Annotated in this window: 55 protein-coding genes, 5 tRNA genes, 3 pseudogenes and 1 other annotated feature (2 of these 64 running past the window's edge); of the genes and pseudogenes, 38 read left to right on the forward strand and 25 right to left on the reverse strand. The window is 55.2% G+C overall.

The window, feature by feature from the left end; translation table 11 throughout:
- The 10 genes from IAE50_RS13530 to wzzB all read left to right on the forward strand — a co-directional run.
- A protein-coding gene (locus tag IAE50_RS13530; RefSeq protein ID WP_200133846.1) for a glycosyltransferase family 2 protein crosses the window boundary here: on the forward strand, positions 1 to 630 show its 3' portion. Its footprint begins 225 nt before the window's first position; only the last 630 of its 855 coding nucleotides appear in the window; the start codon falls outside the window, past its left edge; the stop codon is at positions 628 to 630.
- Entirely contained in the window at positions 627 to 1,820 is a 1,194-nt protein-coding gene (locus IAE50_RS13535; protein WP_200133847.1) for a glycosyltransferase family 4 protein, read from the forward strand. Before IAE50_RS13530 ends, IAE50_RS13535 begins: the two co-directional genes overlap by 4 nt.
- A 1-nt stretch (position 1,821) precedes the next feature.
- Positions 1,822 to 2,856, forward strand: coding sequence for a UDP-N-acetylglucosamine 4,6-dehydratase/5-epimerase (fnlA, locus tag IAE50_RS13540; protein WP_200133848.1), 1,035 nt, complete (start codon positions 1,822 to 1,824; stop codon positions 2,854 to 2,856).
- Between the two features lies 1 nt (position 2,857).
- Positions 2,858 to 3,961 carry a capsular polysaccharide biosynthesis protein CapF gene (locus tag IAE50_RS13545; RefSeq protein ID WP_200580470.1) on the forward strand — a complete coding sequence of 368 codons (1,104 nt, stop codon included), beginning with the start codon at positions 2,858 to 2,860 and terminating at the stop codon, positions 3,959 to 3,961.
- Positions 3,961 to 5,091, forward strand: coding sequence for a non-hydrolyzing UDP-N-acetylglucosamine 2-epimerase (gene wecB, locus IAE50_RS13550; RefSeq protein ID WP_139568089.1), 1,131 nt, complete (start codon positions 3,961 to 3,963; stop codon positions 5,089 to 5,091). Before IAE50_RS13545 ends, wecB begins: the two co-directional genes overlap by 1 nt.
- Positions 5,091 to 6,302 carry a glycosyltransferase family 4 protein gene (locus IAE50_RS13555; RefSeq protein ID WP_200580471.1) on the forward strand — a complete coding sequence of 404 codons (1,212 nt, stop codon included), beginning with the start codon at positions 5,091 to 5,093 and terminating at the stop codon, positions 6,300 to 6,302. The genes wecB and IAE50_RS13555 overlap by 1 nt, the downstream gene beginning before the upstream one ends.
- The gene (locus IAE50_RS13560; protein ID WP_200133850.1) at positions 6,289 to 6,687 is read left to right on the forward strand and encodes a WbuC family cupin fold metalloprotein; all 399 of its coding nucleotides are present in this window, start codon (positions 6,289 to 6,291) and stop codon (positions 6,685 to 6,687) included. Before IAE50_RS13555 ends, IAE50_RS13560 begins: the two co-directional genes overlap by 14 nt.
- 103 nt (positions 6,688 to 6,790) lie before the next feature.
- Entirely contained in the window at positions 6,791 to 8,197 is a 1,407-nt protein-coding gene (gndA, locus tag IAE50_RS13565) for an NADP-dependent phosphogluconate dehydrogenase (RefSeq protein ID WP_076770117.1), read from the forward strand.
- A gap of 267 nt (positions 8,198 to 8,464) precedes the next feature.
- A complete protein-coding gene (ugd, locus tag IAE50_RS13570; RefSeq protein WP_139568086.1) occupies positions 8,465 to 9,631 on the forward strand; it encodes a UDP-glucose 6-dehydrogenase in 1,167 nt (388 codons plus the stop codon).
- A 217-nt stretch (positions 9,632 to 9,848) separates the two neighbouring features.
- Positions 9,849 to 10,832, forward strand: coding sequence for an LPS O-antigen chain length determinant protein WzzB (gene wzzB, locus IAE50_RS13575; RefSeq protein WP_200580472.1), 984 nt, complete (start codon positions 9,849 to 9,851; stop codon positions 10,830 to 10,832).
- Positions 10,833 to 10,875: 43 nt separating this feature from the next.
- Here the strand turns inward: wzzB and hisIE are convergent, their stop codons facing one another.
- The 9 genes from hisIE to hisL form a co-directional block, all read right to left on the reverse strand.
- Positions 10,876 to 11,487, reverse strand: coding sequence for a bifunctional phosphoribosyl-AMP cyclohydrolase/phosphoribosyl-ATP diphosphatase HisIE (hisIE, locus tag IAE50_RS13580; protein WP_200580473.1), 612 nt, complete (start codon positions 11,485 to 11,487; stop codon positions 10,876 to 10,878).
- A complete protein-coding gene (gene hisF, locus IAE50_RS13585; RefSeq protein ID WP_042711632.1) occupies positions 11,481 to 12,257 on the reverse strand; it encodes an imidazole glycerol phosphate synthase subunit HisF in 777 nt (258 codons plus the stop codon). Before hisF ends, hisIE begins: the two co-directional genes overlap by 7 nt.
- Positions 12,239 to 12,976 (reverse strand): 1-(5-phosphoribosyl)-5-[(5-phosphoribosylamino)methylideneamino]imidazole-4-carboxamide isomerase, encoded by a 738-nt coding sequence (hisA, locus tag IAE50_RS13590; RefSeq protein ID WP_200580474.1) that lies wholly within the window; start codon positions 12,974 to 12,976, stop codon positions 12,239 to 12,241. The genes hisF and hisA overlap by 19 nt, the downstream gene beginning before the upstream one ends.
- Positions 12,976 to 13,566: an imidazole glycerol phosphate synthase subunit HisH gene (gene hisH, locus IAE50_RS13595; protein ID WP_023479202.1), complete on the reverse strand. Its 591-nt coding sequence runs from the start codon at positions 13,564 to 13,566 to the stop codon at positions 12,976 to 12,978. The genes hisA and hisH overlap by 1 nt, the downstream gene beginning before the upstream one ends.
- Positions 13,566 to 14,633, reverse strand: a complete 1,068-nt coding sequence (gene hisB / locus IAE50_RS13600; protein ID WP_200580475.1) for a bifunctional histidinol-phosphatase/imidazoleglycerol-phosphate dehydratase HisB — start codon at positions 14,631 to 14,633, stop codon at positions 13,566 to 13,568. The genes hisH and hisB overlap by 1 nt, the downstream gene beginning before the upstream one ends.
- The gene (gene hisC / locus IAE50_RS13605) at positions 14,630 to 15,691 is read right to left on the reverse strand and encodes a histidinol-phosphate transaminase (RefSeq protein ID WP_200580476.1); all 1,062 of its coding nucleotides are present in this window, start codon (positions 15,689 to 15,691) and stop codon (positions 14,630 to 14,632) included. Before hisC ends, hisB begins: the two co-directional genes overlap by 4 nt.
- Positions 15,688 to 16,992, reverse strand: a complete 1,305-nt coding sequence (hisD, locus tag IAE50_RS13610; RefSeq protein WP_200580477.1) for a histidinol dehydrogenase — start codon at positions 16,990 to 16,992, stop codon at positions 15,688 to 15,690. Before hisD ends, hisC begins: the two co-directional genes overlap by 4 nt.
- 53 nt (positions 16,993 to 17,045) lie before the next feature.
- Positions 17,046 to 17,945 (reverse strand): ATP phosphoribosyltransferase, encoded by a 900-nt coding sequence (gene hisG / locus IAE50_RS13615; protein ID WP_200580478.1) that lies wholly within the window; start codon positions 17,943 to 17,945, stop codon positions 17,046 to 17,048.
- A gap of 35 nt (positions 17,946 to 17,980) precedes the next feature.
- Positions 17,981 to 18,103: a sequence feature (His leader region), on the reverse strand.
- On the reverse strand, positions 18,079 to 18,129 hold the full coding sequence (hisL, locus tag IAE50_RS13620; protein WP_128484015.1) for a his operon leader peptide: 51 nt from the start codon (positions 18,127 to 18,129) through the stop codon (positions 18,079 to 18,081). Its footprint overlaps the feature before it by 25 nt.
- A gap of 175 nt (positions 18,130 to 18,304) precedes the next feature.
- On the opposite strand from hisL, the gene IAE50_RS13625 reads away from it, so the two are divergent.
- The 4 genes from IAE50_RS13625 (at position 18,305) to tsuB (ending at position 22,305) form a co-directional block, all read left to right on the forward strand.
- Positions 18,305 to 19,129 carry an SDR family oxidoreductase gene (locus IAE50_RS13625; protein WP_076770114.1) on the forward strand — a complete coding sequence of 275 codons (825 nt, stop codon included), beginning with the start codon at positions 18,305 to 18,307 and terminating at the stop codon, positions 19,127 to 19,129.
- Positions 19,130 to 19,468: 339 nt separating this feature from the next.
- Positions 19,469 to 20,830, forward strand: a complete 1,362-nt coding sequence (locus tag IAE50_RS13630; protein ID WP_023479165.1) for an APC family permease — start codon at positions 19,469 to 19,471, stop codon at positions 20,828 to 20,830.
- Positions 20,831 to 21,005: 175 nt separating this feature from the next.
- Entirely contained in the window at positions 21,006 to 22,061 is a 1,056-nt protein-coding gene (gene tsuA / locus IAE50_RS13635) for a thiosulfate utilization transporter TsuA/YeeE (RefSeq protein WP_200580479.1), read from the forward strand.
- A 16-nt stretch (positions 22,062 to 22,077) separates the two neighbouring features.
- A complete protein-coding gene (tsuB, locus tag IAE50_RS13640; protein WP_023479141.1) occupies positions 22,078 to 22,305 on the forward strand; it encodes a thiosulfate utilization sulfurtransferase TsuB/YeeD in 228 nt (75 codons plus the stop codon).
- A gap of 34 nt (positions 22,306 to 22,339) precedes the next feature.
- On the opposite strand, the gene sbcB is transcribed toward tsuB, so the two are convergent.
- Positions 22,340 to 23,764, reverse strand: coding sequence for an exodeoxyribonuclease I (gene sbcB, locus IAE50_RS13645; protein ID WP_200580480.1), 1,425 nt, complete (start codon positions 23,762 to 23,764; stop codon positions 22,340 to 22,342).
- Positions 23,765 to 23,973: 209 nt separating this feature from the next.
- On the opposite strand from sbcB, the gene dacD reads away from it, so the two are divergent.
- The 8 genes and pseudogenes from dacD to IAE50_RS13685 form a co-directional block, all read left to right on the forward strand.
- Positions 23,974 to 25,134, forward strand: a complete 1,161-nt coding sequence (gene dacD / locus IAE50_RS13650; protein ID WP_042717274.1) for a serine-type D-Ala-D-Ala carboxypeptidase DacD — start codon at positions 23,974 to 23,976, stop codon at positions 25,132 to 25,134.
- Between the two features lie 121 nt (positions 25,135 to 25,255).
- Positions 25,256 to 25,729 (forward strand): DNA gyrase inhibitor SbmC, encoded by a 474-nt coding sequence (gene sbmC, locus IAE50_RS13655; RefSeq protein WP_200580481.1) that lies wholly within the window; start codon positions 25,256 to 25,258, stop codon positions 25,727 to 25,729.
- Positions 25,730 to 25,853: 124 nt separating this feature from the next.
- Positions 25,854 to 26,912: an FUSC family protein gene (locus tag IAE50_RS13660; RefSeq protein ID WP_023479166.1), complete on the forward strand. Its 1,059-nt coding sequence runs from the start codon at positions 25,854 to 25,856 to the stop codon at positions 26,910 to 26,912.
- A gap of 166 nt (positions 26,913 to 27,078) precedes the next feature.
- Positions 27,079 to 27,414, forward strand: coding sequence for a DUF496 family protein (locus tag IAE50_RS13665; RefSeq protein WP_157737672.1), 336 nt, complete (start codon positions 27,079 to 27,081; stop codon positions 27,412 to 27,414).
- A 179-nt stretch (positions 27,415 to 27,593) separates the two neighbouring features.
- Positions 27,594 to 28,138 (forward strand): annotated as a pseudogene (cobU, locus tag IAE50_RS13670) (bifunctional adenosylcobinamide kinase/adenosylcobinamide-phosphate guanylyltransferase).
- Positions 28,135 to 28,875: an adenosylcobinamide-GDP ribazoletransferase gene (gene cobS, locus IAE50_RS13675; RefSeq protein WP_200580482.1), complete on the forward strand. Its 741-nt coding sequence runs from the start codon at positions 28,135 to 28,137 to the stop codon at positions 28,873 to 28,875. The pseudogene cobU and the gene cobS overlap by 4 nt, the downstream one beginning before the upstream one ends.
- A 19-nt stretch (positions 28,876 to 28,894) precedes the next feature.
- A pseudogene (cobT, locus tag IAE50_RS26475) lies at positions 28,895 to 29,005 on the forward strand (nicotinate-nucleotide--dimethylbenzimidazole phosphoribosyltransferase); the annotation flags it as partial.
- A 9-nt stretch (positions 29,006 to 29,014) separates the two neighbouring features.
- Positions 29,015 to 29,263, forward strand: a pseudogene (locus IAE50_RS13685) (nicotinate-nucleotide--dimethylbenzimidazole phosphoribosyltransferase); the annotation flags it as partial.
- 151 nt (positions 29,264 to 29,414) lie between these two features.
- Here IAE50_RS13685 and IAE50_RS13690 read toward each other — a convergent pair.
- Positions 29,415 to 29,726, reverse strand: coding sequence for a helix-turn-helix transcriptional regulator (locus IAE50_RS13690; protein ID WP_200580483.1), 312 nt, complete (start codon positions 29,724 to 29,726; stop codon positions 29,415 to 29,417).
- A gap of 219 nt (positions 29,727 to 29,945) precedes the next feature.
- On the opposite strand from IAE50_RS13690, the gene fusA reads away from it, so the two are divergent.
- The 6 genes from fusA (at position 29,946) to IAE50_RS13720 (ending at position 37,104) form a co-directional block, all read left to right on the forward strand.
- A complete protein-coding gene (gene fusA, locus IAE50_RS13695; RefSeq protein WP_200580484.1) occupies positions 29,946 to 32,048 on the forward strand; it encodes an elongation factor G in 2,103 nt (700 codons plus the stop codon).
- A 282-nt stretch (positions 32,049 to 32,330) separates the two neighbouring features.
- Entirely contained in the window at positions 32,331 to 32,633 is a 303-nt protein-coding gene (locus IAE50_RS13700; RefSeq protein WP_128482655.1) for a helix-turn-helix domain-containing protein, read from the forward strand.
- Between the two features lie 63 nt (positions 32,634 to 32,696).
- Entirely contained in the window at positions 32,697 to 33,653 is a 957-nt protein-coding gene (ldtA, locus tag IAE50_RS13705) for a L,D-transpeptidase (protein ID WP_200580517.1), read from the forward strand.
- 121 nt (positions 33,654 to 33,774) lie between these two features.
- A complete protein-coding gene (locus tag IAE50_RS13710) occupies positions 33,775 to 34,800 on the forward strand; it encodes an LLM class flavin-dependent oxidoreductase (RefSeq protein WP_200580485.1) in 1,026 nt (341 codons plus the stop codon).
- Positions 34,801 to 35,165: 365 nt separating this feature from the next.
- Positions 35,166 to 36,023, forward strand: a complete 858-nt coding sequence (locus IAE50_RS13715; protein WP_200580486.1) for an SDR family oxidoreductase — start codon at positions 35,166 to 35,168, stop codon at positions 36,021 to 36,023.
- Between the two features lie 16 nt (positions 36,024 to 36,039).
- The gene (locus IAE50_RS13720) at positions 36,040 to 37,104 is read left to right on the forward strand and encodes a class I mannose-6-phosphate isomerase (protein ID WP_200580487.1); all 1,065 of its coding nucleotides are present in this window, start codon (positions 36,040 to 36,042) and stop codon (positions 37,102 to 37,104) included.
- Between the two features lie 59 nt (positions 37,105 to 37,163).
- Here IAE50_RS13720 and IAE50_RS13725 read toward each other — a convergent pair.
- A tRNA-Asn gene (locus tag IAE50_RS13725) sits at positions 37,164 to 37,239 on the reverse strand.
- Positions 37,240 to 37,244: 5 nt separating this feature from the next.
- Between IAE50_RS13725 and IAE50_RS26740 the strand changes: the two genes are divergently transcribed.
- The 3 genes from IAE50_RS26740 (at position 37,245) to IAE50_RS13735 (ending at position 39,046) form a co-directional block, all read left to right on the forward strand.
- A complete protein-coding gene (locus IAE50_RS26740; RefSeq protein WP_219846320.1) occupies positions 37,245 to 37,403 on the forward strand; it encodes a DUF5951 family protein in 159 nt (52 codons plus the stop codon).
- Positions 37,403 to 38,890 (forward strand): EmmdR/YeeO family multidrug/toxin efflux MATE transporter, encoded by a 1,488-nt coding sequence (locus IAE50_RS13730; RefSeq protein ID WP_139965323.1) that lies wholly within the window; start codon positions 37,403 to 37,405, stop codon positions 38,888 to 38,890. Before IAE50_RS26740 ends, IAE50_RS13730 begins: the two co-directional genes overlap by 1 nt.
- 80 nt (positions 38,891 to 38,970) lie before the next feature.
- Positions 38,971 to 39,046 (forward strand) — tRNA-Asn (locus tag IAE50_RS13735).
- 211 nt (positions 39,047 to 39,257) lie between these two features.
- Here IAE50_RS13735 and IAE50_RS13740 read toward each other — a convergent pair.
- The 7 genes from IAE50_RS13740 to IAE50_RS13770 all read right to left on the reverse strand — a co-directional run bounded on the left by IAE50_RS13740 (position 39,258) and on the right by IAE50_RS13770 (position 44,634).
- Complete coding sequence (locus tag IAE50_RS13740) at positions 39,258 to 40,712, reverse strand: AMP nucleosidase (RefSeq protein WP_023479170.1); 1,455 nt, start codon at positions 40,710 to 40,712, stop codon at positions 39,258 to 39,260.
- Positions 40,713 to 40,845: 133 nt separating this feature from the next.
- The gene (locus IAE50_RS13745; RefSeq protein WP_200580488.1) at positions 40,846 to 41,823 is read right to left on the reverse strand and encodes an MDR family oxidoreductase; all 978 of its coding nucleotides are present in this window, start codon (positions 41,821 to 41,823) and stop codon (positions 40,846 to 40,848) included.
- Positions 41,820 to 42,521 (reverse strand): TetR/AcrR family transcriptional regulator, encoded by a 702-nt coding sequence (locus tag IAE50_RS13750; protein ID WP_200580489.1) that lies wholly within the window; start codon positions 42,519 to 42,521, stop codon positions 41,820 to 41,822. Before IAE50_RS13750 ends, IAE50_RS13745 begins: the two co-directional genes overlap by 4 nt.
- Before the next feature lie 104 nt (positions 42,522 to 42,625).
- On the reverse strand, positions 42,626 to 42,814 hold the full coding sequence (locus tag IAE50_RS13755) for a YjfB family protein (RefSeq protein WP_054803193.1): 189 nt from the start codon (positions 42,812 to 42,814) through the stop codon (positions 42,626 to 42,628).
- Positions 42,815 to 42,919: 105 nt separating this feature from the next.
- Complete coding sequence (locus IAE50_RS13760; protein ID WP_200580490.1) at positions 42,920 to 43,228, reverse strand: YciI family protein; 309 nt, start codon at positions 43,226 to 43,228, stop codon at positions 42,920 to 42,922.
- Positions 43,229 to 43,238: 10 nt separating this feature from the next.
- On the reverse strand, positions 43,239 to 43,853 hold the full coding sequence (locus tag IAE50_RS13765) for an FMN-dependent NADH-azoreductase (protein WP_200580491.1): 615 nt from the start codon (positions 43,851 to 43,853) through the stop codon (positions 43,239 to 43,241).
- A gap of 16 nt (positions 43,854 to 43,869) precedes the next feature.
- Positions 43,870 to 44,634: an alpha/beta fold hydrolase gene (locus IAE50_RS13770; RefSeq protein WP_200580492.1), complete on the reverse strand. Its 765-nt coding sequence runs from the start codon at positions 44,632 to 44,634 to the stop codon at positions 43,870 to 43,872.
- A 118-nt stretch (positions 44,635 to 44,752) separates the two neighbouring features.
- Here IAE50_RS13770 and IAE50_RS13775 point away from each other — a divergent pair, with 118 nt between their 5' ends.
- The gene (locus IAE50_RS13775) at positions 44,753 to 45,745 is read left to right on the forward strand and encodes a GlxA family transcriptional regulator (protein ID WP_200580493.1); all 993 of its coding nucleotides are present in this window, start codon (positions 44,753 to 44,755) and stop codon (positions 45,743 to 45,745) included.
- Positions 45,746 to 45,790: 45 nt separating this feature from the next.
- Here the strand turns inward: IAE50_RS13775 and IAE50_RS13780 are convergent.
- A tRNA-Asn gene (locus tag IAE50_RS13780) sits at positions 45,791 to 45,866 on the reverse strand.
- A 341-nt stretch (positions 45,867 to 46,207) separates the two neighbouring features.
- Between IAE50_RS13780 and nac the strand changes: the two genes are divergently transcribed.
- Together nac and cbl are read left to right on the forward strand one after the other, a co-directional pair.
- Positions 46,208 to 47,125, forward strand: a complete 918-nt coding sequence (gene nac, locus IAE50_RS13785) for a nitrogen assimilation transcriptional regulator NAC (RefSeq protein WP_054803190.1) — start codon at positions 46,208 to 46,210, stop codon at positions 47,123 to 47,125.
- A gap of 101 nt (positions 47,126 to 47,226) precedes the next feature.
- Entirely contained in the window at positions 47,227 to 48,177 is a 951-nt protein-coding gene (gene cbl, locus IAE50_RS13790; RefSeq protein ID WP_200580494.1) for an HTH-type transcriptional regulator Cbl, read from the forward strand.
- 42 nt (positions 48,178 to 48,219) lie between these two features.
- Here cbl and shiA read toward each other — a convergent pair whose 3' ends face one another.
- Positions 48,220 to 49,536, reverse strand: a complete 1,317-nt coding sequence (gene shiA, locus IAE50_RS13795) for a shikimate transporter (protein WP_200580495.1) — start codon at positions 49,534 to 49,536, stop codon at positions 48,220 to 48,222.
- A 243-nt stretch (positions 49,537 to 49,779) separates the two neighbouring features.
- Here shiA and IAE50_RS13800 point away from each other — a divergent pair, with 243 nt between their 5' ends.
- The 3 genes from IAE50_RS13800 (at position 49,780) to IAE50_RS13810 (ending at position 51,178) form a co-directional block, all read left to right on the forward strand.
- A complete protein-coding gene (locus IAE50_RS13800; protein WP_042712065.1) occupies positions 49,780 to 50,319 on the forward strand; it encodes a DUF2058 domain-containing protein in 540 nt (179 codons plus the stop codon).
- Positions 50,320 to 50,427: 108 nt separating this feature from the next.
- Positions 50,428 to 50,904, forward strand: coding sequence for a cold-shock protein (locus IAE50_RS13805; protein ID WP_200580496.1), 477 nt, complete (start codon positions 50,428 to 50,430; stop codon positions 50,902 to 50,904).
- A 28-nt stretch (positions 50,905 to 50,932) separates the two neighbouring features.
- Positions 50,933 to 51,178 (forward strand): YmjA family protein, encoded by a 246-nt coding sequence (locus IAE50_RS13810; RefSeq protein WP_094420860.1) that lies wholly within the window; start codon positions 50,933 to 50,935, stop codon positions 51,176 to 51,178.
- 77 nt (positions 51,179 to 51,255) lie between these two features.
- Here the strand turns inward: IAE50_RS13810 and IAE50_RS13815 are convergent, their stop codons facing one another.
- From IAE50_RS13815 to mtfA, 3 genes are all read right to left on the reverse strand, one after another.
- Positions 51,256 to 53,229, reverse strand: a complete 1,974-nt coding sequence (locus IAE50_RS13815; RefSeq protein WP_200580497.1) for a PhoX family phosphatase — start codon at positions 53,227 to 53,229, stop codon at positions 51,256 to 51,258.
- Between the two features lie 171 nt (positions 53,230 to 53,400).
- A tRNA-Asn gene (locus tag IAE50_RS13820) sits at positions 53,401 to 53,476 on the reverse strand.
- A gap of 99 nt (positions 53,477 to 53,575) precedes the next feature.
- Positions 53,576 to 54,373: a DgsA anti-repressor MtfA gene (mtfA, locus tag IAE50_RS13825; protein WP_200580498.1), complete on the reverse strand. Its 798-nt coding sequence runs from the start codon at positions 54,371 to 54,373 to the stop codon at positions 53,576 to 53,578.
- A 93-nt stretch (positions 54,374 to 54,466) separates the two neighbouring features.
- Here mtfA and IAE50_RS13830 point away from each other — a divergent pair.
- Positions 54,467 to 54,556: transfer RNA gene (locus IAE50_RS13830), tRNA-Ser, on the forward strand.
- A gap of 192 nt (positions 54,557 to 54,748) precedes the next feature.
- Here IAE50_RS13830 and IAE50_RS13835 read toward each other — a convergent pair.
- Positions 54,749 to 55,383, reverse strand: the 3' portion of a protein-coding gene (locus tag IAE50_RS13835; protein ID WP_200580499.1) for an SDR family NAD(P)-dependent oxidoreductase. Its footprint extends 115 nt past the window's final position; the window shows 635 of its 750 coding nt (coding positions 116-750); its start codon lies off the right edge, out of view; its stop codon occupies positions 54,749 to 54,751.

Here is a 55,383-nt window from a genome sequence, read left to right on the forward strand (position 1 = left end):
ATAGTCCCACAAACAGTCAGAGTAATATTCACTTTCGATCAGGATAGCTCGCCGCCAGAAAACTATATATTGAGAACCTGGGATCATTATGTGAGACTTACTGAAAGGCAAGAAAAATTGGGCGTGTTAACCCCGAGTTTTGTTGATGCTCGTTCAGGATATCAGTATCAACAAAAAGCCATTGCCACTGGCGAGGAATTCACAGAGCTAACCATAACACTTCAATCTGGTATGTGTATTCCAATAGATGTCTGGCGGGAGAATAAATTCAATCCAGAATTGTTTATAGAGTTTGTTGATACAGAATGGTGTTATAGAATTAAAAGCAAAGGCTATAAGGTGCTGCAAATGAATGATGTTGTTATGCACCATGAAGTTTCAGATCAGGCACCAAAAGAATTTTTTGGCTTCAAACTGCTGAAATACAAACCCATACGCCGGTATTACTTTTTCCGCAATGCCATTTTCCTGTTAAAACAGAGTTATGTACCCTTATACAATAAAGTTCGCTTACTTACCGGAGCATGCAACCGAATACTGGCTATTGCGCTATTAGACGATTTCAAAATTGCCTCATACAAACAAAGTTTATTTGGTATTTTGGATGGAATTAAGCTTGGAAGAAAATGAAAAAAATACTCATCATTTGTACTAAATATCCATTGGCCCAAAATAGCACATGGTTGACACGAGAGCTCGCCGAAGAGCTGCAGGGTCGGGACTATGAGGTTGATGTAGTATGTATTGACTGGTCAAAAGCATCCACCAGACAAAAATTAAAATTAAATAATATCAATATATACAACACGACCTCTATTGGAATGAATAGTGGTGGTTTTTTTAATTTTATAGTGAAATGGATAGGGTCATCTGTCTATGCTGCCCTGTGTGCTTCTAAATATGTTTTTAAAAGACATGATCTGGTTATAGGGTTTTCCCCCTGTGTTTCTTCCTGGTTTTTAATACTACTAAGTAAAATTTTCTCGAAAAAGTCTCTTTTAATATACTGGGATTTTTTCCCTATACATCAAGTTGAAATTAACTTGATCAAAGGAAAAACCAAAGAAAAAGCCCTTAAGATTTTTGAAAAGGTTTTAGTAAACTTATTCGATTATGTGGGCTGTATGTCACCAAAAAACTGTAAGTTTTTGGAGGAGTACTTTGGTGTCAGATCGAAAAAATCCTTTGAATTACCGATATGGAGTGAAGACCTGCCTCCCACTTTGAATTTCGATAAGACTGAAAATGAATTTCCATATATTAATGATGAATCAATATATTTCATTTTCGGTGGGCAAATCGATTATGGTCGCGGCGTAGAATGCATCCTGGAAGCGGCGCGACTGGCGCATGAAAAGAATAATAAGGTAAAAACCATTGTTATTGGGCGTGGCAGATTTACCGATAAGGTTATTGCTGAAGCGAATAATGAAGGTAGTGGGGTTATCTATTCGGATCATATCTCACGCGAAAGTTATTTAAAATTGGTGTCATTTTGTCGGGCAGGGATTATTGCTACGGTACCGAACGTTTCTGTGCCAACGTATCCATCCAAAAGCCTCGACTATATGAAACTTGGCTTGCCTGTTATTGCATCAATTGAAAGTACTACCGACTTTGGTGAAATAATACAAAATGCAGATGCAGGGCTTTGCTGTTCTGCGGGTAATGCGGATGAACTGGCTACTTCCATGTTGTTTCTGGCTGAAAATGCTGAAGTAGCGAGCATCAAGGGTAAAAACGCCAATGCTTTATTTAAAGCAAGGCATGAAGTTAAGAAAGTCGTAAGTAATTTATTAAATTCTATCAATGAGGCTTGAAATGTTTAATGGTAAAACTCTTCTCATCACGGGTGGTACAGGATCTTTTGGAAATGCCGTTTTGCGCCGCTTCCTTGATACAGATATTGCTGAAATAAGAATTTTTAGCCGTGATGAAAAAAAACAAGATGACATGCGGAAGAAATATAACAGCAATAAGCTGAAGTTCTACATCGGTGATGTTCGCGATTACAACAGTATTAGCAACGCCACACGCGGTGTTGATTTTATCTATCATGCTGCAGCGCTTAAACAAGTACCGTCCTGTGAGTTCCACCCGATGGAGGCCGTTAAAACTAACGTCCTCGGCACAGAAAACGTACTTGAAGCCGCTATTAACAATGAAGTGAAACGTGTTGTTTGCCTCAGTACTGACAAAGCGGTCTATCCTATCAATGCCATGGGTATCTCCAAGGCAATGATGGAGAAAGTGATGGTCGCTAAATCCCGTAATGTGAACAGCGCAAAAACGGTGATTTGCGGTACGCGTTATGGCAACGTTATGGCTTCTCGTGGCTCGGTGATTCCTCTGTTTGTTGACCTGATTCAAGCGGGCAAAGCGCTGACGATTACCGATCCGAACATGACGCGTTTCATGATGACGCTGGAAGATGCGGTTGATCTGGTGCTTTATGCCTTTGAGCACGGTAACAACGGTGATATTTTCGTCCAAAAAGCGCCTGCTGCAACGATTGAGACGCTGGCCATTGCTCTGAAAGAGCTGTTGAATGTTAACGATCATCCGATCAATGTTATTGGTACTCGCCATGGCGAAAAACTTTACGAAGCGCTGCTGAGCCGTGAAGAGATGATCGCCTCCATTGATATGGGTGATTACTACCGTGTACCGCCTGATCTGCGTGACCTGAACTACGGAAAATACGTAGAACAAGGTGATACCCGTATCTCTGCGGTGGACGATTATAACTCTCACAATACACAGCGACTCGATGTCGAAGGCATGAAAACGCTGCTGCTGAAGCTGCCGTTTATCCGTGCACTGCGTGATGGTAAAAACTACGAGCTGGATGCCTGATATGAAGATCCTGATTACTGGAGCTGATGGTTTCATCGGACGCAACCTATGCTTACGCCTTCAGGAAGCAGGGTATGCTGACCTTATTAAAATTGATCGCGCTTCAAGCGCAGATGATCTTGAAAGCGGGCTGCAAGAAGCCGATTTCATTTATCATCTGGCGGGCATTAATCGGCCAAAAAACGTTGAAGAGTTTGCGGAAGGTAACAGCAATCTGACGCAGCGTCTTGTCGATACTCTGTTAGCGAAGCAGAAAAAGACGCCGATTATGATCAGTTCTTCGATTCAGGCAGAACTGGATAATGCGTATGGTCAGAGTAAAGCTGCGGCAGAAAAAGAGATTGAGCGTTACGCTGCACAGAGCGGGGCGGCTTATTACATTTACCGTTATCCAAATGTATTCGGTAAATGGTGTAAACCGAACTACAACTCCTTCGTCGCGACTTTCTGCCACAATATTGCCAACAATATCGACATTGTTGTCAATGACCCATCAGCACCGGTAAATCTGGTTTATATCGATGACGTTTGTACGCATGCCATTAAATTACTTACGGCAGCGAGTGAAAGCGGATATAAGGACGTGACGCCGGTTTATTCAACGTCCGTTGGCGAGGTAGCGGAGTTAATTAACCGCTTTAAGAATAGCCGTTCCACACTGATCACTGAAGAAGTCGGGACGGGTTTCACCCGCGCGTTATATTCAACATGGTTGAGTTATATACCTGCTGAAGAATTTGCCTATACGGTGCCGTCTTATGGCGATGCTCGTGGGATCTTTTGTGAAATGTTGAAAACGCCTTCTGCGGGGCAGTTTTCATTCTTCACCGCGCACCCCGGTATCACCCGCGGCGGGCACTATCATCACAGCAAAAATGAGAAGTTCCTGGTCATTCGTGGTCAGGCCTGCTTCCGATTCGAGCATGTGATTACCGGCGAACGTTATGAACTGAATGTTTCTTCTGATGAATTTAAAATCGTTGAAACGGTGCCGGGTTGGACCCATGACGTTACGAATATTGGCGATGATGATTTAATAGTCATGCTCTGGGCAAACGAAATTTTCAATCGTGATGAGCCTGATACTATTGCGAGATCTCTGTAATGAAAAAATTAAAAATTATGACCGTGGTTGGGACGCGTCCCGAAATTATCCGTTTGTCACGAGTTTTGGCTAAACTGGATGACCATTGCGAACATATTATTGTCCATACAGGACAAAACTATGATTATGAATTAAATGAAGTTTTCTTTAACGACCTTGGCGTGCGCAAACCAGATTATTTCTTAAACGCTGCGGGAAAAAACGCGGCTGAAACGATTGGTCAGGTCATCATTAAAGTAGATGAAGTTTTAGAGAAGGAAAAACCGGAAGCTATGCTGGTGTTGGGTGATACCAACTCCTGTATTTCCGCTATCCCTGCCAAGCGTCGTAAAGTGCCAATCTTCCACATGGAAGCGGGCAATCGCTGTTTCGATCAGCGTGTACCGGAAGAGACCAACCGCCGCATTGTTGACCACACTGCTGACATCAATATGACCTACAGCGATATTGCACGTGAATATCTTCTTGCTGAAGGGATCCCGGCGGATCGCATCATTAAAACCGGCAGTCCGATGTTTGAAGTGCTTTCATACTACATGCCGCAAATTGATGGTTCTGATGTGCTTACACGTCTGAATCTGCGCCCGGGTGAATTCTTTGTCGTGAGCGCGCACCGTGAAGAGAACGTCGACTCGCCAAAACAGCTCATTAAACTCGCGACCACGCTGAATACTATCGCTGAGAAATATAATCTTCCCGTGATCGTCTCCACGCACCCGCGTACGCGTAATCGTATTAACGAGCAGGGGATTGAGTTCCACCCGCTGATCAATCTGCTGAAGCCGTTAGGTTTCCATGATTACAACCATCTGCAGAAAAACTCGCGTGCGGTGCTTTCCGACAGCGGCACGATCACTGAAGAATCCTCCATCATGAATTTCCCGGCGCTTAATATCCGTGAAGCACATGAGCGTCCTGAAGGGTTCGAAGAAGCATCTGTAATGATGGTTGGGCTGGAGTGTGAGCGCGTTCTGCAGGCGCTGGATGTACTGGCAACTCAGCCGCGCGGCGAGACCCGCCTGTTGCGACAGGTTAGTGATTACAGCATGCCGAATGTGTCGGACAAAGTTGTCAGAATCGTTCACTCTTATACAGATTACGTCAAGAGAGTCGTCTGGAAAGAATATTGATGAAACTAGCTTTAATCATAGATGATTACCTGCCCAAAAGTACCCGCGTTGGCGCGAAGATGTTTCATGAGTTAGCTCAGGAACTTATCCGGCGCGGTCACGATGTTACGGTAATTACCCCTGATACAAGCCTGCAAAAGGAGGTGTCATTTGACACCTTTCAGGGAGTTAATACATGGCGTTTCAAAAGTGGGCCACTGAAGGATGTGAGTAAAGTTAAGCGAGCCATTAATGAAACGCTCTTGTCTTACCGGGCGTGGAAATCCATTAAGAGTCGGATCAAAAAAGAGACTTTTGATGGAGTGGTTTATTACTCACCCTCCATATTTTGGGGGCATCTCGTTAAGAAGATTAAAGCTCGTTGTCAATGTCCAGCCTATCTTGTGTTGAGAGATATGTTCCCTCAATGGGTAATTGACGCAGGAATGCTAAAAGCGGGATCTCCGGTTGAACGCTATTTCCGTCTGTTCGAAAGATCGTCTTACCGGCAGGCAGACCATATCGGCCTCATGTCCATTAAAAATCTCGAAGTCTTTCAGATGTCAAACAAATGCTATCCTTGCGAGGTTCTGCATAATTGGGCATCTGTTAAGCCTGCGATATTAACTCAGGAATATGTGTCGTTACGTAAGCGTCTTGGCCTGGAAGATAAAGTTATTTTCTTCTATGGCGGAAATATTGGTCATGCGCAGGATATGGCGAATCTGATGCGTCTGGCGCGGCGGATGGCGGAATATCCACAGGCCCATTTCCTCTTTGTTGGTCAAGGTGATGAAGTTGGTTTAATTAACTCGCTAGCTGCTAGCTGGGCATTGCCCAATTTCACCTATCTTGATTCAGTCAGCCAGGATGAATTCAAATCTATTTTGGCTGAGGTGGATATTGGTCTGTTTTCGCTTTCTGCAAAACACTCCTCGCATAATTTCCCCGGCAAACTACTCGGTTACATGGTCAATTCGTTGCCTATCTTAGGCAGCGTGAATGCCGGTAACGATCTGCTCGATATCGTGAATCAAAATAATGCGGGATTAATTCATATCAACGGTGAAGATGACAAACTTCACAAGTCTGCGCTGTTAATGCTTCAGGATAGTGATGCGCGCCGCCGATTTGGCCTCGGCGCTAATCGATTGTTGCAAGAGCAGTTCTCCGTAGAATCTGCAGCACAGACGATCGAAACGAGGCTGGAGGCATGCAATGCGATTAATTGAGAGTGACCAACTTGAGGCGCTCTACCAACAAGCCGAGCAATCAGAGCGCCTGCGTTCTCATCTATTGTTACACCACTCTCATCAGGAGAAAGTGCAACGGCTGCTGATTGCTTTGGCCAAGGGCAGCTACGTTGAACCTCATTACCATGAGCTTCCACACCAGTGGGAAATGTTTATTGTCATGGAGGGACAGCTTCAGGTCTGCTTGCATGGCAAAGATGGTGAGATTGTTAAGCAATTTATTGTTGGGGAAAATACTGGAATAAGTGTGGTGGAGTTTTCTCCTGGAGACATACACAGCGTCAAATGCGTATCACCGCGAGCACTTATGATGGAAGTGAAGGAGGGGCCTTTCGATCCCTCCTTTGCCAAAGCGTTCGTTTAGAAACGCATCTTACGCTATCTACCTATACTGATCCTGAGTTAACATCTTTTGCACATTCAAGCCGCGTATAGTTCGCGGTGACCACACCTGACAGGAGTATGTAATGTCCAAGCAACAAATCGGCGTTGTTGGTATGGCCGTGATGGGGCGCAACCTGGCGCTGAACATCGAAAGCCGTGGCTATACCGTTTCTATCTTCAACCGCTCGCGCGAAAAAACCGAAGAAGTTGTTGCCGAGAACCCAGGCAAAAAGCTGGTTCCTTACTACACCGTACAAGAATTTGTCGAATCTCTGGAAACTCCCCGCCGCATTCTGCTGATGGTGAAAGCCGGCGCGGGTACCGATGCCGCGATTGATTCCCTGAAGCCGTACCTGGATAAAGGCGACATCATCATTGATGGCGGTAACACCTTCTTCCACGACACTATCCGCCGTAACCGTGAACTCTCAGCGGAAGGCTTCAACTTTATCGGCACCGGCGTCTCCGGTGGTGAAGAGGGCGCGCTGAAAGGGCCTTCTATCATGCCTGGCGGCCAGAAAGAGGCTTACGAGCTGGTTGCGCCGATCCTGACCAAAATTGCCGCGGTAGCTGAAGATGGCGAGCCGTGCGTTACCTATATCGGTCCTGACGGTGCCGGTCACTATGTCAAAATGGTGCACAACGGTATCGAATATGGCGATATGCAGCTTATCGCAGAAGCCTACGCTCTGCTGAAAGGTGGCCTGAACCTCTCTAACGACGAGCTGGCGAAAACCTTCAGCGAGTGGAATGCAGGCGAGCTGAGCAGCTATCTGATCGACATCACCAAAGATATCTTCACTAAGAAAGATGAAGAGGGCACTTACCTGGTTGATGTGATCCTGGATGAAGCAGCTAACAAAGGTACCGGTAAATGGACCAGCCAGAGTTCGCTGGATCTCGGCGAACCTCTGTCACTGATTACCGAATCGGTATTCGCACGTTACATCTCCTCCCTGAAAGAGCAGCGTGTTGCGGCCTCTAAAGTGCTCTCCGGCCCGCAGTCTAAACCGGCTGGTGATAAAGCGGAGTTCATTGAGAAAGTGCGTCGCGCCCTTTATCTGGGCAAAATCGTCTCCTACGCGCAGGGCTTCTCTCAGCTGCGTGCCGCCTCTGACGAGCACAACTGGGATCTGAACTACGGCGAAATCGCGAAGATCTTCCGCGCGGGCTGCATCATTCGCGCGCAGTTCCTGCAGAAAATCACCGATGCCTATGCAGAAAACCCGGCTATCGCTAACCTGCTGCTGGCCCCTTACTTCAAGCAGATCGCTGATGATTACCAGCAGGCGCTGCGCGATGTTGTCGCCTATGCGGTACAGAACGGTATTCCGGTACCGACTTTCTCTGCGGCAGTCGCTTACTATGACAGCTACCGCTCTGCGGTGCTGCCGGCGAACCTGATTCAGGCGCAGCGTGACTACTTCGGCGCGCACACTTACAAGCGCACTGATAAAGACGGCGTATTCCATACGGAATGGCTGGATTAATCTGATAATCATTCGTCCGTTTTATACAAGCCCGGTTGTCGCAACCGGGCTTTTTTTTCATCGAAACCGCGATAATTACGGGGATCGGGCATTTATTTTTAGGAATAAAGCCACACAAACTCAGGCAGGGCGCGCTTTGCAGCCGCTGTTTGTCTTATTGACACTCTCTCAACGGAAGAGGTAAAAACCCCAACAGTTATTGATTTAAAGCGGTGGCGATGGGATCGTCACCTCCGGTTTCATACACTGACAAAAGTTGCTTATCGAATGAAAATAACAATCTCCGGAACAGGTTACGTTGGGTTATCAAACGGGATCCTAATCGCGCAGAACCATGAAGTCGTCGCGCTCGATATTGTGCAGTCCAAAGTGGATATGCTTAATGAGAAAATTTCTCCGATCGTGGATAAAGAGATTGAGGAGTATTTACAGACTAAGCCGCTCAATTTCCGCGCAACTACGGATAAGCATGACGCCTACCGCAACGCGGATTACGTGATTATCGCCACGCCGACCGATTACGATCCGAAATCCAACTACTTCAATACCAGCAGCGTAGAGTCGGTGATCCGCGATGTTCACGCCATCAACCCTCAGGCGGTGATGATTATCAAATCGACCATCCCGGTGGGCTTTACCCAGTCGATTAAAGAGAAGCTGGGCATCGATAATGTCATTTTCTCGCCAGAATTCCTGCGTGAAGGCAGAGCGCTATACGACAACCTGCATCCGTCACGTATCGTAATTGGCGAGCGCTCAGAACGCGCCGAGCGCTTTGCGGCACTGCTGCAGGAAGGCGCTATCAAACAAGATATTCCGGTACTGTTTACGGACTCCACCGAAGCAGAAGCGATCAAGTTGTTTGCCAACACCTATCTGGCAATGCGCGTCGCCTACTTTAACGAGCTGGACAGCTATGCCGAGAGCCTTGGCCTGAACACGCGTCAAATCATTGAGGGCGTCTGCCTTGATCCGCGCATCGGAAACCACTATAACAACCCCTCATTTGGTTACGGCGGCTACTGCCTGCCTAAAGATACCAAGCAGCTGCTGGCGAACTATCAGTCGGTGCCGAACAACATTATTTCGGCGATTGTTGATGCTAACCGCACGCGCAAAGACTTTATTGCTGACTCCATCCTGGCGCGCAAACCGAAAGTGGTCGGTATCTATCGTCTGGTGATGAAGAGCGGTTCGGACAACTTCCGCGCGTCGTCGATTCAGGGCATTATGAAGCGCATTAAAGCGAAGGGCGTGCAGGTCATCGTCTATGAGCCAGTGATGCAGGAAGATGAGTTCTTCCACTCGCGCGTGGTACGCGACCTCGAGGCATTTAAACAAGAGGCGGATGTGATCGTCTCCAATCGTATGGCGCGCGAACTGGCGGACGTAGAAGATAAAGTCTATACGCGCGATCTCTTCAATAATGATTAATCTGTAACCCTTCAAAGAGACGGCCCATCGGGCCGTCACCCTCTACCGGTAAAGGTAAAAAATGCATCGTATCCAGGAATGACAGAAATAAATCCGGCAGCGCGCTTAAATAATGCCTGCTAACATTTATTTACATGGATTCCTATAGCAAAAAAAAAGCGAACCGCTAAACTCGCGCTCTATAACTTTTTTTTTATGCTTCTCATTTAGGGTGGCTATGACACACGAAAACAATAACCTGTCTTTTCGACAGAACAACGACGCTGAGCAAATTGATTTAATTGATGTTTTAACGCAAATTTGGCGTGGTAAATGGATTATTGCCCTCTTTATTGTATTCAGCGTAGTTATTGCTGGGGTCTATATCGCTGTTGCGAAGGAAAAATGGACATCAGTTGCCGTCGTCAGTTCGCCTGATGCAAGCCAGATCGCCAGTTACACCAGCGCCATAAGCATGTTGAGTAACGATAATAAATTCGATATCACAGGGACTCAGCAACGCGTTATCAGCCGCTTTAGTACCGTATTTTCCGCCCTGGTAGAAACGCTTAGTAATCAGGAAGAGCCTGAAAAACTCACTATTGATTCAGCAGTACAGGGGCAGCCATTGCCACTCAAAGTCACTTATCAGGCCTCCTCAGCCAGAGAAGCGCAACAAAAACTGGCGGAGTATATTGAGCAAGTTGATCAGCAGATCTCCAAAGAACTGGTTGACGACCTGAACATTAATGCCAAAGCGCGCAAAACGGATTTGCTTGAATCGCTGGCAACTCAGGAAAAAGTAGCTCAGGAGCAGAAAGATTTGCGAATCAAGCAGATCTCCCAAGCGCTTGCTGTGGCTAAAGAGTCGAAAGTGCAGTCGCCGCAGGTACAGCAAACTGAAAATGTTTCGCAAGACACCATGTTTCTCCTCGGCAGTGCTGCGCTGGAATCGATGATTAAAAATGAGTCATCGCGTCCACTGGTCTTTTCTGATGATTACTACCGCGACAGAAAGAATCTGCTCGATCTGCAGGGGCTGAAGGTAACACCACAGGAGATTCACGCCTACCGCTATGTGATGAAACCTACCCTGCCGATTCACCGCGACAGTCCACGGCGTTCACTGGCCATTGTTCTGGCAGTGCTGATCGGCATTTTACTTGGCTCTGGGGTTGTGCTGACCCGTAACGCACTGCGAACCCACAAGCAGCGAGCATAAAAAAGAAAAACCGGGCACTGCCCGGTTTTTTTATGCCCACTGCTTATTGATGCCGCGCGCGCAGGTTCTCAATCACCTTCGTCAAATCGAGATTTTGATCCTGTAGCAGCACCAGCAGGTGATACATCAGATCCGATGCTTCATTGGTCAACTCTTCGCGGTCGTTCACCGTTGCCGCCAGCGCCGTCTCTACGCCTTCTTCGCCAACCTTTTGCGCAATACGCTTCGTGCCGCTGGCATAGAGTTTAGCGGTGTAGGAGCTGGCGGGATCGGCGCTCTTACGCTCAGCCAGCAGCGTTTCCAGCTGATAGAGGAACAGCCACTGGTGGCTGGTGTCGCCAAAGCAGCTTGAAGTGCCTTTATGGCAGGTGGGACCAATCGGATTGACCAATACCAGCAGTGTGTCGTTGTCGCAATCAGGGGCTATCTTTACCACATTGAGGAAGTGCCCGGAGGTTTCGCCTTTGGTCCACAGGCGTCCTTTGGTGCGCGAGAAGAAGGTCACTTTGCCGCTCTCCTGCGTTTTCGCCAGCGCCTCTTTGTTCATATAGCCCAGCATCAGCACTTCGCCGGAGACCGCGTGTTGCACCACGGCGGGCAGCAGTCCGTCGGTTTTTTCCCAGTCCAGTTGGGAGAGTTGTTGCTCTGTTAACATACCCTGATCTCCACGCCCTGGCCTGCCAGGTACGCTTTTAATTCACCAATATTGATAATCTGTTTGTGGAACACTGAGGCCGCCAGCGCGCCGTCGACATCGGCGTCGCGGAAGGCTTCAAGGAAGTGTTCCATCGTGCCGGCCCCGCCGGAGGCGATCAGCGGCACGTTGCACACCTCACGCACTTTTTTCAGTTGCTCCAGGTCGTAACCATTACGCACGCCATCCTGGTTCATCATATTCAGCACAATTTCACCGGCGCCGCGCTTCTGCACCTCTTGCACCCAGTCGAGGGTTTCCCACTGCGTCACACGCGTGCGGCTCTCATCGCCGGTATATTGATTCACGTGATACTTGCCGGTTGCGGCATCAAACCAGGTATCAATCCCGACCACAATGCACTGCACGCCAAAGCGATCCGCCAGCCGGGTAATCAACTCAGGATCGGCCAGTGCCGGTGAGTTGATTGAGATCTTGTCCGCGCCAAAGGAGAGGATCTGCGCCGCATCCTCAACCGATTTAATGCCGCCCGCCACGCAGAAGGGGATATCAATCACCTCGGCTACGCGCGTCACCCAGCTTTTATCCACCACGCGGCCATCGCTGGAGGCTGTGATATCGTAAAACACCAGCTCATCTGCGCCTTCTTCGGCGTAGCGTTTTGCCAGCGGCACAATGTCGCCGATGATTTCATGGTTGCGAAACTGCACGCCTTTCACCACCTGGCCATCACGCACATCAAGACAAGGGATTATCCGTTTTGCCAGCATTGAATGGCCTCCTTCACCGTAAATTTACCTTCCAGCAGCGCACGGCCAACAATTACGCCGCCCACGCCTGTCCCGCGCAGCGCGGCGATATCATTAATGTCGCCAATGCCGCCGGAGGATTGAAACGCCACCTGCGGCCAGCGGGCGCAGATCTCTTCATACAGCGACACATTCGAGCCTGCCAGCGTGCCGTCGCGGGAGATATCCGTGCACAGCACGTTGCGCAGACCAACGGCAAGATAGGTCTCAACCAGCGCTTCCAGCGTCACGCCGGAGTTCTCCTGCCAGCCGCTGATCGCCACCTGTTTTGTGCCTTGCTCATCAATGCGCACATCCAGCGCCAGCACCAGCTTGTCGGCGCCGAAACGGGTAAACCAGCCTTTGACCGTCTCGGGCGATTTCACCGCCGTCGAGCCAATCACCACCCGCGCCACGCCCGCGTCGAGCAGGGCGGCAACATCCTCTTCGCTGCGCACGCCACCGCCAACCTGCACCGGCACAGTGACGCCCGCCACCAGCGTTTTCAGCAAGGGGATCTGGCGGCGCGCCGGATCTTTCGCACCGGTCAAATCGACGAGGTGTAACAGCTGCGCGCCCTGAGCGGCATACTCCTGCAAGCGTGGCAGCGGATCGCTGCCGTAGTCGCGTTGCTGGGCATAATCACCCTGATGCAGGCGCACCACGCTGCCATCAATCAAATCTAAAGCGGGAATGATCATCACATCTCCAGGAAGTTTTTCAGCAGCTGCGCGCCCGCGCGCCCGGAGCGCTCCGGGTGAAACTGCACGCCGTAGAAGTTGTCGCTCTGTACGGCGGCGGTAAACGGCTCGCCATAATCACAGCGGGCAATGGTGCTGGCATTGACCGGCATTGCGTAGCTGTGAACAAAGTAAAAGTAGGCGCCATCCTCAATGCCCTGGAACAAACGATGGCCCGCCTTCGGGTAGACCTGATTCCAGCCCATATGCGGCAGCGGCAGCCCGACATCGTTCATTTTCGGCACCGCTTCATCAATAATGCCCAGCAGGTCGACGCCGCCATTCTCTTCGCTGAAACGCCCGAGCAGCTGCATACCAAGGCAGATGCCCAGCACCGGCTGGGTGCAGGCTTTGACCAGCTCAATCAGCTCGCGCTCGCGGAGCTGATCCATCGCCGCCTGCGCGGTGCCGACGCCCGGCAGAAACAGCTTGTCGGCGCGTAGCACCACGTCGGGATCGCGGCTGACCAGCGGCTCATAGCCGTGGCGCATAATAGCGGACTGCACCGAATGCAGGTTGGCGCAGCCGGTATCGAGGATCACCACATTCATCACAGCACTCCTTTTGAAGAGGGAAGGGTATCGCCCTCAACGCGGATCGCCTGACGCAGCGTACGGCCAAAGGCTTTAAACAGGCTCTCGACGCGGTGGTGATCGTTTTTGCCCTTGGTCTTCAGGTGCAGGGTCAGCGCCATGGTGTAGGAGAGCGAGCGGAAGAAGTGCTCCACCATTTCGGTGCTCAGATCGCCGACGCGCTGATAGGTGAACTCCGCTTTATATTCCAGATGCGGGCGGCCGGAGATATCCATCGCGCAGCGGGCCAGGCACTCATCCATCGGCAGCACAAAGCCAAAACGGTTAATGCCGCGCTTGTCGCCGAGCGCCAGCTTCAGCGCTTCGCCCAGCGCCAGGCCGGTATCTTCAACGGTGTGGTGATCGTCGATATAGAGATCGCCTTTCACCGCAATCTCCATGCGAAAACCGCCGTGGGTGGCGATCTGATCGAGCATATGGTCAAAGAAGCCAACGCCGGTGTTGATCTTGCTCCCGCCTTCGCGGTCGAGCCACACCTTGACCTCAATCTGCGTCTCTTTGGTGTTACGCACAACATGGGCATAGCGGTCGCGGCGGGTCAGCTGTTCGCCAATCATCGCCCAGTTCAGGGTTTCACGGTTGTAGCGCAGGCCGCCAATCGCCATGTTGTCCGCCAGCTCAATGTCGGTGGCGCGATCGCCAATGACGTAGCTGTTGGCGCGATCCAGCGCACCCTCTTCCAGCCAGCGCTCGACCAGTTTCACTTTCGGTTTGCGGCAGTCGCAGTTATCGCTCGGCAGGTGCGGGCAGATCAGCACCTCTCCGAACTCCACGCCCTGGGACTGGAAAATCTGCATCATCAGGTTGTGCGGGCCGTCAAAATCCGCCTGCGGCAAGCTGCTGGTGCCGAGACCATCCTGATTGGTGATCATCACCAGTTTATAGCCCGCCGCCTGCAGCTTGAGCAGCACCGGGATCGCCTGCGGCTCAAAGGCGAGCTTGTCAAATCGGTCCACCTGAAAATCGGTGGGCGGCTCGGAAATCAGTGTTCCGTCACGATCAATAAACAGGTACTTCTGGCTCATACTTGCTCCGCACGTAAAGCGTCAATGACGCGCTGGCTCTCTTCACGGGTACCAATAGTGATACGCAGACAGCCGCTTAAAGAGGGTTGCTTGTTCTGGTCTCTCAGGATAATGCCCTGATCCCACAGCGATTTAAACACCGCGCTCGAGGCGGTCATGCGCACAAGAATATAGTTGGTTTCGGAGTCGAACACCTGCTCAACGCAGGGAATATCGCGCAACGCGTTCACTAAGTAAGCCCGCTCGGCGACGATCTGCGCCACGCGCTCACGCATTGCCGCCACCCCCTGCGGGCTGAGTGCCTGCGCGGCAATATCAGCCACCGGCGTAGAGAGCGGGTAGGGGGCAATCACTTTCATCAGCAGGGAGATCACCTCTTCATTGGCGAGGGTAAAGCCGCAGCGCAGCCCCGCCAGCGCAAAGGCTTTGGATAAGGTGCGCAAAATAACCAGGTGCGGATACTCGCTCAGCCAGCCGGCGAGGGTCGCCTGCGGGCAGAACTCAATATAGGCTTCATCGGCGATAACCAGCGCTTTACCACGGGTCATTTCCAGCAGGCTGCGCAGATCCTGCGGGTTGATAATCTGCCCGGTCGGGTTGTTGGGGCTGCACACGTAAACCAGCTTCACGCCATCCAGTTTATCGGCGATGCCCTGCAGATCCAGCTGCCAGTTTTCACGGGCCAGCACGGTGCGGTACTCGACACCGAAGGTTTCGGCACTGACGCTGTACATGCCGTAGGTCGGCGGGCAGAAGAGCACCGCATCCTGGCCCGGCTCGCAGAAGGCGCGGATCAGCAACTCAATCCCCTCATCAGCGCCGCGGCTTACCAGCACCTGCTCCGGCTTCACGCCCGCATACTGGGCGTAGTTATCAATCACCGCTTTCGGCTGGCACTCCGGGTAGCGGTTGAGCGCGTTTTGCGACAAATCGAACGGGACTGCGGTCGGGAACTCGTTGGCGTTCAGCCAGACATCACCTTTGCCGCCAAGGCGGCGCGCCGACTGGTAGGGGGTCAGTTCGCGGACATTTTTACGCGCCAGCTCTTCAATGCTCATGCTTGCTCCTTCAGCGCCTTGACGCGCAGGGTAACGGCGTTTTTGTGCGCGGTCAGGCGTTCAGCCGCCGCCAGCGTTTCGATGGTGCTGGCAAGCTGCGCAAACCCTTCGCGCGAAAGCTCCTGCACCGTCATGCGTTTCTGGAAATCGGCCAGTCCGAGGCTGGAGCAGGTCGCGGTGTAGCCATAGGTCGGCAGCACGTGGTTAGTGCCGGAAGCGTAATCACCCGCCGACTCCGGCGACCAGTCACCGAGGAACACCGAACCGGCGCTGGTAATGCTCTCCACCAGCGACCGCGCGTCGCGGGTCTGAATAATCAGGTGCTCCGGGCCGTACTGGTTTGAGATCTGCACGCACTGCGCCAGATCGCGCGCCACAATCAGCCGGCTGGCAGCAAGCGCCTGGCGGGCCGTCTCCGCACGCGGCAGGTCGGCAAGCTGGCGCTCAACGGCCTGCGCCACCCGTGATGCCATTTCGCTATCCGGGGTCAGCAGGATCACCTGCGAATCAGGGCCGTGCTCCGCCTGCGACAGCAGATCGGACGCGACGAAATCCGGTGTTGCACCGCTATCGGCAATTACCAGCACTTCGGAGGGACCGGCCGGCATATCGATTGCCGCGCCATCGAGTCGCTGGCTCACCTGGCGTTTAGCTTCGGTGACGAAGGCGTTGCCTGGGCCAAAAATTTTATCCACCTTCGGCACTGATTCAGTGCCGAGGGCGAGGGCGGCAATCGCCTGCGCGCCGCCGACCTGATAAACCGCCTGCACGCCACACAGCTGCGCGGCGTAGAGGATCTCATCGGCGATAGGCGGCGGTGAGCAGAGCACCACTTTGCGGCAACCTGCGATACGCGCCGGGGTCGCCAGCATTAATACCGTCGAGAAGAGCGGCGCGGAGCCGCCGGGAATATAGAGCCCCACCGAGTCAATCGGGCGGGTTACCTGCTGGCAGCGCACGCCAGGCAGCGTTTCCACATCCACGGTTGGCAGAATTTGCGCAGTGTGGAAGGTGTCGATGTTCTTCACCGCCACCGCCATTGCCTGTTTGATCTCGTCGCCCAGGCGGGCGCTGGCGTCTTCAATCTGTTGTGCGGTCACTTTCAGCGCGTCGACCTGGGTCTTGTCGAACTTCGCGCTAAAGGCGCGCAGGGCGTCATCCCCGCCTGTACGCACCGCTTCAATGATTTCCGCGACCGTACGGGTAATGCTTTCGGAGGCGGAAATCGCCGGGCGCAACAAGAGGGCACGCTGCTCCTCTTCACTACAGCTGTTCCAGTCGATGATGGTGTTAAAGCTCATACTCTTTTTCCTTAATCTGGCAAACGGGACCGCAGGCCGCACACAGCGAGGCCTTACTCCATCATCTTCTCAATCGGCAGCACCAGGATGGAGCTGGCGCCCAGCGCTTTCAGCTTCTCCATGGTCTCCCAGAAGAGCGTTTCGCTGCTGACCATGTGCATTGCCACGCGCTGCTGATCGCCTGCCAGCGGCAGAATGGTCGGGCGCTCAGCGCCCGGCAGCAGGGCGATAACTTCGTCCAGACGATCGCTCGGCGCGTGCATCATGATGTATTTCGACTCGCGCGCCTGAATCACGCCCTGAATACGGGTCAGCAGTTTGTCGATCAGCTGCTGTTTGGCTTCCGGCATTTCACCATCGCGCTGGATCAGGCAGGCTTTCGAGCGGTAGATCACTTCGACTTCGCGCAGGCCGTTCGCTTCCAGCGTTGCGCCGGTGGAGACAAGATCGCAAATCGCATCTGCCAGACCGGCACGCGGGGCAACTTCAACCGAGCCATTCAGCAGACAGGATTTGAACGACACGCCTTTCTGATCGAGATAGCGTTTCAGCAGGTGAGGGTAGGAGGTAGCGATGCGTTTGCCATTCAGCGACAGCGGGCCGTCCCAGGCTTCATCCACCGCCGTTGCCAGTGACAGGCGGCAGCCGCCGAAATCGAGGCGGCGCAAAGTGAAGTAGCGCGGATCTTCGCCCTGTGCGCGGCGGGTCAGCAGCTCTTCTTCTAAAACGTTTTCGCCAATAATGCCGAGGTCGACCACGCCATCCATCACCAGGCCCGGAATATCGTCATCGCGTACACGCAGAATATCGATCGGCATATTTTCCGCGAGGGCGATTAAGCGCTGGGTGTGCAGGTTGATCTTGATACCGCAGCGGGCCAGCAGTTCGCGTGAATCGTCACTAAGACGGCCGGATTTCTGAATAGCTATGCGTAAACGCGAGTTATCTAACATTCTGTTGTCCTCTGTAATCCTGCTAAAAATTGTCCAAAAAAAAGCCCCCGGAAGGCGATCTTCCGGGGGCTCTCTTTGCGTTCATGCACCACTGGAAGATCTGACTCTCTTCCAGCACACATCGCCTGAAAGACTAGTCAGGGTGATGGTGATGATGGTGGTGTTTAAATGGAACGCGGTTCATAAAATTCTCGATGAATGCTTATTCATATGTTGGCAATTACCGTAAACCAGGTTGGTCGTTGAAGGCAAGGGCTTTTTTTTATGATTAAATCATTTCATATAGGTTCTGTGAATTGTCACTGACAGAGCGCTGGCGTAGCCTAATGGTATTCGCAGGTTGTAAGCAGGGGAGAGGCATGAAAAAAGTCGCAATTGTCGGATTAGGCTGGTTGGGGATGCCGCTGGCGCTCTCATTAACCGCGCGGGGCTGGCACGTGACCGGCAGCAAAACCACGGAAGATGGCGTCGAGGCGGCGCGCATGTGCGGTATCGAAAGCTATCTGCTTAAGCTCGAACCTGAACTGGTGTGTGACCCGGACGATCTCGATGCGCTAATGAATGTCGACGCGCTGGTGATCACGCTACCCGCCCGGCGCAGCGGCCCCGGCGAGGAGTTCTATCTGCAGGCGATGCAGGAGATTGTCGACAGCGCGCTGGCGCACCGCATTCCGCGCATCCTCTTTACCAGTTCAACCTCGGTCTACGGCGATGCGCCAGGCACCGTTAAAGAGACCACGCCGCGCCAGCCGGTGACCGCCAGCGGGCGCGTGCTGAAGGAGCTTGAGGACTGGCTGCACAATTTACCGGGCACTCAGGTCGACATTCTGCGTCTGGCAGGATTAGTTGGACCATCCCGCCATCCGGGGCGCTTCTTCGCCGGTAAAACCGCGCCGGACGGTCAGCTTGGCGTTAACTTGGTTCATCTCGAAGATGTGGTTGCCGCTATTACGCTGCTGCTGCAGTCGCCGAAAGGTGGGCACATTTATAATATCTGCGCACCCGCGCATCCGACGCGCGAAACCTTCTATCCGGCAATGGCGCGTAAGCTGGGTCTGCCAGCGCCAACCTTTACCGATTCGCCCGCAGAAAAGCGCGGCAAAGTGGTAGATGGCAGCCGCATCTGTTCTGAACTAGGCTTTGAATATCTCTACCCCGATCCGATGCAGATGCCTCTGGAGTAGGGTTTTTTAGCAAAAAATGCGATTGGCAGGATTAATGATCGAGCTGGCGTTTAAAAATCAAACGGTTAGACATCATTAATTTCTATGGCGGCCTGCATTGTATTGTCATTGTGCTTCAACCTGGTGCAGAATATGCCGCTGCAAAAAATAGAGAAGATTAACCGACGTTCAACGCGTCGGTTATTTTTTTGCAAGCAAAACGTCATTCAATAAAAGAGGCCGGGCTTCGTACCGGATAGATACACATTTAAAAACCGACAGTCGTTGTCGCTGAGGAAAGAACACAAATGGGGCAATATTTTGCATTTGCGACGGCCGCCGCCGTTCTGGGGGAAAGCCATGTCGCATAACGTTACTCCAAAAACCTCTCGCGTGGAATTACGTAAGACCCTTACGCTGATTCCGGTTGTAATGATGGGCCTTGCCTATATGCAGCCGATGACGCTGTTCGATACGTTCGGTATCGTCTCCGGCCTGACCGATGGTCATGTGGCAACCGCCTACGCGTTTGCCCTGGTCGCTATTCTCTTTACTGCCCTGAGCTACGGTAAACTGGTTCGCCGTTTCCCGTCGGCGGGCTCCGCCTATACCTATGCGCAGAAATCCATCTCCCCGGCCGTGGGCTTTATGGTGGGCTGGTCATCGCTGCTGGACTACCTGTTCATGCCGATGATCAACATTCTGCTGGCGAAAATTTACTTTGAAGCGCTGGTGCCTTCTATTCCGTCGTGGCTGTTCGTGGTGGCGCTGGTGGCCTTTATGACCATCTCCAACCTGCGCAGCATTAAGACCGTGGCGAACTTCAACACCCTGATCGTGATCCTGCAGATGGGCATCGTTGCCGTCATCGTCGGGCTTATTATCTACGGTGTGTCGCACGGCGAAGGCGCAGGCACGCTGACCAGCACCCGTCCGTTCTGGTCTGAAGGTGCGCACGTGGTGCCGATGATCACCGGTGCGACGATCCTCTGCTTCTCGTTCCTCGGCTTCGACGGTATCTCTTCGCTTTCTGAAGAGACCAAAGACGCTGAGCGTGTAATTCCGCGCGCGATCTTCCTCACCGCACTGCTGGGCGGCGTGGTCTTTATCGTGGCTTCTTACTTCCTGCAGCTCTACTTCCCGGATATCTCGCGCTTTAAAGATCCGGACGCGTCGCAGCCGGAAATCATGCTCTATGTTGCGGGTAAAACCTTCCAGTGGGGCGTGCTGATTTTCTCAAGCGTTACCGTACTGGCATCCGGTATGGCGGCACACGCGGGCGTTTCCCGTCTGATGTACGTAATGGGCCGCGACGGCGTCTTCCCGACCCGTTTCTTCGGCTACGTACACCCGAAATGGCGTACTCCGGCATGGAACGTGCTGCTGGTTGGCGCGATTGCGCTGCTGGCGATTAACTTCGATCTGGTCACCGCCACGGCGCTGATCAACTTCGGTGCGCTAGTGGCCTTCACCTTCGTTAACCTGTCGGTGATCTCCCAGTTCTGGATCCGCGAGAAGCGCAACAAAACGCTGAAAGACCACTTCAACTACCTGGTGCTGCCGGTCTGCGGCGCGCTGACGGTCGGTGCGCTGTGGGTTAACCTTGAAGAGAGCTCGATGGTGCTGGGCCTCATCTGGGGCGCGATTGGTCTGGTTTACCTGGCCTGCGTGACCCGCAGCTTCCGTAACCCGGTGCCGCAGTACGAAGATATCACTCAGTAAGATCTGCTCAGACAGATAACGAAACCGGAGGCCACGCCTCCGGTTTTTTTTCGCCTTCGCTCTTCCACCCGCCGCTAATAACAAAACACCCTATGCTAGACCATTTTGTTATTGGTTCCCGCCCGGCTGCTTGTGAATAATTTGCGATCTTGTTTTTCCGGACGCTATTACCGTTATGTTCTCAATGATTGTAAGTGGATTGATCTGCGGCGCGCTGCTCGGCTTTGTGATGCAGCGGGGCCGTTTCTGCCTCACCGGCGGCTTTCGCGATATGTACATCGCGAAAAATAACCGCATGTTTTATGCCCTGTTGATCGCGATTGCGATCCAGAGCGTGGGCGTTTTCGCCCTGATTCAGGCGGGTGTGGTGCAATATGACGCTGGCGCTTTCCCGTGGCTTGGCACCGTGGTGGGCGGCTATATTTTTGGGCTTGGCATCGTCTACGCAGGCGGTTGTGCGACCGGGACCTGGTATCGCGCCGGGGAAGGGTTGATCGGCAGCTGGATTGCGCTCTTTACCTATATGGTGATGAGCGCGGTAATGCGCTCGCCGAACGCAGCGGGCCTCAACCAGCTGTTGAAAACCTACAGCACTGAGCACAACTCAATTGCCGAGACCTTTGGCTTCTCCTTCTGGCCGCTGGTTGTGCTGCTGGTGGCGGTGACGCTGTGGGTGGTTGCCAAAGAGCTGCGCAAACCGAAGCTGAAAGTTGCCTCACTGCCGCCGCGCAGAACTGGCCTTGCACACATTCTGTTTGAGAAGCGCTGGCATCCGTTTGTCACCGCCGTGCTGATCGGCCTGATTGCGCTGCTGGCGTGGCCGCTGAGCGAAGCCACCGGGCGTATGTTTGGTCTTGGCATCACCTCGCCGACCGCCAATATTCTGCAATTTTTGGTAGTCGGACAAAGCAAGGTGCTGAACTGGGGCGTCTTCCTGGTGCTGGGGATCTTCCTGGGATCGCTGATTGCCGCGAAAGCCAGCCGCGAGTTCCGCGTGCGCGCCGCCGATGCGCAAACCACGCTGCGCAGCGGCTTTGGTGGGCTGCTGATGGGCGTCGGTGCCAGCATGGCGGGCGGCTGCTCCATCGGTAACGGTCTGGTAATGACAGCAATGATGACCTGGCAGGGGTGGATCGGCCTGGTATTTATGATCCTTGGCGTATGGACCGCGTCATGGTTTTTATATGTTCGTCCACAGCGCAAAGCGAAGCTTGCTGCGGCTGTGGCCTAAATAAACAGGAGCTGTTATGGCAGTTAAAAAACTCGATGTGGTAACGCAGGTATGCCCGTTCCCACTGATTGAAGCAAAAGCGGCGCTGGCAGAGATGCACAGCGGCGATGAACTGGTGATTGAGTTCGACTGCACCCAGGCGACGGAAGCGATTCCTCAGTGGGCGGCAGAAGAGGGGCACACCATTACGGATTACCAGCAGGTGGGTGATGCCGCCTGGAGCATCACCGTCCAGAAGGCGTAAGCCGCAGGCCCTCCCGCGCACGGGAGGGCAACGTTCAGACAATCTCTTCGGCGTACTGCCACAGCGCTTTCAACAGCGCCTGTTTCTCACTGTCCCCATCATACTGCTGGAACAACGCCTGCAGCTCTTCGGCATAGCGTTGTAAAAACTCCGGCGTAAAGATCTCGCGGCGATGCGCCAGCCAGCGCTGCTGCTCCTCTTCATCAAGCGTGCCGGGGAAGTTGCGCGCCCGGTAGTTAAACAGCAGTTTCTCAATGCGCGCATCGGCAAAGGTGATATCCAGCGCCGGTAAATTGCGCGGCTCGGTCTCAAGCAGGATTTTCATGGCGGCGCGGTCGGCATCGCTGAAAAAGCCGTTGTAGATTTGCGCGTCGACATTCTCCGATGGCACAAACGGCTCCGCTTCGGCGAAGATCGCCAGCACTTTCTCGCGTACCTGCGGATGGTCACGCAGGATCTGTAAATTATCGAGACAGCGCTGGCGGTCGATACCAAGCCGCTCGGCATCCTCTGGCCGCAGCGTGTTGGCCTGCGCCAGCACCGGGCACTTGTTCAGATGCACCAGTTTGACCGGCACCGCCGCGTCATCGCCCAGCTCGCACTTCGGCGTATAGAGGCGCTCACGCAATGCATCAGCGTCCAGCTCCAGCAGCGGCGACATATCGCCCGCCAGATCGACCATAATCACCGCGTTACGGTTTTCCGGATGCCACGCCAGCGGCGCAACCCAGCTGGTGTTGCCGCGCGCCGCGCCAAACATGCCAGAGACATGCACCAGCGGCTTCATCTGCGGCACATCAATCAGGGTCGCCAGCTTCTGCTTGCTGCGATGGCTATAGAGGTAGGCAAACAGCTTCGGCTGCTTCGCTTTCACCAGTTGTGCCATGGCGATGGTGGCATAGACATCCGCCATCGCATCGTGGGCGTTGCTGTGCTCAATGCCGTTCGCTTTGGTCAGGTGCTCAAGGCGGAAACTTGGCAGACCTTCCTCATTCTCCGGCCAATTGATCCCCTCCGGGCGCAGGGCGTAGCAGGCGCGCATCACATCCAGCAGATCCCAGCGGGAGTTGTGGTTTTGCCAGCTCCAGGCGTAAGGATCGTAGAAGTTGCGGTAAAAAATATTGCGCGTCACTTCATCATCAAAACGGACGTTGTTGTAACCCACTACGCAGGTATTTGGCACGGTGAAGAGGTCGTGAATGCGTTTGGCAAACGCCGCTTCATTTTCACCTTTGGCGCGCGCCACCTGCGGGGTAATGCCGGTGATCAGCACCGCTTCAGGCTGGGGAAGATAGTCATCGGCGGGTTTGCAGTAGAAGACTTCCGGCTCGCCGATGGTCGTGAAATCGGCATCGGTGCGCAGCGCGGCGAACTGCGCCGGGCGATCCAGCGCGGGGCTGGTTCCGAAGGTCTCGTAATCATGAAAAAGAAATGTCGGGGTTGCCGGGGAATCAGACACCAGAAGCTCATCCTGTCAGAAAGTATGCCGACTATGGTAAACCATCGTCGCCCGTGTGCCGAAGAAAAACCGCGTCAGCTTACGGCGCAACTCGCAAAAACAGGGGCTTAAAAATGATTTATGTCACATTTCTTTGCAATTTTGCCAGGTAACGACACACGAAGTTCCGTACAAAGGACGCCCCTTTCCGATGTATTGAGGATATTTCATTGAAACGCCGTTTGTTTGCTGCTTCATTGTTGGCGGTGAGCGTCCATTGCGCTCAGGCCGACGACCTCCCATTTGCCCCTCAGCCCCCAGCAGTACAGGCCGGATCATGGGTCTTGATGGACTACACCACCGGGCAAATCTTAACTGCGGGGCATGAGCATCAGCAGCGTAATCCGGCGAGTCTCACCAAATTGATGACCGGCTATGTCGTCGATCGCGCCATTGATAGCCATCGCATCAGTGCGGACGACGTGGTTACAGTCGGCAAAGATGCCTGGGCGCAGGGCAACCCGGTGTTTGCCGGCTCGTCACTGATGTTCCTTAAGCCGGGCGACCGCCTGACGGTGCGCGATCTGAGCCGCGGGCTGATTGTCGATTCCGGGAACGATGCCTGCGTGGCGCTGGCGGATCACGTCGCCGGCGGTCAGCCGCAGTTCGTGGCGATGATGAACGACTACGTGCAGAAGCTGAACCTGCGTGATACCCATTTTGAAACGGTACATGGCCTGGATGCCCCGGGGCAGCACAGCTCGGCCTACGATCTGGCGGTGTTATCGCGCGCCATTATTCACGGCGAGCCGGACTTCTATCATATGTACAGCGAAAAAAGCCTGACGTGGAACGGCATCACCCAGCAGAACCGCAACGGGCTGCTGTGGGATAAAAGCCTGAATGTCGATGGACTGAAGACCGGGCACACCTCCGGCGCGGGCTTTAACCTGATTGCCTCAAGCGTTGATGGTCAACGCCGTTTGATCGCGGTGATCATGGGCGCGGACAGCCCGAAAGGGCGTGAAGAGCAGGCGCGCAAGCTGCTGCACTGGGGCCAGCAGAACTTCGATACGGTTGAGATCCTGCGTAACGGCAAAAAAGTGGGCAGCGAGCGCGTCTGGTATGGCGATAAAGAGCAGATTGCTGTCGGCACCGATGAGGATCGCTGGCTGGTGCTGCCGAAAGCGGAGCTGCAAAACATCAAAGCGAAATATGTGCTGGACAGCAAAGAGCTGGAAGCGCCGCTTGCCGCCCATCAGCGCGTCGGTGAAATCCAGCTTTATGACCGCGATAAAGTGATTGCCAAAATGCCGCTGGTGACGCTGGAGAGCGTTGGCAAAGGCGGGCTCTTCTCCCGACTGAGCGACTACCTGCACCACAAAGGGTGACCATCGCGCGGGCAGAGTGGCAGGCTTGCGAGTCTGCTCGCATAATTGACGCGTGCGGCAAGCCTGATGGTCGCCGGGTAGATATACTGTACAGACAAACAGTAACGCGCAGGAGGTCACGATGGGCTACAAGGTTAAGCAAGCAGAGCAGCGCCGTATCGCCGGGTTTCATCTGGTGGGGCCGTGGGAAGAGAAGGTGAAGCAGGGCTTCCAGCAGTTACTGCTGTGGGTCGAGCATAACCAGATCCAGCCGCTGGAGTGGGTCAGCGTCTATTACGATAACCCCGATGAAGTGCCGCCGGAAAAGCTGCGCTGTGATGTCGCCATCACCGTTGAGCGCGACTTCCAGGTGCCTGTTAACAGCGCAGGCGTTATCACCACCGACATTCCCGGCGGTCATTACGCGGTGATGAGCGCGCGGGTCTACAACGAAGATTTTGAAGGCAGCTGGAATCTCTTTTTTGACGAGCTGTTGGGTGACACCTCGGTGCAGATTGGTGCCGGTCCCTGTTTTGAGATCTACCAGAACGATGGCAAGGGCGACGGTTTCTGGGATATCGAAATGTATATCCCCGTCGAGCCGAACGCCCACTAACGCCGGGCAGGGTAAAAAAGGCCGCGAGAGTGATGCTGGCGGCCTCTTTTTTTGTCCTGACAGGGCATTGGCAGGACAAAATACCGCTACAATTGCGCCTTTCTTTTTGACCCGGAGCCTGGCTGTGCGTCGCGACAAATCCCTCAGCCCGTTTGAAATTCGACTTTATCGCCACTACCGCGTGGTGCACGGCGTGCGCATCGCGCTGGCGTTTATTCTCACCTTTTTGCTTATCCGCCTGCTCAATGTGCCGGAGGGCACCTGGCCGTTGATTACCCTGGTGGTGCTGATGGGGCCTATCTCCTTCTGGGGCAACGTGGTGCCGCGCGCCTTTGAGCGCATCGGCGGCACCATTTTCGGCGCGGTGCTGGGGCTGGTGGCGTTAAAGCTGGAACTTTACTCTCTGCCGCTGATGCTGCTGTGGTGCGCCGCCGCCATGTTTCTCTGCGGCTGGCTGGCGCTCGGCAAAAAGCCTTACCAGGCGCTGCTGATTGGTATCACCCTTGCGGTCGTCGTGGGTGGGCCAAGCGGCGATATGCATACGGCGCTGTGGCGCGGTGGCGATGTGATTATCGGTTCGCTCCTCGCCATGCTCTTTACCGGCATCTGGCCGCAGCGCGCCTTTTTGCACTGGCGCATTCAGATGGCGAACTATGTCACGGCCTTTAACCGCGTCTACCAGGGCGGTTTCTCACGCAACCTGGTGGAGCGGCCACGGCTGGAAAAGCATCTGCAAAAAATCCTCAACGACGTGGTGAAGATGCGCGGGCTGATTACCCCCGCCTGTAAAGAGACTCATATCCAGAAAGCGATCTTCGAGGCTATCCAGACCGTCAGCCGCAATATGGTCTGCATGCTGGAGTTGCAAATCAACGCCCACTGGAGTTCGCGCGCCAGCCACTTCGTGATGATTAACGCCAGCACGCTGCAAGAGACACAGCAGATGACGCAGCAGACGCTGCTCACCATCGCTCACGCGCTCTATGAGGGCAACCCGCAGCCGATCCTGGCGAACACGGAAAAGCTTAACGATATCGTCGCCGAGCTGCGGCAGTTGATTGGCGAACATCAGGGCGATGCGGTGACGGAAACCTCCATTCACGGCTATGTCTGGCTCAGCATGGAGCTGGCGCGCCAGCTGGAGTTGTTATCGCATTTGATCTGCCGGGCGCTGCGCAAATAAACGGCTAATAACACCCTCGGGCTGCCAGGTTGTTTCGATTCAGCTATATTTGCGGTTATGATAGCCAGCAGGAAAACTTATTGTCATATGCCACTGCTTTGGGTAGGTTTGCCTCTCAGGTGATGGCCTTAACGAATCCGAATCTCAATTAATCAGGGGTGTCAAAATGGAAACAACCAAGCCTTCATTCCAGGACGTTCTGGAATTTGTGCGTCTGTTCCGTCGCAAAAACAAACTGCAGCGCGAAATTCAGGACGTTGAGAAAAAGATCCGTGATAACCAGAAACGCGTTCTGCTGCTGGACAACCTCAGCGACTACATCAAGCCGGGCATGAGCGTTGAAGCCATTCAGGGCATTATTGCCAGCATGCGCACCGACTACGAAGATCGCGTTGATGACTACATCATCAAAAACGCCGAGCTGTCGAAAGAGCGCCGCGAAATCTCTAAAAAACTGAAAACCATGGGCGAACTAAAGTCGGTCGAAAACAAAACCGAGTAAGCGCCTGCGCGGTGAGAGCCTCGTCTCTCACCGTCTTCTCTTTTCTCCATTCCCTTCCACTTTTCTTCCTCCTTTTTTCTTTATCACCCATAAAAACCAGGCCTTTCTCTGTTTGCAGAGTGGTAAAATGCGCCGCGCAGAACGCACATCAGGACGTTTAAACCTCATCAGGAGCCCGCATGTTAACGCTTGTCACCGGCGGCGCGCGCAGCGGCAAAAGCCGTCACGCCGAATCGTTAGTCAGCCACGCGCCGCGAGTGTTATATATCGCCACCGCGCAAATTTTTGATGAAGAGATGGCCGCGCGCATTGCCCATCATCGCCAGAGCCGCCCGGCACACTGGCGCACGGAGGAGCGCTGGCAGCAGTTAAGCAATATCATCACCGCGACAACGATGCGGATGAGGCGATCGTGCTGGAGTGCATCACCACGCTGGTGACTAATCTGCTCTTCGCCTTTGGCGGCAGCGACGATGCTGAGGGCTGGGATTACGCCGCGCTGGAGGCACAGGTGCAGCAGGAGATCGAGATGCTAATTGCTGCCTGCAACGCCTGTCCCTCACCGGTGGTGATGGTAACCAATGAAGTTGGAATGGGGATCGTGCCGGAAAACCGTCTGGCGCGGCATTTTCGTGATATTGCCGGGCGCGTGAATCAGCGGCTTGCGCAGGCCGCCAATGAGGTCAGGCTGGTGGTATCGGGAATTGGAGTGAAAATAAAATGATTAAGTTGTTCTTCGCCACATTGTCGTTTATCAGCCGCATTCCGGTGCCGGGCCGCTGGGTACAGGGGCTTGATGGGGCGGATTATGTGCGTGGGATCACCACTTTCCCGCTGGTCGGCCTGCTGCTCGGCGGCCTGAGCGGTCTTCTTTTCATGGTCTTGCACACCTGGTGCGGTGCGCCGCTGGCAGCGCTGTTGAGCGTGCTGGCGCTAGCGCTGCTGACCGGCGGTTTCCATCTCGATGGTCTGGCAGATACCTGCGATGGCGTTTTCTCCGCCCGCCGACGCGAGCGCATGCTGGAGATTATGCGCGATAGCCGGCTCGGCACCCACGGCGGGCTGGCGCTGGTGTTTGTGCTGTTGGCAAAAATCCTCTTGCTCAGCGAGCTACAGCTGCGCGATACGCCGATGATAGCGGCGCTGGCGGCGGCCTGTGCTGCCGGGCGCGGCTGCTCGGTGTTACTGATGTTTGGTCACCGCTACGCCCGCGACGAAGGGCTGGGCAATCTGTTTATTGGCAAAGTTTCCGGCAGAGATACCTTTGTCACCTTAATCATCACCGCACTGATAACCGTGGCGCTGCTTGGCGCGCAGGGCGTGCTGGCGCTGCTGGTCACCATGGTGGCGATTTACCTGCTCGGCTGGTTGCTCAAGCGCACCCTCGGCGGGCAGACCGGCGACACTCTCGGCGCGGCGATTGAGCTTGGCGAGGTTATCTTCCTGTTCGCGCTACTCTGATCCCTTAACGAGAGACCTGATGCAGACATTAGCGACAATATTAGCCGCCATTCCGGCTCCCGACGAAGGGGCGATGCGACGCGCGCAGCAGCATTTAAATGGGTTACTTAAACCGGTGGGCAGCCTCGGGCGGCTCGAATCGCTGGCGGCGTGCCGGATAGCGCCGCAGACGAAATCCTATTTGATTCCTTCGCATCTCTCCGCCGAAAAAGGGGCGCGTATTGCTCTTGCAGCGCTCGGTCTTGAGCCCTATCTGTCGATGTAGATGCGTTTAGGCGAGGGGAGCGGTGCGGCGCTGGCAATGCCGTTAGTGGACGCCGCATGTGCGATTCACAACAAGATGGGCACGCTGGCGGGCAGCAATATTGTGTTGCCGCCTGTGCAGTGAGGGTTGCCGGATGGCGGCTAACGCCTTATCCGGCCTACGCAAACCGAATCCATGCTGTTTGTAGGCCGGATAAGCGCAGCGCCATTCGGCACCAGTAAAAGTGCAACAGACTAATCGCTATACCGTTAGCCGCCATCCGGCAAAACGCCCCTCACTCGGCCTGCTGCATTACCTGCAACAGCGTATCCAGCAAGCCGGGAAAACAGCTATCCAGATCTTCGCGGCGCAGTGAAATCATATTCTCCCGCCCCTGCGGGCGCTGCCACACCACGCCGCTGTCGCGCAGCACGCGCCAGTGGTGGGTCATGCTCGATTTCGCCACCTCCTGCGGACGCAGCGTGTTGCAGCTCATTTCACTGCCGTCGGCCAGGCGTTTGATGATGGCCAGGCGCAGGGGGTTGCCGAGCGCAAAAAGCACATTTTCCAGGCGAAACTGCTCACGTTCAGGGTGGTTAGCGATCATACTTTTCCTGTATTAACGATGGGGCTGCGGCTGACTCAGCGGCGCTACTATACGCAAACTGCCTGTTTAACACCACGACCGCTACCCCGGATTCGCCAATCGAAAGAATAGTAAAAAATAGTTCGAATATATACGTACAGTTGTACTATGCTAAACGCCGTTAACCCACTGCGGCTCATCCGGGCCGCCAACTGACAGTCAACAGACTAAGGACGCATCATGCCCCGACCCATTCCTCTCGAACGTTATCGCAACATCGGTATCTCCGCGCATATCGATGCCGGTAAAACCACCACCACCGAGCGCATCCTGTTTTACACCGGGATGAGCCATAAGCTGGGGGAAGTACACGATGGCGCGGCAACCACCGACTGGATGGCGCAGGAGCAGGAGCGCGGCATTACCATTACCTCCGCGGCGGTAAGCTGCTTCTGGCCCGGTATGGATCGCAATTTTGAACCGCACCGTATCAACATTATCGATACCCCAGGGCACGTCGATTTCACCATCGAAGTGGAACGCTCTATGCGCGTGCTGGACGGCGCGGTCATGGTTTACGACTCGGTGGGCGGCGTGCAGCCGCAGTCAGAAACCGTCTGGAGGCAGGCCAATAAGTATCACGTTCCGCGCCTCGCGTTCGTGAACAAAATGGACCGCCCCGGCGCAGACTTCTTCCGCGTGGTTCAGATGATGATCGACCGTCTGAAAGCCAACCCGGTGCCGATTGTCATCCCGATTGGTGCTGAAGAGCACTTCACGGGCGTGGTCGATCTGATCAAAATGCGCGAAATCATCTGGGATGATCCCACGCAGGGCATGTCCTTTAGCTATGCGCCGGTGCCTGAAGAGTTACTGGAAACTGCACAAGAGTGGCGCGAAAAAATGGTCTCTGCGGCAGCGGAAGCGAACGATACATTGATGGATAAATACCTGGAAACCGGCGAGCTGGACGAAGCTGAAATTATTGCCGGTCTGCGCCAGCGCACCATCTCCGGTGAAATCCAGCCGATGCTGTGCGGCAGCGCCTTTAAGAACAAAGGTGTGCAGCGCATGCTCGACGCGGTGGTGGAACTGATGCCCTCGCCGCTGGATATTCCGGCAATTCAGGGCGTGGACGAAAGAGGCCAGCCGGCGGAACGCCATGCGAATGATGACGAGCCCTTCTCGGCGCTCGCCTTCAAACTGATGACCGACCCCTATGTCGGCCAGCTGACCTTTATCCGCGTCTACTCGGGCGTGCTGAAAAAAGGCGATGCGGTCTACAACCCGGTGAAAGGCAAAAAAGAGCGCATTGGACGTATTGTGCAGATGCATGCCAACGATCGTCACGAAGTGGATGAGCTGCGCGCGGGTGATATCGCCGCCTGTGTCGGGTTAAAAGATGTCACCACCGGCGACACGCTCAGCGATCCGGACAAGGTGATTACGCTTGAGCGCATGGAGTTCCCGGAGCCGGTGATCTCGCTCGCCATCGAGCCGAAGACCAAAGCGGATCAGGAGAAGATGGGCATTGCGCTGCAGCGGCTGGCGGCGGAAGATCCGTCATTCCGTCTGCATACGGATGAAGAGTCCGGGCAAACCATCATCTCCGGGATGGGGGAGCTGCATCTCGAGATTATCGTTGACCGCATGAAGCGTGAATTCGGCGTGGAGGCGAATATTGGCCGTCCGCAGGTCACGTACCGCGAAACGCTGCGCAAAATCGTTAAAGAGATTGAGGGCAAGTTTGTGCGTCAGTCCGGCGGTAAAGGGCAGTATGGCCATGTGGTGCTGACGCTGGAGCCTCTGGCGGCGGGAAGCGGATTTGTGTTTGAGGATGCGACCAAAGGCGGTGTGGTGCCGCGCGAGTATATCCCCTCCGTGGAAAAGGGGCTGCGTGAAGCGATGAACAGCGGCGTGCTGGCGGGCTACCCGGTGGTGGATGTGAAAGCGACGCTGACCTTCGGCTCCTATCACGATGTCGACTCTTCGGAGATGGCTTTCCGCATGGCGGCGATCTTTTGCTTTAAAGAGGGCGCACGCAAAGCGGATCCGGCGATCCTTGAACCGGTGATGCATGTCGAAGTAGAGACGCCGGAGGAGTACGCCGGGAATATTATGGGCGATCTCTCCTCACGGCGCGGCATGGTGCAGGGGATGGAAGAGCGCTTCGGTAGCCAGATTATCCGCGCCGACGTGCCGCTGGCGGAGATGTTTGGCTATGCCACTACGCTGCGATCGATGTCGCAGGGGCGTGCAACCTACAGCATGGAGTTCCATCACTATGCGGAAGCGCCGCGCAATGTGGCCGAGGAGATTATCGCCAGCCGCAGTAAAGGATAAGTTTTAACTCTTCACTTCAAACCCCGCTTCGGCGGGGTTTTTTATGCTCAATTGTTGTGCAGTGCAGTTGTTCTTTGCGCGGCTTCGCAACCTTTTTTTCCACTCTGCTGTTTTTCATCGAAAGTGTGGAAGCGCGCTTCCAGACTGCTTTTTTGGGCAGGAGAAAGCAATTTCATCAAGGCAAGATGTCAATATAGTTTTGAGTATATATAGTAAGCGATCTATATTGTCGGCGTGAGTTTACGCTGCATCTGCAGAAGATCGACAAAAGGAGTTAACGCAATGAGTAAAACATTAGAGCAATTAATTGCCGGGCAAACACCTGAGGTTGTCGCGAAGGCGCAAACCCTGGCGCAGGAGATGTTGCTTAATATTCACCTTGCTGAGCTGCGCGAGCGCGTGCAAAAAACGCAGAATGAAATGGCGCAGGAGCTGGGGCTTAAGCAGCCCACTGTGGCTGTGATGGAGAAGCAGGGGAGAGATATTAAGTTGTCGACGCTGAAACGCTACGTCGAGGCGACGGGCAGCAAGCTGCGGATCGATATTGAGTTACCTGACGGCTCCCATTATGGTTTCGCGCTCTGACAGCAGATCCCAGGAAGCCGACTATCATTAGCAGATATCCGCTTCGCCTGAGGAAAGGTTATGTTGCGTCCTGTCACACTGCTTTGCGCTTCTCTGCTGTTACTCTCGGCCCAGCCTGCGCTGGCGGTTACTTACCCGCTTCCGCCGGAAGGCAGCCGGCTGGTGGGTAGCCCGCAAACCATCACCGTGCCGCAGGGCAACACCTTTCCGCTGGAAGCCTTTGCCGCAAAATATGGGCAGGGTTTGAGCAATATGCTGGAAGCCAATCCCGATGCCGACCCCTATCTGCCAAAAGCCGGTACACAGCTGGTCATCCCGCAGCAGATCATCCTGCCTGATACCGTGCGAGAAGGTATTGTTGTTAACGTCGCGGAAATGCGGCTCTATTACTACCCAAAAGAGAGCAACACCGTTGAGATCCTGCCGATTGGTATCGGCCAGGCCGGACGCGAAACGCCGCGTAACTGGGTGACTGCCGTTGAGCGCAAACAGGCGGGTCCCACCTGGACACCGACGGCCAACACCCGCAAAGCGTACGCCGATGAGGGCAAAACCCTGCCAGCCTTTGTGCCAGCCGGGCCGGATAACCCGATGGGGCTGTACGCCATCTATATCGGTAAGCTGTATGCCATTCATGGCACCAATGCGGATTTCGGCATCGGCCTGCGCGTTAGCCAGGGCTGCATCCGCCTGCGCAATCAGGATATTAAATATCTGTTCGATAACGTGCCGGTCGGCACCCGCGTGCAGATTATCGATGAGCCGGTAAAAGTGAGCCGCGAGCCGGACGGCAGCAGCTGGGTCGAAGTGCATGAGCCGTTGTCGCGCAACCGCGCAGAGTTTGAATCGACGGCAAAAGTGCCTCTGCCCGCCACGCCGGTACTCAATAGAATCGTAAAAGAGGCGGGCGCAGATGCAGGCCAGGTGGCGATGGCGCTGGAGAGACGTTCAGGTATGCCGGTAAAAATCGGCGCGTCAGCTGTGAACAACAGCGAAATGCGAGGTATTGAGCGGATGTAAAAGCGGGCAGCGCAATTGCTCAATTAATTTGAATGTTATTGTTAAATCAATGTTATTTCTTCTTATGGCGTAAAGCGTAGAGTAGGGGGCACTTACGATTTGCTGAACGAAGGACGACGCCATGAAGAAGATCGGCTTTTTATCATTTGGTCACTGGACCCCCTCGCCGCAGTCCGGCACCCGCTCCGCGGCTGACGCGCTGCTGCAATCAATCGATCTGGCGGTCGCCGCAGAAGAGCTGGGTGCAGATGGCGCTTACTTCCGGGTGCACCATTTCGCCCGCCAGCTCGCCTCGCCGTTCCCGCTGCTCGCCGCCGTCGGCGCCAAAACCAGCCGCATTGAGATTGGTACTGGCGTGATCGATATGCGTTATGAAAACCCGCTCTATATGGCGGAGAGCGCCAGCGCGGCGGATCTAATTTCCGGTGGTCGTTTGCAGCTTGGCATCAGCCGTGGTTCGCCGGAGCAGGTGATTGATGGCTGGCGCTATTTCGGCTATCAGCCCGCCGAGGGCGAAAATGAGTCCGATATGGCGCGACGTCACACCGAAGTGCTGCTCGATGCGCTGCGCGGTGAAGGGTTTGCTAAACCCAACCCGCAACCGATGTTCCCCAATCCGCCGGGTTTGCTGCGCCTGGAGCCTTACGCAGAAGGTTTGCGCGAGCGCATCTGGTGGGGCGCAGGCTCCAATGCCACCGCGGTGTGGGCGGCGAAACTGGGGATGAATCTGCAAAGTTCGACGCTGAAAGATGACGAAACGGGCGAGCCGTTCCACATTCAGCAGGCGCAGCAGATCCGCGCTTATCGGGAGGCGTGGAAAGCCGCCGGTCATACGCGGACACCGCGCGTCTCCGTTAGCCGCAGCATCTTTGCCCTGATGAACGACCGCGACCGCGCCTACTTTGGCTGTAGCCGCGACGACGACGACAAAATCGGTTTTCTTGATGAGAAGACGCGGGCGATTTTCGGTCGCAGCTATGCCGCAGAGCCGGACAAATTGATTGAACAACTTAAGCGAGATGAAGCGATTGCCGAAGCGGATACCCTGTTACTGACGGTGCCTAACCAGCTTGGCGTTGACTATAACGCCCACGTTATTGAATCAATTTTGAAACATGTTGCGCCTGCGATGGGCTGGCGCAGCTAATCAGGACGCCCTGCCGCGCGTGTGCCGACAGGGCGGTTTTTATCGCGTGACAGAAAGATGTAAAGCGGTAAATGCTTTCCCATTTCATTGATTTAAATATCAATATAACGCCTTCTCGCTCTTCGCTTTTCATGCCAGTTAAAAAGCAGCGTATTACGCGATTAGTCGCCGGTAAGACGCCATATTCCTCCCCGCTTCGCTTGAAATGCTTACCACTCAAACTGTTACTCAGGGTTATCTCCCTTGCGATTTTGTGACGGCTGCTACACTTATTGGCGTTATCGGTAACGACATAACGTCATTTCCGCGCGGTGAAACGCTTCGTTTTTTGCAGGCGATTTCGCCCCCACACAAGGAGATAAGGTATGACAGACCGTCCACAAAATCCTCAACACGCGCAACAACAACAGTGGCCCGGCAGTTTTTTAAAGATGGAACCGAAACCCGATCACGGTGAAGCGGATTATCAAGGCTCGGGCCGCCTGAAAGGCAAAACCGCCATTATCACCGGCGGTGACTCTGGTATTGGCCGGGCGGTTGCCATCGCCTATGCCCGCGAGGGCGCAGACGTGGTGATCTCCTATCTCGATGAGCATGATGATGCGAAAGACACCGCACAGTGGGTTGAAAAGGCAGGGCAGAAAGCCGTCTTGATTGCGGGCGACATCACGAATGCTGAACATTGCCGCAATATTGTGGCGCAGACGGTGGAGCAATTCGGCAAGATCGACATCGTGGTGAATAACGCTGCCTACCAGATGACGCGCGAGTCGCTTGATGAGATAAGCGACGACGAATTCGACCGCACCATGAAAACCAATCTCTACGCCATGTTCTATATCTGCAAGGCGGCGGTACCGCATATGCCGGCCGGTGGGTCGATCATCAACACGGCCTCGGTAAATGCCGATCAGCCGAAGCCGAAACTGATTGCTTACTCGGCGACCAAAGCGGCGATTATCAACTTCTCCGGCAGCCTCGCTGCGCTGCTGGCTGAGAAGGGCATCCGTTCAAACGCCGTTGCGCCAGGCCCTATCTGGACGCCGCTTATCCCGGCGACCATGCCACCTGAGCAGGTTGAAAGCTTTGGTAGTGAAGTCCCGCTTGAGCGTATGGGGCAGCCTGCTGAACTCGCCTCATCCTACGTGATGTTAGCCAGCGATGAAGCGAGCTATATCTCTGGTGCGACCATTGCCGTCACTGGTGGCGTTGCAGTTATCTGACAGGCAAGGAGACGTGATGAAGGCTTATCCTCTGGCGCTCAGTGTGCCAGTTGCCACGCATATCTTCGGTGGGCAACGCATTAAGCAGCAGTTGGGCAAAGCGGATCTGCCCGATTCACGCATCGCGGAAACCTGGGAGATCAGCGACGTTGACGGCATGATCGCCTCGGTGGTTAACGGTGAATATGCAGGTTGCAGCCTGCGTGAACTGGTGGAGCGCTATCCCGATGAGATGGTGGCAGCCGGCTGGCGCGGCCCGTATTTTCCGCTGCTGAGCAAGTTCATCGACGGCAGCGGGATGCTGCCGGTGCATCTGCATGCCAACGATAAAGTCGCGCAGGCCCTTGAGCAGCAGCCCAATGGCAAAACCGAAGCCTGGTACATTCTGTGGGCGGCGGAAAACGCGACCTGTCTGCTCGGCGTGCGCGAGGGCGTTGATAATGCGCGGCTGAAAGCGGCGCTGCTGGCCGAGGATTACGATGCGGTGATGCACCGCGTGCCGGTGAAAACGGGTGATACCTTTTACGTGCCCGGCGGCATGCTGCACAGTTTCGGCCCCGATACGCTGATTTATGAAATCGAGCAGACCTCGGATATCCAGCAGCACGCCATGCCGTGGCGAATGGAGGATGGCTCGCGCCTGAGCCAGCAGGAGTGGGAGCGCAATATCGATGCGCTGTTACAGGAGCTGCGCCCGGAACTGCGCTGCCAGCCGCAGCCTGGGCTGGTGCTCGACGCGCCAGATCTGACGCGGCTCTTCTGCTGCGCCGGGCCCTATTTTGCGCTGGAGCGCTGGTCGTTCAGCCAGACGCAACGTTTTCATTTCAACAGCGCGCGTATTCTCACTAACCTTGGTGCGCCGTTAACCGTTGAGGCAAACGGCGTCAGCGTCCCGGTTGGCAGGGCGGCATCGCTGCTGCTGCCCGCGGCGCTGGATGAGGTCACTCTGCATGATGCGGGTGATGTGCTAATCGGTTATGTGCCGGATCTGATGGCTGATGTGCTGCAACCGCTGCGCGATGCAGGTTACCGCGAAGATCAGATTGCGGCGCTCGGCGATATAGATGGGCATCTGCGTTGACCTGACTGCGCAGAATGCAAAAAGCCCGCTCGGGTTTCCCTGAGCGGGCTTCTTAAATGTGGCTCCTCTGACTGGACTCGAACCAGTGACATACGGATTAACAGTCCGCCGTTCTACCGACTGAACTACAGAGGAATCGTGTGGAGGCTTATCTTAGCGGCGAAAAATCTTTTGTCAAACCCCATTTCAGGGGAGGGGAGTCAACTGCTGATTCCATCAGCGATTTGCATGTATTGACACCAATTTATGCTGAATTGCTTTGCAGGATCACCATTTCTCCCCCATCATTTGAAATGTAATTTCATCTTTTGCGGCAAGGACTATTTTGAACGTCGTCACCCCCCTTCGCCAGGCCGTCATGCGTACCCCCTGGTATAGAAAGCGTAAAAGCTATCGTGTGCTCTTCTGGCGGGAAATCACCCCGCTTGCGGTGCCGATCTTCCTCGAAAACACCTGTGTGCTGATGATGGGCGTGCTCAGCACCTTCCTCGTGAGCTGGCTGGGCAAAGAGGCGATGGCGGGCGTGGGCCTTGCCGACAGCTTTAACATGGTGGTAATGGCCTTTTTTGCCGCTATCGATCTCGGTACCACAGTGGTGGTGGCCTTCAGCCTTGGCAAACTCGACGCCGAGCGGGCGAGGTCAGCAACGCGGCAGTCGCTGATGATCATGACGCTGTTCGCCATCGTGCTGGCAGCGGTGATCCACTACTTCGGCCGTGAAATTATTGATGTTATTGCCGGAGCGGCAACCCAGCCGGTGAAAGATCTGGCGCTTACCTACCTTGAGTTAACGGTGCTGAGCTATCCGGCGGCGGCGATTGCGCTGATTGGCAGTGGCGCGCTGCGCGGCGCAGGTAACACCAAAATCCCGCTGCTGATTAACGGCGGCATGAATATTCTCAATATCATCATCAGTAGCGCGCTGATCTACGGTGCATTTGGCTGGCAGGGAATGGGATTTGCGGGTGCGGGGCTCGGGTTGACCATTTCGCGTTATATCGGCGCGGTGGCGATTATCTGGGTGCTGATGATTGGCTTTAACCCGTCGCTACGCATCCCGCTCAAAAGCTATTTCGAGAAGCTGAACTTCAATATTATCTGGGAAGTGATGGGCATCGGCATTCCCGCCAGTATCGAATCGGTACTGTTTAACGGCGGTAAACTGTTGACGCAGATGTTCGTCGCCGGCATGGGCACCAACGTGATTGCCGGGAACTTTATCGCTTTCTCTGTGGCGGCGCTGATTAACCTTCCCGGTAACGCGCTCGGCTCAGCCTCGACGATCATTACTGGTAAACGGCTTGGCAAAGGGCAGATAGCTCAGGCCGAACGCCAGCTGCGCCATGTCTTCTGGCTCTCGACGCTGTTACTGACAGCGATTGCCTGGGGAACCGCGCCTTTTGCTGGCTGGTTCGCCGCGTTTTACACCCATGAAGAGGATGTAAAAGAGGTCGTGAAGGTGCTTTTATGGCTTAACGCCGCATTTATGCCAATCTGGGCGGCCTCGTGGGTGTTGCCCGCGGGGCTGAAAGGCGCGCGCGATGCCCGTTTCGCGATGTGGGTGTCGATGCTCGGCATGTGGGGCTGTCGCGTCGTGGCGGGGTATACGCTCGGTATCGTGTTAGGTATGGGCGTGGTCGGCGTCTGGCTGGGAATGTTCCTTGACTGGGCGGTGCGCGGTGCGCTTTTCTACTGGCGAATGGTCAGCGGTCGCTGGCTGTGGAAGTATCCTAAGCCGCAGAAAACGCCGACGGAACGGGCCATTTCTGCGCAAAATGGAGAATAATTCGGCAAACGCGCCAAAATGTGAAATCAGGCTTTGACATGGCGTGGGGGCACCGCTAATATTCGCCCCGTTCACACGATTCCTCTGTAGTTCAGTCGGTAGAACGGCGGACTGTTAATCCGTATGTCACTGGTTCGAGTCCAGTCAGAGGAGCCAAATTTAAGAAGCCTGCTTACGAGCAGGCTTTTTGCTTTTTATATTTCGGTCATCTCGCCGTCTCAGTTTTTGCCCTTCACCAATCACAACCCGCTCAATCAGCTCACTGTCGATATTACCTTTTGTCGCGCTCCGCGCGGGCGAATGGCTTGTGTATTCTCACAAACGAGCTGTTCACCGCCAGCCGAAACTGGCGGTGAGAGAGGCAGGTTTATCGGAAAGGGGGTTCGTTAAAGGTGCGCAGCTTACGCGAATGGAGGCGATCGCCTTCGGCGCGCAGCAGGTCGATGGCGCGAATACCGATTTGCAGGTGCTCGGAAATCGCCCCTTCGTAGAAGCGGTTCGCCTGGCCGGGCAGCTTGATCTCACCGTGCAGCGGCTTGTCCGATACGCAGAGCAGCGTACCGTAAGGTACACGGAAGCGATAACCCTGCGCGGCAATGGTCGCGCTCTCCATATCAATCGCTACCGCGCGGCTCAGGTTGAAACGCAGGGCAGAGGCGGAGTAGCGTAGCTCCCAGTTGCGATCGTCGGTGGTAACCACCGTGCCGGTGCGCAGGCGCTGTTTCACCTCTTCGCCGGGCATCTCGCTCACCTCTTTGGTGGCGTCATACAGCGCGCGCTGCACTTCGGCGATGCTCGGAATCGGGATGTCCGGCGGCAGGACTGCATCAAGAACATGATCATCACGCAGGTAGGCGTGCGCCAGCACATAATCACCAATCTGCTGGCTCTCGCGTAGGCCGCCGCAGTGACCAATCATCAGCCAGACATCCGGGCGCAGCACCGCCAGGTGATCGCAGATGGTTTTCGCATTCGACGGGCCAACGCCAATATTGATCAGCGTAATACCCTGACCGTCTGCCGTGACTAAGTGCCAGGCGGGCATTTGGTGCTTCTTCCACGCCAGATCGGAAATGGCCTGTTCCGGTGCTTCGGTGTCGGCGGTGATCCAGTGGCCGCCCGCGCAGGAGAGGGCGATATAGGGGCTATCGGGATCGAGGATCTGGCTGCAACCCCAGCGCACAAACTCATCCACATAGCGGGTGTAGTTGGTAAACAGCACAAACGGCTGGAAATGTTCGACCTGCGTACCGGTGTAGTGGCGCAGGCGTGCCAGCGAGAAGTCGACGCGGCGGGCGTCGAAGTGCGACAGCGGGTAGAGTTCGGTCGGATGGAACAGGCCATCTGCCGTCTCATCGCCAATCTGCGCCAGCTCAGTGGTCGGGAAAAAGCGCGTCAGGCCGGCGCTCATTGAGCGATCCAGCGTCAGCTCTGAACCGTCTATCACATACGGATAAGGGATCTCGTGGGCCGACAGGCCAACCTCGATCTGCGCACCATAATCCTGGCACAGCAGCGTGAGCTGCTCGATAAGATAGGCGCGAAACAGCGACGGGCGGGTAATGGTGGTGGAGTAGCGGCCCGCATGGGTAAAGCGTGCATAAGCGCGGGTTTTCGACGGTTTGCTTGCACTGCCGTTCCAGCTCACTGATAACTGCGGGTAGACGAACAGCCCTTTTTCACGCGCTTCAACGTCAGGAAGCTCACCTTTCTCAATATAGACACCAATCGCCTCGCGAAGGGCATTGACGGAGCGGTCATACAGCGCTTCCAGCTGATCCAGCGCCTGTTCCGGGGTCAGATTTGCACCCTCGTTGGTCATTTTTATCTCCTTATCTGCGTTACGGCTCTACCGATAATATGTCACGACTTTGTGAAACGAAAGTTGCTGGCCAGTGATTCGGAAGAAACGGGGGGAGAAAAGATCCGGCGCGCCAGCGCACGCCGGAAGCGGGTTACGCGTGGATGTTGACCAGCGTACGGCCATGAATATTGTTGTTTAGGAATTCGGCTGCGGTGGCAGGGACCTGTTCGAGCGCGATCTCTGTTGCGGCCTGCTGGTAATAGCTCTCTGGCAGCGTGCTTGCCAGCTTCTCCCAGACGGCGCTGCGCTGTTCAGTTGGCACCATCACCGAGTCAACCCCTTGCAGACGCACATTGCGCAGAATAAACGGCATTACGCTGGTCGGCAGATCGAAACCGCCCGCCAGACCGCAGGCCGCCACGCAGCCGCCATAGGTGGTCTGCGCCAGCACTTTTGCCAGCACCTTGCTGCCAACCGTATCGACCGCGCCTGCCCAGAGCTGCTTCTCCAGCGGGCGCGTCTCGTCAAACTCACTTCTTGGCAGGATCTCATCGGCACCCAGCTGGCGCAGAAACGCATGGGTTGATTCGCGACCCGTCACCGCCGCAACGCGGTAGCCCAGCGCTTTCAGCAAGACAACTGCCGTGCTGCCGACGCCACCGCTGGCACCAGTAACCAGCACTGTGCCATCCTGCGGTTTTACGCCCGCCTCTTGCAGCGCGTTAACGCAGAGCATGGCGGTAAAACCGGCGGTGCCGATGATCATCGCATTGCGCGCGCTCAGGCTCTGCGGCAGCGGTACCAGCCAGTCGCCCTTCACGCAGGCCTGGGTTGCCAGGCCGCCCCAGTGGTTTTCCCCCACGCCCCAGCCGGTGAGGATCACTGCCTGGCCTGGCGTGTAGCGCGCATCGCGGCTTTCACTGACGCGACCGGCGAAATCGATGCCCGGCACCATCGGGAACTGACGCACGATTTTGCCTTTGCCGGTGATCGCCAGCGCATCTTTGTAGTTGAGGCAGGACCAGTCGATATCGACTTTTACCTCGCCCTCGGCAAGATCCGGCAGGGCGATCTCTTGCACCGCGGCGAGGGTCTGTTTCTCATGTTGTTCCAGAACTAATGCTTTCATAACTGCGTTTTCCTCGTCATGAGGGGTGGATTTCGGCGTAATGCCGGCTCTGCAGGTGTTATTTGAATATGTTGGCGGAAGAATGCCCAGAAGTGGTCGAGCGGCTCTGCGCTGCGAAAGAGTTTGGCGCGCATCACCGCACCCTCCCAGCCGGACCAGAAGAGGCTGGCCAGCGCCCCGGGCGATGCCTGTTGCGGCAGTTCGCCGCAGGCTTGCGCCTCGCGCAGGCACGCTGCCACGCGGCACTCCCAGTCGTGCAGAATGGTTTTTAGCTGCTCCGGAAAGGCATCGGGTAACAGCGGCGTCTCCTGCAACAGGTTGCCGACCAGGCATCCGCGGCGGAAATCATACTTCGCCATTCCTTCACCGCCGTGATGGACAAAGGCGTCCAGCCGTTGAAGAGGCGTATGTGACGTATTAAGCAGAAACGTGTCGAGTTTGTGGGCGAAGAAGGCCCCGTAGGCCTCAAGCACCGCCATACCAAACGCCTCTTTGCTCTTAAAGCAGTGGTAAAACGATCCCTTAGGTACGGCGATATTTTTGATTACCGCATCGATCCCGGCGGCGAGATAGCCGGTTTCTGTCAGCACCTCCAGACCCGAGCGGATCAGCGCCTGGCGGGTGTCGGTAAAGTCGCGTGCCTTTTGCGGCGGGCGGCCACGACGCGGCTTTTGCGTCAATGTATTATCGCCATCCATAATTTAGACCGATTGGTTTTAATTAGCTTAAGCCTACGCCGGACGGGGAGAAGAGGCAAGGGATGAGGGGAGAGAAAAATGCCCGCACAAGGCGGGCAAATCCGTCAGGCAGTCGTATTAATGGTACGACCGATAGCCGGATTAGAAGGCAACTGCGGGATCTGTTTGATCAGATCCGTTGCAATAGTTTGTTGCGTATCCAGCGCCTTTTTCAGCACCAGGGTGTTCACCTGGTTATCGAGCTGATAAGAATCAAGGCTGCTGGCTAATGATGCGATCTGAATTGGATCCATGTCGATCATCCTTTTGTTGTCGAGCAACATCGCTCAGCACGGCGAAATAAACGCCGCACTGAGTTATCGGCAAAGTGGCGCAAAACTTTACCCTAAGCCTGCTCGCTATACAGCTTTCGCTGCGGCTGCCCACTGTGCAGGAAAATCCACTGAGCGCAGCCCCGGCTCAACTGCGACCCGATCTACCGAGACGAGGGCATTGATAATAAAGGGATCGCGCTGGAGATAAGCCTCAATCTGTTTCTCATCCTGCGCCTGCATAAGGATAAAGCCGCCGGAGTTGTCGCTTAGCGGGCCGGCGACAATCACCATCCCTTGCTGAAATCCTTCCACCAGCCATGTTTTATGCCCTTCGCGCCACGGCTCCAGCCGCTCAGGCGAGGTTATCCAGCGTAATGTCACTGCGTATAACATCTGCGGCTCCTTAAGGGTTAATGACATCGGCCACTGAGGCGATAGCGCGCTGAATTTCACGCTCTTTCACTGCATCTCCTTTCGAGATCCCCTCCGCGCGCACAAACGCGACGTTGGTAATGCCGAGGAAACCAAAAAAGGCGTTGAGGTAGCGCTCCTGGAAATCCATCTCCGCCAGTGGCGTATCGTGGTAAAAGCCGCCGCGCGAAGAGGCGATAATCACCCGCTTATCACCGGCAAGCCCGACCGGGCCCTGCGCGGTGTAGCTGAAGGTTTTGCCCGGCTGGGCAAGGCGATCCAGCCACGCTTTCAGCTGGCTCGGAATGGAGAAGTTGTACATCGGCGCACCGATAACAATCAGATCGCTTGCCAGAAACTCCGCGACCAGCGCTTCGGAGAGACGGTGCTCAACGGCGACATCGGCCGAGAGATCGCTCTCTGCCACCGGCCGGAAGCCGGCGGCGATGGGCGCGGTGAGATGGCTTATCTCGTCGTCAACAACATCACGATAAACCACCTCGTCATAGCGCCCGCTTTGCATCAGCCGGTCGACAATCTCCCGGGAGAGCAGGCGCGAGACGGAGTGCGCGTGATTAAAGCTCGAATCAATGTGCAGGATGTTCATACCAATAGCCTCTGGTTCAGGGAAGAGAGCGGGCAGCCCGATCGATAAACTCAGCCACGCGATCGGCATGAGAGATCATCGACAGATGGCTGGAGTAGAGTGAAACGCGCGTCGCGCCGATCGCTTTTGCCAGTGCGTTTTGCACGGTTGGGTTGAGGGCGGCGTCATTTTCGGTCACCAGATACCACGACGGTTTATCGTGCCAGGCAGCATGGGTGAGGGTGTCGGTAAAGGCGCGTGCGGCAATCGGCTGCTGTGCGGCGGCAAGCAGCTGCGCCCGCTGGCGGGAGAGGTCGTTTGCCATCACCTTATGAAACAGTGCCGGGTCGTCGAGCCAGATCAGCCCCTGTTCGTCGGCAGATAAACCCGTCATCGGCGCGTGTAAACGCGTCAGCAAGTCCGCGACAGACTCGTGGCTGTCCGGCACTAGTGCCGAGAGGTAGACCAGCCCTTTGACACGCGGATCGTTACCCGCTTCGCTAATCACCGCGCCCGCCCACGAGTGGCCGACCAGCAAAACATCACCAGGCTGGCGGGCAATAACTGCGCGCGTGGCGTTAACATCATCCTTCAGCGAGGTAAGAGGGTTTTGCACCGCCGTCACGTGATAGCCCATCGCCTGTAGCCGCGCCATCACTGCCGACCAACTGGAGCCGTCCGTAAACGCGCCGTGTACCAGAACAATATCAGGCATGATCTGTTCCTTTGCCTGGGCGGAAAAAACGGTCATCACTAGCAGGAGAAAAACCCGCATGGTTAACAGCATGAAGTTGCGCCACATTGCCAGCCCTTAATCAGTGGAGGAGAAGTTGGGAAGAGTGTGAAAGAATCTGCGGCGGGCGAGTAGTGTCTTATTTGACATCTATAATGCAAAATCGGACAGAGTGATGAGGTGAGGTATGCGCGTTGCGCTTCTGGCATTACCCGGCAGTATGCGTTCAGCACTGGCGGGGTTAACGGATATGTTCTGGCTGGCAAATCAGGTTATCGGGCAAAATCAGCACGCCACCGCGCCTTTTGAAACGCAGATCGTAACGGCCACAGGCAAAGCCGTACCGGATGCGCAGGGGCGAATGATTGAGAGCGATGGTGGGTTTGACGAGCGCCCGGATCTGATTATCGCCAGCGGCATGAAGCTGAATGAGGATAAGCACCCCATTGACGCAGAAGCGGTTGCGCAGGCCGCGCAGTGGGTTAAAGGCTGCTATGCCAAGGGAAGCGTGGTGGCGGGGGCCTGTGCGGGCGGCTTTGTGCTAGGCGAGGCGGGATTGTTAAGCGACAGGATCTGCACCACCACCTGGTGGCTGTTTCATTCGTTTCGCGAACGCTACCCGCGGGCAAAACCGGTGTGGGGAAAAGCGCTGGCCGAGGATCGCAATGTCATCACCACCGGCGGGCCGCTGTCGTGGGTGGATTTAACGCTGCATATTGTCGCTAACCACGCCGGAAAAGAGATCGCCCGCCTGATGGCGGATATGGCGGTTGCCGACAGCCAGCCACTCTCCCAGCAGCTCTATGCGCCTAAAGGCTTTCTCAACTCCGTCGACCCGCTATTAACCAAAGCCGAAAATCTGGTGCGCTACCAGAACCCGGCGATAACCGTTGAGCAACTTGCCGCCGCGCTTAATATGACGCCGCGCACGCTGCACCGGAAAATGCGCGATCTGCTGCAGGAGAGCCCGAAAAGTTTCATCACTCGTGTGCGCATTGAGAGCGCGATAACGCTGCTTGAAGTGCCCGGCAACAGCGTCAGCCAGGTGGCCTTTGCTTGCGGATATCAGGATGAGACGGTTTTCAGACGGGCGTTCAGCGCGGTGACCGGTATGTCACCGGCGCGCTATAAAGCGTGGAGCCGAAGCCGACAGAACCTGCCGATGGAGCAGGGCGGCTGATGCAGAAAAGCAAAAAGCCCGCTTAAAAGCGGGCTTTTCTAAATCTGGCTCCTCTGACTGGACTCGAACCAGTGACATACGGATTAACAGTCCGCCGTTCTACCGACTGAACTACAGAGGAATCGTGTGAACGGGGCGCATATTATCGATGACCATCGGCCTTGTCAAAGGGTGGATTGCAATGAGATGACCGTTTGCTGACAAATTGGGCAATCTGTTCATCCCGCGCCCATTTGCGCCGCTTTTGGCGCTGTTTTGCACCGCGCTGGTGCAAATTACCCCTTATGGGGCATAAGCAAACCGCTGTTTCATCCTCTATTTATCCCGTAGCGATTAGAAAGGCTTATTATCCAGCCGCTTAACTCTCCTTTTATTCATCTCAGGAAATGTGGCAAGCATATTGCAACTCTCCCAACATCATCACTCTTAGCGTTGGCATGGGTAATCCTTACAGGAGGCAAAATGAACTTAAGACGCCTGAAGTACTTCGTAAAAATCGTCGATATTGGCAGCCTGACACAGGCCGCTGAAGTGTTACATATTGCGCAGCCTGCGCTGAGCCAGCAGGTCGCAACGCTGGAAGGCGAGATGGATCAACAGTTGCTGATCCGCACCAAGCGCGGCGTCACGCCGACAGAAGCGGGCAAGATCCTCTATACCCATGCGCGCACCATTCTGCGCCAGTGTGAACAAGCGCAGCTGGCGGTGCACAACGTCGGCCAGACACTGCGCGGCCAGGTATCGATTGGCCTCGCGCCCGGCACGGCGGCATCTTCGGTGACCATGCCGCTACTGCAAGCAGTGCGCGCCGAGTTGCCGGAAGTGACCGTTTATCTGCATGAAAACAGCGGCACGGTGCTGAACGACAAATTGTTAAACGGCCAGCTCGATATGGCAGTGCTCTACGAGCGCGCGCCGGGTGCCGGGATTAATAGCCTGCCGCTGCTGAAAGAGGATCTCTACCTCGTCGGCACGCGGGATTGCCCGGGGCAGAGCGTCGATCTGGCGGCGGTTGCTGAACTCAATCTCTTCCTGCCGCGCGATTACAGCGCCGTGCGTTTACGGGTGGATGAAGCCTTCTCCCTGCGCCGCCTGACGGCGAAGATCATCGGTGAGATTGAGTCGATTGCCACTCTGACGGCGGCGATCGCCAGTGGAATGGGCGTGACGGTGCTGCCGGAATCCGCCGCGCGTTCGCTCTGTAGCGCCACAAACGGCTGGATGGCGCGCATTACCACGCCATCAATGAGCCTGCCGTTGTCGCTGAATGTCTCTGCACGCGGCAGCATGTCACCACAGGCGCAAGCGGTGAAAGACATTCTGCTGTCGCTGGTCAGCCGTCCGACGATGGAGAACCGCGAGCTGCAACTGGCAAGCTAGTCTTTATTCCTTAAAAGTATAAGTTGCTGGTTTTTATTATTTGTTCTGCCTGGCCGCAGACTTTAACAATAACGTCATGATTGATGGGCCAGGAGCGAAGGGTGAACTTCCAGCAACTTAAAATTATCCGTGAGGCGGCGCGGCGGGATTACAACCTGACGGAAGTCGCCAATATGCTGTATACGTCGCAGTCCGGCGTGAGTCGACATATCCGCGAGCTTGAAGAGGAGCTGGGGATTGAGATCTTCATTCGCCGCGGCAAGCGATTACTGGGCATGACCGAGCCGGGCAAAGCGCTGCTGGTGATTGCCGAGCGCATTCTTAACGAGGCGAGCAACGTCCGCAGGCTCGCTGACCTCTTCACTAATGACACCTCCGGTGTTTTAACCATCGCAACCACCCATACGCAGGCGCGTTACAGCCTGCCGTCGGTAATCAAATCCTTCCGCGCGCTCTTTCCTGAGGTTCGCCTTGAGCTCATCCAGGGGACGCCGCAGGAGATTGAAACCCTGCTGCATAACGGCGGCGCAGATATCGGTATCGCCAGCGAGCGCTTAAGCAATGACAGCGCGCTGGTCGCTTTCCCGTGGTTCCGCTGGCATCACAGTCTGCTGGTGCCTCAGGATCATCCGCTGGCGCAGGCCTCACCGCTGACGCTGGAGGAGATCTGCCGCTGGCCGCTTATTACCTATCGTCAGGGCATCACCGGGCGCTCGCGCATTGATGAAGCTTTTTCCCGCAAAGGGTTAATTCCCGACGTGGTGCTGAGCGCGCAGGACTCCGATGTGATCAAAACCTATGTCGAGCTGGGTCTCGGCGTCGGGCTGGTGGCTGAGCAGTCCAGCGGTGAGCATGAAACGGGGAAACTGGTGCGCCTCGATACCCGGCATCTTTTCGATGCCAATACCGTCTGGCTGGGCTTAAAGCGCGGTCAGTTGCAGCGCAACTATGTCTGGCGCTTTATTGAACTCTGTAATGCCGGGTTGTCGGTCGATGAGATCAAACGCCAGGTGATGGAGCCGGATGAAGCGGCGATTGATTACCAGATTTAACGCCAAAAAAAAGCCTGCGCAGACGCAGGCTTTTTTATCGGCTTAGTGCACCTGCGGCCTGATAAATATCGCCGTCACTGCCGAAAGTAAGCAACCCGCCATCAGGTAGATCGCCACGCTGTGCCACTCACCGCCGGAGAAGGTTAAAAGCGCGGCGGCGATAAACGGTGTAAAGCCACCGCCGACCACGCTTGCGACCTGATACCCGACACCCGCGCCGCTGTAGCGGTAACCTGCGCCAAACATCTCGGTGAACATCGGCTGTTGGACGCAGACCACCATATCGTGGGCGATATTCGCCAGCAAAATGGAGAAGATAACTACGCCAAGAATAGAGCGTGCTTCGAGCGCCATAAAGAAGGGGAAGGCGCTCATAGCCCCGAGCAGGGCACCGGTAATATAGATACGCCGACGCCCGAAGCGATCTGCCATCCAGGCGAAGAGCGGGATAGTAAAGCAGCTGACGCCGCCCACCAGCAGCCCGATATTGAGAAATAGCTCGCGCGGCATGCCCAGGTTTTGCGTGGAGTAGTTAAGCGCAAAGGCGGTGACGATATACATGGTCAGCAGTTCGCACAGCCGCAGGGCGATAATCTTAAGAAACGCGCCCGGATGGCGAACCAGCGCTTCAAACACCGGCGGGCGGGTTTTCGCCTCAATAGGTTTTTCTGCCTGCGCGCGTTCAAACTCGACCGACTCTTCCATGCCATTACGCACCCACAGCGCGCCAAGCACCAGCACAATGCTGAACAGGAACGGCAGACGCCAGCCCCAGCTCAGGAACTGCTCATCGGTGGTCAGCGTGCTGATCAGCGAAACCAGCCCGGTAGAGAGCAGCAGGCCGACGCCATAGCCCACCTGAATGCCGCTACTATAAAAGGCTTTCTTACCGGCCGGAGCGCTCTCCACCGCCAGCAGCGCCGCGCCGCCCCATTCACCGCCAACGGCGAAGCCCTGAATGGCGCGCAGAGTCACCAGCAATACCGGCGCCCACCAGCCAATGGTGGCGAAAGAGGGGAGTATGCCAATGCAGGCGGTGGCAATGCCCATCATCCAGACGGTCATCATCAACATCCGCTTACGTCCTAAGCGGTCGCCGAAATGGCCGAAGACGATGCCGCCGAGTGGGCGGAACAGAAAGCCGACGCCAAAGGTAGCAAAAGCGGCAAGCGTGCCCATTGCCGGGTCGATCTGCGGGAAAAATTCGCTGTTAAACACCAGCGCGGCGGTGATGCCGTAGAGTAAAAAATCGAACCAGTCGACCACGGCGCCCGCAAAGCTGCCCCATGCAGCACGGCGTGCGCGGTGGGAGGATGGGGTCTGCTCATCGGGTCGGGGGGGAATGAGTGTGGAGTCCATAGCTGTCCTGTCTGTTCCTTACATCTTGCAATTTTTTATTATTAAAACCAGGGAAAGGATTACTCACATCGTATGCGGCAAAATTAAGGCCGCCCTTGAGACTACAGCGACAGCCCGCGCGAGAAAACCCTTTTACACAGATGTCGTACCTGACAGCGTTAAGCGGTCTGATCCTGCGCCTGGTATATCCTTAACAATTCCCGCTATAATCCGGGAAATTTGTTAACGGATTCAGAAGCGAAAATGGCAAAACTTACCTTACAAGAGCAGCTCCTGCAGGCAGGGCTGGTCAACAGCAAAAAGATGGCCAAAGTGCAGCGCACGGCGAAGAAGTCCCGCGTGCAGGCGCGTGAGGCGAGAGAAGCGGTAGAAGAGAATAAAAAGGCGCAGCTTGAGCGTGATAAGCAGCTTAACGAGCAGCAGAAGCAGGCGACGCTCGCCAAAGAGTATAAAGCGCAGGTGAAGCAGCTGATTGAGATGAACCGCATCACCATCAACAGAGGCGATATCAACTTCAACTTCACCGATAACAACCTGATCAAAAAAATCGTCGTCGATAAGGTGACGCAGGCGCAGCTGATTAGCGGCCGTCTGGCGATTGCCCGTCTGATGACGGAAAACCGCAGCGAGCCGGAGTACGCAATTATTCCCGCAAGCGTGGCTGATAAAATTGCCCAGCGCGATGCCGACAGCATTGTGCTCAACAGTGCACTGAGCCAGGAAGCGCAGGATGAAGACGATCCGTATGCCGACTTCAAAGTGCCTGACGATCTGATGTGGTAAGGCGCGCAGAAGAATATCGGGCCAAAAGCGTGGTCTGCGCGGGCAATGTGCTTTACACTGCGCGCGGCAAAAATAGCACAGAACAACGAGTCAACAGGCGGTAAGGCGATGAACGGAAAAATCACAACCTGGTTTAAAGAGAAAGGTTTTGGATTTATCAAAGATGAGAACGGTGAGAACCGCTATTTCCATGTGATCAAAGTCGCCAACCCAGAGCTGATTAAAAAAGATGCGGCGGTGACGTTTGAACCCACCACCAACAGTAAAGGCCTCTCGGCCTATGCGGTAAAAGTGGTGCCGGACAGCAAGTATATTTTTATCGCTGGCGAGCGCCTGAAGCTCACCTCGATCAAATCTTATGTTGTCTTCAACGAAGAAGTGCCTGCTGATACCCGTATCGATAAAGAGAGCCCGGTGCTCTCGGTCGGGGTGCTGATGAGCAGCATCCGGCCAAAATCTGATATCAAGCCAGGGGAGATGCGTACGCTGAAAAAGCTGGCGATCACCACCTTCCAGGGCTCAACGCTTATCTTTACGGAAGATGAGATCGATATCGACGCGACGGTGAAACTGCTTAAAGTTTGACGTTATCTGCTGCTTTTAAGGATCCCTTATGAACCACGATATTCCGCTGAAGTTTTATGACATCGCCGATGAGTATTCGACGGAGTCCGCGACGCCGGTGAGCGAGTCCGAGCGTGACGCGGTGGCGCACTACTTCCAGCTGTTGCTGACCCGCTTGTCCAACAATGAAGAGATCAGCGAAGAGGCGCAGCAAGAGATGGCCCGCGAAGCCGGCCTCAAAGAGAGCCGCATTGATGAGATCGCTAACTTCCTCAATGCGTGGGGCAACGAGTAACGCGGCATAATCCGCGATTTTCGCTGCTCATAAACGCAAAAAGCCCGCACATCATGCGGGCTTTTTCTTTAACGGTATCAGGTACCAATAATGCCGCCGTCGGATTTGGTGATCACCACCGTAGAGGAGCGCGGTCGTCCATCGGCTTTGAAATCCGGCCAGTTAGAGATGGCGTGCGGATTATTGGGATCGGTGATGTCATCACCGCCTTCACCGGGATGCTGGATATTGATAAACAGCGTGCGGTTGTCCGGTGTAAAGGCAATACCGGTAATTTCACACCCGCGCGGCCCGGTCAGGAAGCGACGATAATCATTGCTCCCCGGAATGGTTGCCACCATCTGGTTATTGCCCATCCCTTCATAGGCTTTTTTATTGATGGTGCTGGAGGAGACATCGGTCTGGATCCAGAGTACGCCACGATGATCGAAGGAGAGCCCGTCCGGGCTGCCGAACTCCGCGCCTTTCATTGAGCCTTTCACTTTCGGGTCGTCACTGTCCGTGCGCCCGGCGAGCACCAGGATATCCCACTTAAATTTGGCTGACGCCGGATCGGCGTTCTCTTCGCGCCAGTGCATGATATGGCCGAACTGGTTATTGGCGCGCGGGTTGGCCGCATCCACCGGCGCTTTGCCCTCTTTGCCGCGATCGGAGTTGTTGGTTAGCGTGCAGTAGACGCTGCCTTTCGCGTGGGTATCGACCGCGATCCACTCCGGGCGATCCATTTTGGTTGCGCCTACCTTATCGGCAGCAAGGCGGGTCTTGATCAGCAGATCGCCCTGGTTGTCGAAGCCGTTGCTTTGATCAAGCCCGTTTTCGCCGAAGATCAGCGGCAGCCAGTCGCCGGAGCCATCTTCATTAAATTTGGCGACGTAGAGCGTGCCTGACTCCAGAAGATTCATATTCGCCTTGCGATCGCTCGGGTCATATTTGTTCTCAGAGATGAATTTATAGATGTATTCAAACTTCTGGTCGTCGCCCATATAGACCACCACGCGGTTATCCGCCGCCAGCGTCACGGCGGCACCTTCATGCTTGAAGCGGCCTAAAGCGGTATGTTTGCGCGGCGTCGAGGTCGGATCGTAAGGGTCGATCTCCACAACCCAGCCGAAGCGGTTTGGCTCGTTGGGGGTTTTGTCGACGCTAAAGCGCTCATCCACTTCGTTCCAGCGGTAGGACTCATCGCTGTCGCTGATGCCGTAGCGCTTCTCCAGCGCGTTGAGCGGTGCTTTTTTGACAAAAATATCTGACCAGTTCTCTTCGCAGGTGAGATAGGTGCCCCAAGGGGTACGGCCATTGGCGCAGTTTTGCATGGTGCCCAGCACCTGTTCACCCTGCGGATCGGCAGCGGTTTTCATCAGCGGCTGGTGACGTGCCGGGCCGCTCAGCTGCATCGGCGTATTGACGGTAATACGGCGGGCAAAGCTTGAGGGGCGAACGACTTGCCAGCCCGCATCCGCTTTTTTCACCTCAATAACCGACACGCCCATCGCGTTTTGCCCTTTACGCGCCTTATCGAGATCCCAGTTGGCGGTCCCGTCTTTGAACAGCATGCCGTTATCAATGTACTCATGGTTGAGCGCCAGCAGACCGTGCGCCGGGTTCTCTTCGCCCTGCGGCAGGCTAAACCACGCCATACCGTCATGGTGCATACCGGCCTGCGCCGCCTGCTCATCGGTGGTGTTGCTGGCGTCGAATTTAAACTCCGGCAGATTGCCTTTTAAGCCCACGGCATCGCCCCAGCGATAGAAGGGGCGGGCGATGTAGCCTTCCGGTACCGTGACATTATCGGCGGTCGAGACGGGAAGGCTGGTGAAGCCGAGCGACATCGCTTTCGCTAAGGCGGACGGTTTCGGCATCGCCGCGAAGGCGTTTTCTGGCATCAGTAAAGAGGGGAATGAGACCGCCGCGCCGGCGACCATCCCCATTTGCAGAAAGCGGCGGCGTGACATAAACGCGCTGACCACCTCTGAAAACGCGGCGTTGTGGCTTGGGTTACTGATCTCATCACTGTGCTCTTGCTTGAACACCGATTTAAGGGGTCTGCTCATATCGTTTTCCTGTGATTTCCATAGGCTTGCGTCGCAATGGAGAGCAGTCTAAAAAACTTTTGTTACAAATTTATAACGTTAGAGGCACAGCGGCTTAATAAGTCGTGTTTGGCTGGGGGAGGGTAAAGAATAAAAAGCAAAAAGCCCGCTAAAAAGCGGGCTTCTTAAATTTGGCTCCTCTGACTGGACTCGAACCAGTGACATACGGATTAACAGTCCGCCGTTCTACCGACTGAACTACAGAGGAATCGTGTGAACGGGGCGAATACTACTGACCCCGTACTTTAGTGTCAACACTAAATTTAACATGCTGATTCAATTGGCTAATTAACATCCAGGACTGTAATTAATGCACCGGATTCGTCTCTTCACCGTAGCTGCCTGGCTGATCGCGCAGGCGGCTTAAGGGATCCTGCTGATAGAAGTGGCAGAAGCGCTGCCACAGGGCAGGGAAACGCGGGGCAAACAGCTCTGGCGCGCTAAAGAAATACTCCGACAGCACCGCGAAACACTCGGCGGGGTCGGTGGCGGCATAGGCATCAATGCTGGCGGCGCTTTCGCCGACAAGATCGATCTCATCCTGAATATTCTCCATGGCGGCACGCAGATCGTGCTCCCAGCCCGCCACATCGCGCAGCGGGATCAGCGGAATGCCGCTGGCGCGATCGCCGTTGCGCATATCAAGCTTGTGCGCTACTTCATGAATAATCAGGTTGTAACCGGAGGCGTCAAAGGAGTCCTGAATGTCGAGCCAGTTAAGCACGATAGGGCCCTGCTGCCAGCTCTGCCCGGAGTGGACCATACGCTGATTATGTACGAGGCCGAAATCGTCCTCCCACTCATCATCAACGATAAAAGGGGCAGGGTAGATCAGCACTTCGTGAAAGCCATCCAGCCATTCGAGGCCCAGCTCCAGCACCGGCAGGCAAAACAGCAGGCTGATGCGCGCGCTTTTCAGCGCGTCCAAATCGAATCCCTGCAGCGCCACCAGGCGCTTTTGCTGCAAAAAACGGTCGGCCAGCTGAACCATTCTGTTTTGGTCGTCGGGCGATAAATTCGCTAATACGGGGACTTTTAACGCATCTTGCCAGGGAAGATCTGCTTCATCGGCAGTCTCCCGGATTTTCCAGGGCCACTTAATCATCGTTTTGCTCGCAAACTCGCCACTTGAACCAAATCAACGGGACTGGGTCTGTTAAAATGCCAAATTTCCTGGCATGATGGCAACTATCTGAACGGAGAGATGCCGGAGCGGCTGAACGGACCGGTCTCGAAAACCGGAGTAGGGGCAACTCTACCGGGGGTTCAAATCCCCCTCTCTCCGCCATTATTCAAGCACTTACCCGCATAGCTTTCAACGATCCAGATCCCAATGAGAAAATCCTTTAACAAAAATGCGAATCTAAAAGTTCACGTTTTTTGGTTCAGCCTCGGGGTCACTTTCACCTCTCAGTCGTAAACTCATACCAGCGATTTATGCTTACAGGCACCCCGGCGCTTATCGGAGCGCCTGAATTGTTCACACCTGAGCCATGCCGCCATCGACGAAGACTTCGCTGCCCGTCATGAAGCTGCTCTCATCGCTTGCCAGGAACAAGGCAACGGCGGCCGTCTCTTCCGGGCGGCCGATGCGGCCAAGCGGCGTTTGTGCTGCCAGGCCCGCGAGCAACGCTTCCGACTGTCCACTGGCCCCGAACAGGTCGAGCAACCCTGGGGTTTCCGTACCGCCGGGTGAGAGCACATTGATGCGAATACCGGTTCCCTTCAGATCGAGGGCCCAGCTTCTGGCGAAGTTTCTGATTGCCGCCTTCGTCGCGCTGTAGATGCTGAAAGCGGGCGTTCCCATTGAACCTGTGGTTGACCCGGTCAGGATGATCGAGCCGCCAGCGCCCATGAGCGGAAGCGCCTTCTGAACCGTAAACAGCGTCCCCTTCACGTTGACGCCGAACATGTGGTCAAAGTCCGCTTCGCTGATCTCGCCCAGCGGAGCGAACGTTCCTAAGCCAGCGTTTGCGAACAGGATATCGAGCTGACCTGCTTCGCTCTTGATCTGCGCGTAGAGATGGTCGAGATCCGCCAGGCTGGAGACATCACAACGGATTCCCGTCGCGCCATGACCAATTTTGGCTATTGCCTTATCGATCTCGGCCTGGC

The organism is Kosakonia sp. S42 (assembly GCF_016624785.1).
Lineage (GTDB): Bacteria > Pseudomonadota > Gammaproteobacteria > Enterobacterales > Enterobacteriaceae > Kosakonia > Kosakonia cowanii.

Bases quoted from the DNA above. Each gene is read 5' to 3' on its own strand.
- sbmC (WP_200580481.1), top strand. From the start codon at position 25,256: ATGGGCTACAAGGTTAAGCAAGCAGAGCAGCGCCGTATCGCCGGGTTT.
- IAE50_RS13810 (WP_094420860.1), top strand. From the start codon at position 50,933: ATGAACCACGATATTCCGCTGAAGTTTTATGACATCGCCGATGAGTAT.
- IAE50_RS13775 (WP_200580493.1), top strand. From the start codon at position 44,753: ATGCGCGTTGCGCTTCTGGCATTACCCGGCAGTATGCGTTCAGCACTG.
- IAE50_RS13715 (WP_200580486.1), top strand. From the start codon at position 35,166: ATGACAGACCGTCCACAAAATCCTCAACACGCGCAACAACAACAGTGG.
- IAE50_RS13765 (WP_200580491.1), bottom strand. From the start codon at position 43,853: ATGAACATCCTGCACATTGATTCGAGCTTTAATCACGCGCACTCCGTC.
- IAE50_RS13690 (WP_200580483.1), bottom strand. From the start codon at position 29,726: ATGATCGCTAACCACCCTGAACGTGAGCAGTTTCGCCTGGAAAATGTG.
- IAE50_RS13745 (WP_200580488.1), bottom strand. From the start codon at position 41,823: ATGAAAGCATTAGTTCTGGAACAACATGAGAAACAGACCCTCGCCGCG.
- IAE50_RS13755 (WP_054803193.1), bottom strand. From the start codon at position 42,814: ATGGATCCAATTCAGATCGCATCATTAGCCAGCAGCCTTGATTCTTAT.
- IAE50_RS13720 (WP_200580487.1), top strand. From the start codon at position 36,040: ATGAAGGCTTATCCTCTGGCGCTCAGTGTGCCAGTTGCCACGCATATC.
- tsuB (WP_023479141.1), top strand. From the start codon at position 22,078: ATGGCAGTTAAAAAACTCGATGTGGTAACGCAGGTATGCCCGTTCCCA.
- IAE50_RS13545 (WP_200580470.1), top strand. From the start codon at position 2,858: ATGAAGATCCTGATTACTGGAGCTGATGGTTTCATCGGACGCAACCTA.
- fnlA (WP_200133848.1), top strand. From the start codon at position 1,822: ATGTTTAATGGTAAAACTCTTCTCATCACGGGTGGTACAGGATCTTTT.
- IAE50_RS13710 (WP_200580485.1), top strand. From the start codon at position 33,775: ATGAAGAAGATCGGCTTTTTATCATTTGGTCACTGGACCCCCTCGCCG.
- IAE50_RS13740 (WP_023479170.1), bottom strand. From the start codon at position 40,712: ATGACCAACGAGGGTGCAAATCTGACCCCGGAACAGGCGCTGGATCAG.
- hisF (WP_042711632.1), bottom strand. From the start codon at position 12,257: ATGCTGGCAAAACGGATAATCCCTTGTCTTGATGTGCGTGATGGCCAG.
- IAE50_RS13560 (WP_200133850.1), top strand. From the start codon at position 6,289: ATGCGATTAATTGAGAGTGACCAACTTGAGGCGCTCTACCAACAAGCC.
- IAE50_RS13665 (WP_157737672.1), top strand. From the start codon at position 27,079: ATGGAAACAACCAAGCCTTCATTCCAGGACGTTCTGGAATTTGTGCGT.
- IAE50_RS13625 (WP_076770114.1), top strand. From the start codon at position 18,305: ATGAAAAAAGTCGCAATTGTCGGATTAGGCTGGTTGGGGATGCCGCTG.
- hisA (WP_200580474.1), bottom strand. From the start codon at position 12,976: ATGATCATTCCCGCTTTAGATTTGATTGATGGCAGCGTGGTGCGCCTG.
- IAE50_RS13805 (WP_200580496.1), top strand. From the start codon at position 50,428: ATGAACGGAAAAATCACAACCTGGTTTAAAGAGAAAGGTTTTGGATTT.
- IAE50_RS13700 (WP_128482655.1), top strand. From the start codon at position 32,331: ATGAGTAAAACATTAGAGCAATTAATTGCCGGGCAAACACCTGAGGTT.
- IAE50_RS13770 (WP_200580492.1), bottom strand. From the start codon at position 44,634: ATGTGGCGCAACTTCATGCTGTTAACCATGCGGGTTTTTCTCCTGCTA.
- tsuA (WP_200580479.1), top strand. From the start codon at position 21,006: ATGTTCTCAATGATTGTAAGTGGATTGATCTGCGGCGCGCTGCTCGGC.
- IAE50_RS13815 (WP_200580497.1), bottom strand. From the start codon at position 53,229: ATGAGCAGACCCCTTAAATCGGTGTTCAAGCAAGAGCACAGTGATGAG.
- cobS (WP_200580482.1), top strand. From the start codon at position 28,135: ATGATTAAGTTGTTCTTCGCCACATTGTCGTTTATCAGCCGCATTCCG.
- wecB (WP_139568089.1), top strand. From the start codon at position 3,961: ATGAAAAAATTAAAAATTATGACCGTGGTTGGGACGCGTCCCGAAATT.
- IAE50_RS13750 (WP_200580489.1), bottom strand. From the start codon at position 42,521: ATGGATGGCGATAATACATTGACGCAAAAGCCGCGTCGTGGCCGCCCG.
- ugd (WP_139568086.1), top strand. From the start codon at position 8,465: ATGAAAATAACAATCTCCGGAACAGGTTACGTTGGGTTATCAAACGGG.
- shiA (WP_200580495.1), bottom strand. From the start codon at position 49,536: ATGGACTCCACACTCATTCCCCCCCGACCCGATGAGCAGACCCCATCC.
- hisC (WP_200580476.1), bottom strand. From the start codon at position 15,691: ATGAGCATTGAAGAGCTGGCGCGTAAAAATGTCCGCGAACTGACCCCC.
- mtfA (WP_200580498.1), bottom strand. From the start codon at position 54,373: ATGATTAAGTGGCCCTGGAAAATCCGGGAGACTGCCGATGAAGCAGAT.
- IAE50_RS13555 (WP_200580471.1), top strand. From the start codon at position 5,091: ATGAAACTAGCTTTAATCATAGATGATTACCTGCCCAAAAGTACCCGC.
- hisIE (WP_200580473.1), bottom strand. From the start codon at position 11,487: ATGTTAACAGAGCAACAACTCTCCCAACTGGACTGGGAAAAAACCGAC.
- hisD (WP_200580477.1), bottom strand. From the start codon at position 16,992: ATGAGCTTTAACACCATCATCGACTGGAACAGCTGTAGTGAAGAGGAG.
- IAE50_RS13760 (WP_200580490.1), bottom strand. From the start codon at position 43,228: ATGTTATACGCAGTGACATTACGCTGGATAACCTCGCCTGAGCGGCTG.
- nac (WP_054803190.1), top strand. From the start codon at position 46,208: ATGAACTTAAGACGCCTGAAGTACTTCGTAAAAATCGTCGATATTGGC.
- gndA (WP_076770117.1), top strand. From the start codon at position 6,791: ATGTCCAAGCAACAAATCGGCGTTGTTGGTATGGCCGTGATGGGGCGC.
- hisG (WP_200580478.1), bottom strand. From the start codon at position 17,945: ATGTTAGATAACTCGCGTTTACGCATAGCTATTCAGAAATCCGGCCGT.
- IAE50_RS13535 (WP_200133847.1), top strand. From the start codon at position 627: ATGAAAAAAATACTCATCATTTGTACTAAATATCCATTGGCCCAAAAT.
- fusA (WP_200580484.1), top strand. From the start codon at position 29,946: ATGCCCCGACCCATTCCTCTCGAACGTTATCGCAACATCGGTATCTCC.
- hisH (WP_023479202.1), bottom strand. From the start codon at position 13,566: ATGAATGTGGTGATCCTCGATACCGGCTGCGCCAACCTGCATTCGGTG.
- hisB (WP_200580475.1), bottom strand. From the start codon at position 14,633: ATGAGCCAGAAGTACCTGTTTATTGATCGTGACGGAACACTGATTTCC.
- IAE50_RS13630 (WP_023479165.1), top strand. From the start codon at position 19,469: ATGTCGCATAACGTTACTCCAAAAACCTCTCGCGTGGAATTACGTAAG.
- IAE50_RS13800 (WP_042712065.1), top strand. From the start codon at position 49,780: ATGGCAAAACTTACCTTACAAGAGCAGCTCCTGCAGGCAGGGCTGGTC.
- wzzB (WP_200580472.1), top strand. From the start codon at position 9,849: ATGACACACGAAAACAATAACCTGTCTTTTCGACAGAACAACGACGCT.